Below are 44191 nucleotides of genomic sequence, written 5' to 3' on the forward strand. Positions count from 1 at the left end.
GTGAAACTGTGAATAAGGTGTATAAAATTACTATTTATTAGCCGGTTTTCAAACTTGCTCACAGCAATTCAAACATAGTTGATCCATGGCTAAAAGGCTAAGAAAAGCACCATCGGTGTTTTTCTTATAGCATTGAAAGCAAAAAGGCTATCCTAAGAAGAATTAAAGCAAAAAAGAACGCAATTATTGTTTTCTTCATGTTAATTTCTTTTTAACGATTAAATGAATGTATTGACTGGGATCAATGATTTTTAATTTTAGCGTTAATTAAACTAACAAAAAGTGGCGTTTTCTATCTGACTTTGGAAGTTTTTATATGGGATGATGGTTACAACAGTTCAGCTACCAGCATCCCGATTAAAATACAGATAAAACAGCCAGAGTCTGATTTTCCAACTTTATTCTTTCTTTGTTGGGCGGAGCCAACTTTTGATGGTTCGTTGTCGTTCGCGCGCAACCGTGAGTTGGTCGGGAGGGGCATCTTGGGAGAGTGTAGAGCCGGCGCCGATGGTGGCGTTTTCGCCTATGGTGAGTGGCGCTACTAACGCTACGTTGGAGCCGATGAACGCGCCGTCTTCGATTTTGGTCTGCCATTTATTAGCACCATCGTAATTGCAAGTAATTGTGCCTGCGCCGATGTTGACATTTTTACCGATGATCGTATCGCCGAGGTAAGTTAAATGATTCGCCTTACTGCCTCTACCTAAAGTGGTTTTTTTCATTTCGACAAAATTACCCACTTTGGTGCCTTCTTCTAAAACGCTGCCAGGACGGATTCTGGCAAAGGGACCCACGCTGCAATTGGCCTTGATAACGGCCTCTTCAATGACGCTGTTGGCGTGAATTTCGGTATTTTCACCAACACTTGTATTTTTTAAAACAACATTGGGGCCAATGCGAACGTTTCGATCCAATTGAACGTTCCCCTCGAGGATGACATTGACATCGATAACGACATCGGTGGCAATTTCTATATTTTCCCCACGAGCATCGAAACGTTCTGGATCAATAATAGTAACCCCAGCCAGCGCCAATTTTTTCGCCATTAAACGCTGATAGTAACATTCTAATTTTGTTAATTCCCAGCGGTCATTAACGCCCTGCACTTCTTCACAACACTGGGCGTGCACGCCGCCCACGGGGCAGCCATCAGCTACGGCCAACGCAACCGCGTCTGTTAAGTAGTATTCTTTTTGACAATTATTATTGTTTAATTGGGGTAACCACTTTTTTAAATTCGTTACCGTCGTTGTCATAATTCCCGTATTAATTTCACGAATTTTTAATTGATGCTCCTCGGCGTCTTTATGTTCGACAATACTTAGAATATTTCCAAGGTCATCGCGAATAATGCGCCCCAGCCCGGTGGGATCAGATAATTCAGCGACTACAACACCCAAACCATTGGTAGGTGTGTTTTCTAATAAACTGTTGAGCGTTTTAGGGGAAATCAACGGAACGTCACCATACAAGATCAAAACTCGATCTTCGTTTTGACAGAAGGGGATTGCTTGCAAAACGGCATGACCGGTTCCGAGTTGCTGGCTTTGTTGAATCCAGTGCGCTGGCAAATAATTAAGCTTTTCGCGCACATTACTTCCACCGTTACCGTAGACCACGTGAATAATGTGAGGATTTAATAATTTGGCCGTGTTGACCACACGTTCTAGAAGAGGAATTCCCCCCAATGGGTGCAATATTTTGGGAGTGTTGGAAGCCATTCGCTTCCCTTGGCCGGCTGCAAGAATAATGACGCTCAATCCCATTTTAATTCTCTTTTTTTGCTAATGCTTTTTGGCACTTTTACGTATCATTTGAATCGCGCGTAACTGAGCGGCGGCTTCAGCCAGTTCTGTCATGGCTTTTGAATATTCAATCCCCGCTTTCTGTTTGGTGAGCTGCCGTTCGGCTTCTTCTTTAGCGGAAATAGCGGCTGCTTCGTCAAGATCGACCGCATGCAACGCGGTGTCCGCCAAAATGGTGACAATTTCTGGCTGAACTTCCAACATGCCGCCTGATATATAAAACACTTCTTCCTTGCCACCTTCTAAAATAGCTTTAATTTGTCCTGGTTTCAAAGAAGTTAATAATTGGCGATGGCCTGGGTAGATACCCAATTCACCCATGCTCGCTGTGACGACAATCATCTCCACTTCGCCGCTGAAAATAGCGGCTTCGGCGGAAATAATTTCTAATTGCATTTTTTTAGTCATAGTCTTCTTGAAAACTTTTTGTAGTCCGTATGGAGCGAAACGGAATACGGGTTTTTAATTGAAAAATCTTTAATTTCCCGTATTCCGTTTCGCTCCATACGGACTACGCTGTCGTCAGGACGGTTTTATATTATAGTTATAGCGATTTCGCTTTCTCAATGGCTTCTTCGATTGAGCCTACCATGTAAAAAGCTTGCTCGGGCAGCTCATCGTATTCGCCATTGATGATCCCTTTAAAAGCGCAAATCGTATCTTGCAACGAAACATATTTACCTGGAGCCCCGGTAAACACTTCAGCCACAAAAAAAGGTTGCGATAAAAAGCGTTGGATCTTGCGCGCGCGTCGGACGGCTCGTTTATCGTCTTCGGATAATTCATCCATTCCAAGAATGGCAATGATATCTTTTAATTCTTCGTATCGCTGCAAGATCTCTTGAACGCCTCGAGCCACTCGATAATGTTCTTCACCAATGATTAATGGATCAAGCTGGCGGCTGGTGGAATCCAACGGATCAATGGCTGGATAAATTCCCCGTTCGGCAATTTGCCGCGAGAGCACGACTGTTGCATCCAAATGCGCGAAAGTGGTTGCTGGCGATGGATCAGTTAAATCGTCAGCGGGAACATAAACAGCTTGGATCGAAGTAATGGACCCTTTTTTAGTGGAAGTAATGCGTTCTTGCAGGGCCCCCATCTCTTCGGCCAATGTCGGTTGATAGCCCACAGCCGATGGCATTCGACCGAGAAGGGCAGAGACTTCAACCCCTGCCAAAGTGTAACGGAAAATATTATCGATAAACAATAGAACGTCGCGTCCTTCGTCGCGGAAGGCCTCAGCTAACGTAAGTCCCGTTAAGCCTACCCGCAAACGGTTCCCTGGCGGTTCGTTCATTTGTCCATACACTAATGCCACTTTATCCAAGACATTAGATTCTTTCATTTCATGATAAAAATCATTACCTTCTCGCGTTCTTTCTCCCACTCCTGCAAAAACAGAATAACCACTGTGTTCAATGGCGATATTACGGATTAATTCCATCATATTAACCGTTTTTCCAACGCCCGCGCCTCCGAAAAGACCAACTTTACCTCCCTTAGCAAAGGGACAAAGCAAATCGACCACTTTAATACCGGTTTCTAATAATTCAGTGGCGCCAGATTGCTCAATAAAGCTGGGTGCTGGTCGATGAATAGGGAGTTTTTCTTTTGAATTGATGGGACCTAGCTCATCGATCGGCTCACCCAGCACATTCATGATGCGCCCTAAGGTTTCTTTTCCTACTGGAACTTCAATCGATTTTTCCGTATTTTTTACGGCGATATCGCGTTTTAAGCCCTCAGTGTTGCCCATGGCAATTGTGCGCACAACACCGTCCCCAAGTTGCTGTTGGACTTCGAGCGTTAAATTATTTTCATCCACCTGCAAAGCATCGTATACTTTCGGGACAGCATGACGGGGAAATTCAACATCAACGACAGCGCCAATAATTTCAATGGTTATACCTGGTTTTTCTGTTGCCATTCTGTTACCTCTTTTATTGTAACTATTCAGCCTATAGATAGAAACGACCATTTTTTGGCCTTTTACGTTAGGTGCCTGAATAGTTATCTTTAATATTTATGACTCACTCTACCGCCGCCGCTCCGGCTACAATTTCTGCAATTTCTTGCGTGATACCTGCTTGGCGCGCTTTGTTATAGATGAGCCATAACTCATCGATTAATTGCCCAGCATTTTCTGTTGCATTTTTCATGGCCACCATTCGAGCGCTTTGTTCACACGCAATATTTTCAATCACGGCTTGGTAAACTTGCGATTCGATATAGCGAACCAATAATATCTCTAACAAATATTTAGATTCATCAGGTTCATAAATGTAATCCCAATAACCGCCTTTGACTTCTTCTTCATCAGTTTTTAGTGGTAATAGCTGTCGGGCCAGCGGCTTTTGCAGCATCGTATTCACAAATTCGTTATTGGCAATATAAATAGCATCGATTTTTTGTTTGTCATATTGATCCAACATTACTTTTACAATACCAATGATATCTTGGACTTCCGGAGCATCCCCCAGATGATTCGCTACAGTCAAAACGTTTCCCTTATAACGGCGGAAAAATGCTTCCCCTTTTCGACCAATGACGCAGAGGTCCACGCCGATATTGTCGGCCTGCCATTTTGTCATATCGGCAATGGCGGTACGAAATAAATTAACGTTTAATCCGCCACATAAACCTCGATCGGTGGTAACGATGATATAACCTACGCGCTTGATATTTTCGCGTTGTTGCAAATAGGGGTGAGGATATTCTGAATGACTGGCGGCAATGTGACTAATTACTTTGCGGATTTTGCTGGCATAAGGACGAGACATCGCCATACGATCCTGTGCTTTTCGCATTTTACTCGCGGCGACAAGCTCCATCGCACGCGTTATTTTTTGCGTATTTTTAATGCTTGCAATTTTCGTTCGTATTTCTCGTGCTTTGGGCATCGCTTTTCTCAGATCATCTCGGCATAGGGAAGAATCCAGGCGCGCCTTGCGCGCTGCGCATTTCGTGCGCTGAATCCTCGCTTACGTGGAATGACAATTTAGTAACTCTGAGTTTTTACAAACTCCTCTATAACCGCTTTAATTTTTTCTATTATTTTTTCGGAATAATTCGGATTTTTATTAATTTCGTCTAAGAGATCTTGGTGTTGATCGTGAAGGAAGCTTAATAGCGATCTTTCAAAATCAACGACTTTCTTAAGCTCCACTTGATCGAGATAACTGTTATTGACCACGTACCAAATAATTGCCATTTCGGCTACACTTAATGGCTGGTATTGGGGCTGTTTTAAAATCTCCATCACGCGTTGACCGTGTTCTAATTGTTTGCGAGTGGCCTCGTCTAAATCGGAAGCAAATTGGGAGAACGCTTCTAATTCGCGGTACTGCGCTAATGCAATTCGCAATCCACCGATTAGTTTTTTAATAATTTTAGTTTGAGCCGCGCCTCCCACCCGTGAGACAGACAAACCTGCATTGACGGCAGGGCGAATACCCGCGTTAAATAAATTAACGTCAAGATAAATTTGACCGTCGGTAATGGAAATTACGTTTGTTGGGATAAAGGCCGAAACGTCACCTGCTTGAGTTTCGATAATAGGCAATGCGGTTAATGAGCCTGTTTTTCCAGTTACTTTTCCTTTAGTAAACTGTTTGATATACGCTTCGTTCACATGGGCAGCGCGCTCCAATAAGCGCGAATGCAAATAAAAAATATCCCCTGGGTAAGCTTCACGACCAGGGGGGCGTCTCAACAAGAGAGAAATTTGACGATAGGCCCACGCTTGTTTGGTAAGATCGTCATAAACAATTAACGCATCTTGCCCCCGATCGCGAAAATATTCTCCCATTGTGCAACCCGCGTAAGGCGCTAAATATTGCAAAGCAGCCGCTTCAGAGGCGCTCGCATTAACAACAATGGTGTGTTCCATAGCCCCATGTTCTTCTAATTTTCGCACGACAGCCGCTACCGACGATTGTTTTTGTCCAATAGCGACGTAAATACATTTCACGCCAGTGTGTTTTTGATCGATGATCGTATCGATAGCAATAGCGGTCTTTCCGGTTTGGCGATCGCCGATAATTAATTCACGCTGCCCTCGACCGATCGGCACCATGGCATCGATTGATTTAAGACCGGTCGGTAAAGAGGTGTCCACGGATTTTCGAGTGATGACGCCGGGCGCCACTTTCTCTATCGGGGAAGTTTCAGAAGTATCAATAGGTCCTTTGCCATCAATGGGTTTACCCAATCCATCCACTACTCGCCCCAGAAGGGCTTCTCCCACGGGAACTTCAAGGATTCGCCCCGTGCATCGCACTGTCATACCTTCTTCTAAATGTCCATAAGGCCCCATCACGACTGCGCCGACGTAATCGCGCTCAAGATTAAAGGCAAGTCCATAAGTGTTTTCAGGAAATTCGACCATTTCTCCAAACATAACATCGCGCAGTCCATAAACACGGACAATCCCATCCTTAACATTAAGAATTGTTCCTTCCGTACGCTCTTCGGCTTTAATTCCGAATTTTTCGATGCGGGATTCAATAATGTCGCTAATTTCGGCTGCTCGTAATTGCGTGCTCATAAACTTATTACCCCTTTAAATTTTCCACCAACCGGGTTAGTTTGCCTTTGATAGAACCATCCATTACCCAATTGCCGGCGCGAATAATAACACCGCCGAGCAAAGATTCGTCCTTTATCATTTTTAATTTAACTTCGGTATTAAATCGCTTTTCCAATTGCTTTTGTATTTGTTGGCGGTGTTCGTCGTTTAATGGAAAAACATAAGTGACAGAAGCTTCGATTATACCTTGGTATTTATTCAATAACTGCTGGTACGCCAAAGCAATGTCCGGCAAAATCATTAATCTTTTTTCATCAATGAGCAATTGAAGAAAGTGATCTATTTTATCTTTCAATTGTTTTGTTGATTCCGGTTCGATGGTTTGAATGAGATCAGATAATAAAGTTTTTATTTCTTTATCCGAAAATTTCGGGTTAATAATCTGGCGAGCCACTTCTTTATTTTTAATAATTTTAGAAAAAGCAATGAATACATCTAGCCATACCTCTAGCTGATTGGCCTTTTGGCCATCCGCAAAGGCTGCTTTTGCGTAAGGTCTTGCTAGTGTTAAATGCAGTGCCATTAAATTTCACTCACTAGTTCATCAACTAAACGGTCGTTACTGGCCTTATCCACTTCGCGCTGTAAAATTTTTTGTGCGCCTGCCACGGCAATAGTTGAAATTTGCTTCAATAATTCAGTTTTTGCAGCGTTGTATTCTTGCTCAATTTCATTTTTGGCAAGTTGTATAAGATGAGCGCCTTCTTCTCGCGCTTTATTTTTCGCTTCTTCGATAATGTGATTGGCGCGCTGATTGGCTTGTTCGATAATATGGGCGGCCTGTGTTTTTGCTTCCGTTAATTGTTCTTTGGATTTAATTTCCGAAAGCTCGAGTTCTTTACGGCCTTCTTCAGCGGCTGCTAACCCATCAGCGATATTTTTACGTCGCGCTTCCAATGCTTTCCTCAAGGGCGGCCAAATGAATTTCATCGTCAAGCCGATAAAAACAACGAATACCAGCATTTGTACAATGAGCGATGAGTTAATATCCACAATCGTTACCTCTTATTATTTACCATTGTTATCTCTCCCGCGTGCCGCTGTGACCCTCGCCCAAGTAGCACAGACGGGAATACAGGCGCGCTTTGTCCGTTGGGTCTCCCCGCCCCCGACGCGGGTAGAAGGTGCTATCAATGGCCTGCTGCTCGCGTGACCGCTTCAACAACAGCATTTAAAAATGGATTCCGGGCAAAAATTAAAATCAATCCCATTACTAGCGAAATAGCGGCAAAAGCGTCAACCAAACCGGCCATTAAAAACATACGAATCATTAACATACTAGATAATTCGGGTTGGCGAGCCACTCCTTCGAGGAACTTACCGCCTAACATTCCGAAACCAATAGCGGTTCCCATCGCAGCGAGCCCGATAAATAAACCGGCAGCGATTGCTGAGAGGCCTTGCACACTTGCAATTAATTGAGCGACATTCATAATTTCTCCTTCTTACATTAATGGAATTCTGCTGCGAGGCTGATGTAGACAACCGTCAGCATCATAAAAATAAACGCTTGAACTGTTATCACTAATAAGTGGAAGAGTGTCCAAACCATGCCTAATGTAAACTGACTCCACCACGGCAACAAGGCGATTAGGATGAAAATTAATTCTCCCGCAAAAAGATTGCCAAAAAGCCGCAGCGCTAACGAAATGGGCTTAACCCCTTCATCAATCAATCGGAAGACAACGTTAATAGGCATAAGATACCAACCAAAGGGCCTAATCAATACTTCTTTCCACAGCCCAATAGCGCCTTTCATCTTGAAGTTATAAAAAATGACGAGAACGAAAACAGTAATGGACATCGCAAAAGTTAAAGTCGGATCAGCCGTAGGGACGGCCTTAAAATTCTCAACTCCGCCCATATGAAATAAACGAGGAATAAGGTCCACCGGCACTAGATCCATAAAATTCATCAAGAAAACCCAAATAAAAATAGTCAGCGCGAGTGGGGCTACTAAACTGCGATCGCCATGAAAAGAATCTTTCACCGTGCCATCCACCGCTTCTACGGCCATTTCAATCGCATTTTGCCATTTTCCAGGAACGCTAGCTGTAGCACGCCGCGCTACTGTATAAAAAATGAGGATAAATAAGGTGCCCAGAACAACAGAAATAATGAGGGTATCCAAATTAAGAGTCCAAAAGCCGCCATCGGTGAAAGCAAAGTTATGCAGGTTCAGCTTCCAATGGGACATGTGGTGCTGAACATATTCGGCTGATGTTAATTTTGGCTGTACGTACATCTACACCCTATCTAAATTTAATCAGTAGCGGTGCGAGCCAAAATCCAAACTGGGCCCCCACAAACCCTACAATAAACGGCACAATAGCAACCGGAATAAAAAGCACAATAAGCACTACCAATCCGGCGCTTAACGCCAAGTTAATCAACTTTCCAAGATAGAAAGCCACTAAAATCCGCTTAACCGCTCGTGGGCTCGTAGTCGCAAACAAACGGCGGGCAAAATAGAAACTGGGGATGACACAAGCTGCGCCGCCCAACAACGCAGACAACACCTCCGTTGCACCGCTAATCCACCAACCCGCCGCAATGATGACAACCACCAACGCTTGCAGTCTAACAAACCGGTAGGCGATACCGCGAGCATAGCGTGTCGCCAAATCACCAGACGACTTTTGACGCAAAAAACCCCTCCGCCGGAACACGGTTACAATTTTTGCGAGTATATAGATTTTCAAAGGGAGAGGCAAGCTCATATCAATTATCAATAGGCTCGTATCATGAAGTGTCTGATTCTCTATATTGATTGATAAGCAAGCTGTAGTCCCCAGCATTGTTTCTACGTTAGCATGGATGACCACCAGATCAACAAAAATTGATAGTTATAGTAAAATATTAAAGGTCTCCATTAGACAGAAAATCTATGTGCTTTTTGATGAAATCACTTAGGTTCACAATTTTCAAATTCAGCTTAAAAATATCTGTAGAAAAAGGAAATGTGAAGTGCGTCCTTTCATCTTCCAGCAGTTCTGTCTTATAAAGATGATAGTGCTTATTTAACAGGCCGAAAACGAGTTATAGAATAATCCGTTAGAATATATGAAAACGGGGGGCGGTATGCCTAAATATGTATTACGCGAAGAACGAGAATATTTAGTCAATTTAATCGATGATATTATTATGAAAGACATCGTCGGTTATCACAGTATACGTTACCCGCATATTATTAAAATTATTCGTCTTAACTAATCGAACGTGCTGGAAAACAAGTCAGTATCAATAAAAAATAGCCAATATACTTAAAATATCACCGGGCACCGCCAAACACTATTTGGCTATATTCAAGGAAACTTATTTAATTTGGTTAGTGCCACGATTTGAAAAAACGAATGAAACATTGCTCTCCCAAGAAGGTTTATACTACCGATATCGGTATGCGAAATATCGTCGTAGGATTTAGAGATCGTGGGGTGATTTTTGAGAACATTGTTTTTATCAAAATAAAAATAAAGATTCTCAGTATGTTTCCACTGCCGAGCAAGAAATTGATTTTTTCGTTAATGGGACACTCACATTGAAGGTAAACAACTGGAAGCTTTTAATTTGTTTAGCGCCAACCAAAAAATAGTCATCAAAAACTACGGGGATTTGCAAAATATTAAAGACGTTTTATAAGCCGTTAACGGCTACAAAAGTACTAGCACGTCCCTCACTTTGAGAACCTTTATGCGTAATTTATATGGACTTTCTTTCGAAGCGGTATGTCGCCAGTACCTCTTGAGACTCAGAGAAAATTTTGACCTTCCCGTTGAAATTGATGACTTAATTGAGTTACTAAAACAAACTATTAGCAAAGACTTTAAATAACAATGGCTCCAAATTCTCGAAAACGCTGAATGGGGTGAAGAGGCAATTTCTCATTAATTAAAAAATTCTTCCCATTTTCTCGCTCTCCAAAATCGATCAGCCGAGTTAGTTTATCAATATCCGGATGCTTTTGTATTTTTATGCGCTCTTTGTCTTCTGGAACGAGCCAAGACTCATCCCAAATCGGATAAGGTAGGAAGGATAAAATGAAGCCCAATCCAATTCACCAGGATCTTATGATGACAGCGCTGAGCCAGTTTATTGGTGGGCATTCGCCAATGGTCATGAAGAAATAGCCTCGTGGTTGCGAGAAGTTTTAGAAGTAAAACCTAATCCTATCGATATCAATGACTGCCTAATTCAAGCAAGCTGTTGCGAGGACTTAGAATCCATGGAACGGTTGTTGAAAATAGGAAATCGGGAACTTGGCAAAGATGTTTCTAAGCATTTAGTTCCTTTTTCGGACGCCGTTGCAACAGCTTGCGAGGCACGAAAAATCTGGGACTTAAACAAGCTAATTGCGTATATCGATGAGGAAACTTTAAAAGAAGGATTAAACAACGGGAGATTGGGCTCAAATGTGCATTGTAGTCTTGGTGCTTTAATCACAAAGCTTGCGCGAGTGGTAATCTTTCAACCGTCTTACGAATTGAAGCGTTAGCTAAGAATGAATTTCATGATCAAAGCTTAGATATAAAATCCGACGACGGCAATCTTCTCACCGAAGTTTGTGGTAGTGGGAGTTTGAAAATCTTTATGCACGTTTTAAAACATATACCAGAGATACTGCGAAGAGATGCTCTAAATTACCCTGAAGTGGTTCGCAGTTCTTGTGAGGGAAGCAGTCACATTATACTTTCCTAAATTCTCAAACCTTTTACCAACGAAGAAATTGATATATTTTTTTTCACTGGAGATTGAGTGGAAAAAAAATTCTCTTTATTTTACAAGCAATATAAAAATTTTGAGCTTCGTATTTCAAACGACCTCTGAAAAGCCGAAAGAATAAATCGTTAGCTCTCGTCTTTATAAAGAATTTGTAGGGCGCACCTTTTTGAAAAATAATTTCCATTGCGCTAGCTTTCTCTTAGAGAGGATGTCCGAATCTTACCATCGTGCAATAATCCAATCGGTTTTATCACGGTTAGAAGAAAATTCATCATCGCAGTTAGAGATTATTAGAGAAAGATTAATTCAATATTATTCAGAGTTATTATGGAAATTCACAATAGTATCGGAAGATAACACCTTTAGCATTTGGAAAAAACAAAATAAAAAAGGGGCCGAGTGGGGAGCCATTACTCTTATCAACAAGTGCTAAAGACTAAAAAAATTTAAAATCCGTTCTAGGTTTTTTTTTCATTAGTCTTAATTTTTAAAAATTATCGTCGTCCCCGCCTTCGCAAAAATGATGAAGTCTAAAGTATCTATGACTTGTGGGTGATGATTAGGTCGGGGAGGTGACGCAGAAAAAAACTTGCATCACATAAAATTAACTAAAAAATTTCCACATAGAGGAAATGATTTATTACTTTATGTCGAAAAACTCCTCCTAAGGATCTTAGTTTAATCCGTTTAAGCGATGAAATATGTTTTTTATTGTAAATTTGGTAGGAGATTTGATCGCTGAAAATTCATCCCAGGAAACAGGGACATGTTTTTTCACAGATGTTCTATAAGGCACCAAACAGGTGTCGCCTCGGTTATTTCGAATATAATCGATAAATATTATTGAGCCGTTTTCCTTTACTCAATTCAGCTGTATAGAGATATGGATTAACCTAGACAATTAATTTAGCTAACTTCTGCGCGAATTCATGCAGTTTCTCACAATCCAATTGCGACTAAATAGGAACGTATACCTGAACCCTTTCCTCTAGAAATCTTAAAAAAACTTCGCAAACCAAAAGTCTTCAATACTTCAAAAAAATCAGTCGCGCAATTAATCACAGTTTTCCAACTGACCACCGGATGAAAGTCGCTGCTGCCCCAGAGGTGAATTTCCAAGATGCCCATTTGAACTAATACAAGAAAGCCTTTTTCATTATGAATCGTCAGATATTTTTTCTCTCTTTTTCTTCTATTTCAACGTTATAAAAAAATTCATCGTTATTTTGATCAGGGTATTTTTGAAAAAACATTCTTTGTTTGTAGATTAGGATAGCCAAGCAGCATCACCGGGCGGTTAACAATGTGAGGTAGTAAGCGATCGGCTATTTCGCTATAAAAATATTCCAACTGATGTTTCGTAATTTTCTCTTCGGGATATATAACTTTTTCAGAATCGGTTAATCTAATATTATTAGACTTATTTTTTAATTTCGTTTTTTTGACTGGTTATAATTTAACCGCTTTAGCTTCCTTGTCTTTATTCAAACCTTTAAAACTAGCTGCCTCAAACTTTTCTCTTTCGTCCATTCAGCGAATTCAATCTAATCCACTAATTCGGGTTTTACCCAATGATTACCTGCTTTTATCTCAAAAGGAGGTAACTCAGAAAAGGTGGTGGCTTTTATCGAACTTTATTAATTTTTCGTAAATGTCTTTTAACGATAGACTGCTAAACCCGGTGCCAACTCTCCCGTAATAAATCAATTTTTATTTTTATAATAAACTAATAATAAAGCGTCACAATAGAATTAATATCCCAGAGGTTTTGTATATCCACGAATCACGAATTCTTGTTATCGTTTGTACTTGAGCTTTATTCAACTAGAGCTTCTTCATTGATCAAAAGCAGCGTCGATTTTTGGAAATAATTCCTTCCAGACCGAGTTCGCAAGAACGTTCTAGAATAGATTTTATATTTTCTTTTATATGATTAGAATAAAGTATGCTTCCATTTTTTTCTTTCCATTGTAAAATTAACTTTTTTAATAATCGTCAGTCTAGAGATTTTTCGTACTTATTCCATGAGGAGGTAATTTCATTGAACTCCAATAAGTGAGTTAACATTTTTGTTTTAGAGAATCAAAAAATTTTCTTAGACGCTATTGTATTCTTTAAGATATCAATTACCAAATGATTAAATTTAAAAAAAACGAGCGATCGTTTTCAAAAATCTGTTCTTTCTATAATGAAGGACGCCACCATGATTTTTGACGTTGCTATTTTTCCTGTAGAGTTACATTAAAATTAAAGATAATGTGAAAAAATTTTTCTTCATTCTCTCTGTTCCATCGGCTACACAGTCGTCCAGCCACTAAAATAGTTCGTGATATTACCCATTCAAAATCTTTATCTGTCCATTTCTTAACTGTTAATAAGCTGATATTAGGGTAGATAAGTGGTGGACGTTAGCAGGCAATAACTCTAATTCAGTTCGATTTTTTCGGATTAAATCGCGCAGCATTTCCATATTATGGATGGTGATTAGTTTTATTCCCTAATGACACTGTTGTGTCTTGAAGACACGATTCTGCCAATTCACAATCGTTTTCCCACCTTCTTCCATGTCATTTTTTCTTCAAACGCGATTGCTTTGCGTTTTTGAGTTCTTCTCGTTCTTGCATTTATAACGGATAAATCAATGAGCGAGAAAGAAGAATGCCGATAATAAATTTTTCAAGAAGAAGTGGTTTCGTTATTTGAATCAAACATTGCGAAAAACAGGTCGCGACATTGCAAAGGATTAGCTTTCGGCGGTAATGAGCAGATGGAAAATCTTTTGTCATTTCTGATTCGTGAGTGGTTTTAGAAAATCGATATTCTGTCAATGCGTTTTCTAAGTTTGACCTTAAGGAACGTGACGTCCCGCGTTCATAGTACTCGCATTTGATAATGTTACCGGCTTTTTGGATGACTATAATATGACTTCTCCTATAATCAGGAATGGCGATTTCTATCGACTCAAAAAGTTTATTCAAATCGGGTAAGCCACGATAACTAAATAAAAAATAATTCGCTTGAAATTCATTTAAATTTTCATGAATTAAAGTGGTCATGCTGTCGATATAATGAGGTTCTTCAAAAAACGATCGATTACCGTCATTTCTTTAAATGAATTTTTTTCGCAAACTTCTTCTAAAGCTGACTCTGTTGTTGAAGTGGAGTATTGTGGAAACAATGGCAATACAATTAGCTGGTGACATGTGCTTCTTGCAATTTTTTAAGTGCTATCTCCTATCTCAATCGAGGGTTTACCATAACGCATGCCAAGAGCCACAAAAATCATCGCTTAAAGCTTCTTCCGCGTGCTCACGAAGCATTGCGCTATAAACTAATAACGGAGAACCCTCCAGCATCCAAATTTTTTGGTACAGTCTACCCGAACGTTTCGGGTGGAAGGGTAAAATATACAAATGAACGATGACCCAGCGCACTAGAGAAGGGACGTCGATGACTTTCGGGTCTGAAAAATACCTTAAATATCGACGCACCGCTGGCACGGATGGTTCATCCGGCGTGCCCAGATTAATCAATAAAGCCCCTATTTTTTACTATTTTTCATTTCTAAAATCTTCTCTCGCTTTATAGCTCGTTTGGCCAAAGCTTATCTTGTAAAGTGTTAAGATGCTAGAAATTGTTTTAGCCAGTCAAAACCATAACAAGCTTGCCAAAATATAAGAATTATTGCGGGATTTGAAAATAAAATTTATTCCTCAAACGGAGTTTTCAGTTCCTGATATTGAAGGAACGAGCTCGACGTTTATTGAAAATGCCATTATTAAAGCGCGTCATGCAGCCAAACAAACTGGGCTTCCAGCTTTGGCGGATGATTCGGGTTTAACGGTCGCCGCTTTAAATTCCGCACCAGGTGTTTTTTCATCGCGATACGCCGGCAAAAAACACAACCGATGCTGAGTGGATTCAAAAAATACTGGAGGCATTGGAAGCGGCGGATGACTCGGATCGTAGCGCGTCTTTTCATTGTGTTATTGCGTTAATGGAAAACGAAAATGATCCAGCACCACTTATTTGTCATGGCGTTTGGGAGGGGGAGATCACGTGTGAGCCGCGAGGCAAAAATGGATTTGGTTACAACCCCATTTTTTATATGCCTTCCTATCAGCGCATCGCCGCCGAACTAAACCCCCAGGAAAAAAGTCATTAGCCACCGTTGTCAGGCTTTACAGCAAGTATCGGCTGTTTTGACAGAGGCCTTTTTGATATAGAGAAACTTCTCCCCGAGGTTAATCAAAAAGTGCCTGGCATATGTTGCACAAATGTTCCATAATAGAAAATTTACCCCAATAAAAAGCACTTAGGCTAGGAGATATTTAATGAGTCCTCTTCGTTAGTTCGCGCTTTCTCTTCCTTTCTTATTCATGTCGCTCGCTTATGCAGGCGGGCCGGAATATACACCCAAAAACGTATCAGTGAGTTGGGTTAATGTGGAAGGTTTTTTAACCGCGTTCTTAAAAAAGGAAGTCGAATTAAAATTTAACCGGTAACCTCTCATCATTTGGAACCTTTGCGAGCTCGCATTATCCATCATACGCTGTATATTCGGTCGGCCTTGGATGCCTCCTATTCAAAAACGACCCGTGGTTACGGTAACAATGCCAACGTTGACGCGCTTAGTGGTTAATGGCCCTACTAACGTGAGAGCTGACCGATTGCATAGCTCTAGATTGTCAATTCTTTCCTTGGGTTGGGGAAACATTCAATTAAAAGGCAAATGAAAGTGAATAACATTGTGCAGCGGGGTCAGAATTACATTTATTAGCTTGGGCCGGCCCGATAGCAGCACCTTATCGATAGATAGCCGAGGCAACGGAAGTCTTTATTTGGTGGCGGGTTGTGGGTAAAACGCTTTATGCCCGTTTAGCCACCAACGCCATTTTGGGGGCGCAATATTTGCAAGCCAATCACATCCAAGTGCAAACACAAAACAATGCTTCTGCTTACGTGATGCCACTTAATATCTTGCGCGCCTTTGCTTCAGGAAGGGCGAATATTTATTATTATAGCTACCCAAAATTTAACACGAGATACTAAACAATCTGGAAATGTGTTGCAAATGGCGTGGAGGGAGTGAGTAGAAAAAGGCCAATAAATCAGCATAAATTGCTTTCTTAGCATAATAGCTCTATATACGCCCCGTCTCCTCACAAAAGCGTTCCGAACGGATTTCGTTTTTTTATCTAACCTCTAAGAGGCCTCTCTGTTAAACCTCTTAACGTAACATATCGCATCAGTTTAAAGAAAGAAATCTCGGTCGCTTGCAGTCGAGATTTTTAACTCAATTCACTTGAATCATTACTCGCCGGTTGCAGGTATTCCTTTCAGGTGTGCGATAGCTGGCAATGGGTTGTTTCGCACCAAAACTCACAAGGCTGAACTGGGTAGGAGAAAATCCATGGTTCCATGAGAAGAAACCCGATGACTTCGGCGTATTGTTTACTTTCATAATCGCGGTAACGACGCGAATGAACCGTGCCGGTGAAAGCGTAGACCTTTATGGGGGGTAATGAACGATATGCGTTCATTTGTAATTATGCAAATACAAAACGATTAAACGTAGAGTTTCTATCTGTTTCTCTTTAACAGTTGTCGTTTTTGTCGCGAAAAAGCGGTTTACGGGTAGGATAAGCTGTAACCGAAAGCCTTGTTGGATCATTTGAACGCCCCGACTTTGCAAGGTTGCCGCTAAGGCTTTTTGACGAGCGTGAGTGAGAGGCGTCGTTACCTGCAGCACTGAAAATAGAGGCGGCAGCGTGGATTTGTGAGCACAAGCAGTCAAGCTTACGGTAAAGATGACGAGGGCAGAAATTAAAATTTTTCGATGGCGTATAACAGGTTCATGGGGATTCCTCATAATTAAATCGGTAATTTTAAACCAAAACAGGAGTCCTAATCCAACGTTTGCCGACATCGCTTAAGGCCGATCAGCAACGCAATAGTGGCGAAAAGAAAAATAGGCTAAAAGTCAGGAAGGATTTCATACCATGAATTTTCCTTTAATAAAATTCCACTGGTGATTCGCAAAAAAATTTGTCAAGGGCAATACTTCTTCTAACCATCGAGCCCATTGTGGCATCCCAGCAAAAGGGAAAATGAAACCAGAGAGTAAAATCGAACCTAAAAAGAAGAAGAATGCTGACTGCACGGCTTGCAATTGATTTTTAGCGATGCTTGAAAAAGTTAGTTCCACGGATAAATTGGCGGCAATAAAAGGCAGTGCGCTAATGAGCAATAAAGCAATACTCCCTTCAATAGGCACGCCAAATAAATAATGTGACACCACTAAGATTATAGAAACTTGAAGGTAACCGATGATAATACGGGGTGATTTTTCCGATCATCACTTCCAAATGCCGAACCGGTGTGGCCTACTGTTCCGCGTTCTCATTCGCGAGTCATCACTAAACTGGTATTTAATATCATTGTCATGGTCAGAAAGATGTCCTAAAGCCCTGGAACAATATTATATTGGGTGATATTTTCGGGATTGTGTTTACTATGTAAAACTATATTTGAGGGGTTCTGGTTGCGAGCGCAAATCATTGAGATTTCCTTTAAAAAAAGGGTTTTGAAAATAGTATTCCTAACGTTGGTATAGCTTCAAGTGCACTGACGACTGCCACCGGATCGCTTACGCCCGCTTTAGCTTTAATTAATATCTAAGGACGCAAACCGCGGATTAAATTTCGTGTAAAATCTGGAGGGATATTAATGATGAATAATACATCGCCTTTGGCCGGCAAGGTGTTGGCTTCTTTTAAGAATTTAGGTTGAGCGGTAATGATAAAATATTCGATATTTTTTACACTTTGAATAAAGGTTCGAGTAAAATCGCTGTGATCAGATGAAATTAAGGTGATGGGTAAGTATTTCGGATTTGTGTTAATATCAAAGCTGAATAAAATTAATTAAATTAAAGAAAGCATAATGATCATCACAAAAATTAACCGAGATCGTGCCGCATTTGTACGAATTCTTTAAAGGCGACGGCTACACAGCGATTCCACGAAAAATAGTATGTTCACTCACGGGCTCCTTTTTACTGACGAGTGCGATAAAAACATCCTCAAAGATAGGAGAGATTTTTTCCCAACGATAAGTGGGAGTTTTAAATGGCGCAATATTTTTTTTCTAAACGTTAGTTTCTCTACTACTGGCGTGTACAGCGTTTTCGAAAGCGGTGACGAGTTCCACGTCGGACAATTTTAATTTTCCCGTTAATTTGAATTTGATTAAATGGCTACCGGAAACTTTCCAAGTCGTTAGACGCAAGTCCTCAGTGATGGATTGTTCGGTTTCTTGCGAGAGGATGTGCCCGTACGCGATATAAGCGAGATGGGTGCAACGCTCTCCCCGCCTCGTCAATACAATGAGTACCAACAGGGGTGGTATTCCCTTCCTAGCTAAAAGATGAATTTGATCCCAAATTCACATTGGGCTTTCGGATCAATGCCTGCCGTTGGTTCGTCGAGCAATAGCATTTTGGCCGATGAACTAATGTAGCAGAGAGGAAGCCATTGTTTCCAGCTCCCCTATAAAGTTTCTGCTAATTGTTGGCTTCTTTCTGTTAAGCCTAATTTTTCATGCCATATAATCACGCGATAAAATCAAAGTTTCTGCGACGATTAAATCCTTGTATAAACTAGAACGCTAAGTCATGTAGTCGGATTGCCGTTTTATTTCTAAAGATTGAGTATAACATCATAACCCAAACATTGACATGAGCCCGAATCGGTTACTAATAAGCCGCATAACATCCGAATATTGGTGGTTTTGCGATTGCTGTTAGGGTCCAAAAACCGTAGATTTCGCCATTTTTTTACTTGTAAAGACGCATTAACGACCACCTGAACTCCATTGAAACTTTCATTAAGATTTTTTACATCGATAACATAAGTGGATTTAGGCATGAGAGTTACTCAATGACTCCTCGTGCAGATAAACAGCCACGGGCTAACTAGCATGGAATTTTAGGGTGTTTTTTCGAAAATGTCGCATTCCACCCAGTAAACTAATTCCGCTCTGGATTTTTTGCTGTAAAATGATAGGTCGCATATATTCAGCTTCAGGAGAAATATAAGCGACTTTCGCACGTTGTATTGTGCAACATCGCTTTAAATTTAATGATGGTACCTAATTTAAATCGACTGAGTAATGGTTCGGAAATATAAAAAAATCAATTTAATATTGTTGGGCGTGAGTCAAGCTGTCACCGGCTGGCCAGCAGGGACATATTCTCCCCCCATAAATAAGGTGTCAAAAATGTTCTTTTTTTGCCACGACAATTTTTTGATCTAATTGCCAGGCCAATTTTTGGCTACATTGGCCTGATCTGCATCGACCACGGCTTGTTGTGCAAAAATAAGGTGTTTGCGTTCGTCGATAATGCGATTTAAAATGATTTGCCGTTGACCCTTCACAAGATTTTCGAGGTTTTCTTTTTCCTGCGTCAACTTCGCTCTTGTTTCCTAATAATTCTGATTGCTGGGGCTGGAGTCGAGGATAAACAATGTTTGATCTTCTTTCGCCGAATCACTCCGATAAACGAGTAGCGATTTGAGGAGCCCATAGACGCTGGAGGAAAGGTAAATAAATTGGTCTTCTACGGTACCCTTGAAGGAAAACTAGCTGATTTTTAGAACAGTCTGAGAGCAGCAGTATAGCGAATAAAAGCAAAAAAATTAGTCGAATGAAGCGCATTCCCGGAATCCTTTCCATTGAGCATAACCTAGAAATTTATGTTGTTCACTGAGTTAGTGTTATAGTTTCATTTCCGCTTGCGGGAAGAACCTTAACTCGCTTCCGAAAATAGTAGTTATTGGTTTTTTATGGACTTAATTTTGGATTGAATAAAAGAAAAGTTGATGATTCCTATGTGCTCAATTTTAATTTTTTCAACAGCTTAAGGTTGTCATCGTGGGCATCCATTTTGGAGTGGCATATATAGTTATAAAGAATCACATACCATTTTTTACGATTGTGAAAATAGGAATAATAAGTAACATCTTTAGCTAAAGCATTATTTTTTGCAAACGTTATTAACGATTGTTTGTCGTAACGGTCCTTAATGCGGATGCTGTAATTGGTTGGCGGAAGTTACAACAATAAAATTTCATCGAGCAGTTGTTGTTTTATTTTCGCTATCTTATATTTCTTTGCCAAGGCAAGGTATTTTTATTGATAAGCACAGATATAGTCGGGAGTGAAAGGTAAAATAATCTCTGCTAAGCGCTCTAATTTATAAAAAGGACTAAACCAAAAACCGACGCAGGCCTCTATAAAAATCACTAGAAGACTAATTAAAAAAACAGTAATTTTTTGGAAAAATGATCCATAGGATTTCTTCTCTGAAAGGCTGTTGTTTATTTCCAAGTTTTTTAAGACTAATGACAAAGGGAGCAATTGCAGTTAAGAAATTGCGGCTAATAGCGGGAATAAAGGCTCATTTAATTCCTCAAAAAAATCGACTAAATCGGGATGCAGAACAAATACCTCTTTTTCATCGGAACTTTGATGTATAGGCACTTTCCCTGAGGTTACAATTTGATAGGGTTGAGTATCCGATAATAATGGCATTAATTTTGAGGCTACTTTATTGACAGGAACAAGGCTGTCTAAATAAACGCGACTCTCTCGGATGGTGACAAGTAATAATTCGAGCCGTTGGATAGTTCTTTGTAAAAAATTAAATTTTGTGCGCACCCAAAGTAATGTTTGATGCTTTCAGCGAGCAAATATCCGGGTTGTGGAAAAAAGCGATTTCATAATGATCGGTCTATCTTTTTAAGATATGAAGGAAGTAGCCGTGTCGTTCAGCAAGCAAACGAATACGTTTAGAAACAGAGGCCCTATCCCCTATTAAAACTTCGCGATAAGTTTGTAATACAAAGGGTGGTTATCATCTTTCAGTAATGTAAGCATGATTGACTGCTATGGAGCATAGGTTTATTGACGTTTCTGTTCAGTATAACAAATTGTCAACAGACCTTAGTTGAGACTTGTTTTACAATCCCCTTATTTTAAGGGGGATTTAAATAATTTTATATAATTTTTGTAATTTAGTTTTTTCTTAAGAACTTAAAAAAACCCCAGCGCTCGTGATGGAGATCTCCTTAAAAATTCATTCAATTTTAACTGAGCATAACCGGGAGGAGTCGTTGAGTGGGTGAATGAGTTTTCACAAGCTTCAGCAATTTCAGCGGCAATGAGATTAGGAAAGACGGCTTGTAATAAAATGCCGATGGCTTTTCGATCTTCCTCATCAATTCGAAAGCGTAAAAAATTCCAATAGCCCGTAATATTATGACAGGCGTCGCTCAGCTGTTGGGCAGGATTTCGTTTGTAAGAATTAAATTTTACCAAAGTTTCCGCAATGAGACGCTGCTCAGTTTAGTTTGTTATTTTCAACTCAACGTCAATTGGAGTTTTCAATTTCTTGATGGGTTAAAATTACTTTGATCGATTATATTTGGCGGACCGTTAAAGCGCTAAAGAGACGCATTCGTGCCATGAATGGACAGCCGGAAGTTTTTTTAATCTTGCCGAAGAAATCGGCCGCATTGGTTATAGCCGCACCAAATAGCATATAAGATAATGTTTATATTAACTCCATTCGGTGAGCGTAACTGATGAATGGCTATTTGCACAGCCGGCTGCGTGGTTAATTGGTCTACAAATTTTACAAAAGGATGATCAGCAAAATTCATGTCCATAATGAGCCATTGCCGTTCGTATTATTATGTACTCACTGCGTGCATTTTCTTTTGAAAATTATGCAAGATTAAAGGATAAAAAGCCGTATTTTGTTCTTGTTGTTTGTGAATTGTATTTTTCAACATTGCTTTATATAATTCACGCTGTTCTTCTGATCCAAAACTCGCGATCAGAGTAGTGCAGCACACTAACTTTTCTTTAATTTTCTCGGTTAGTTGATTGCGTGGAATGGTTAATAATTGAATCGCTTCTACCAAAGCGAAATCCACTTTTTTCGACCGGTGAATAACTCAATCGCTATTCTCGATTTCGTAATTTTCTAAAAAATTTTCGAAATGATTGGAAAAGTTTCTAACACCTGAATAAGAATAATAACTGACATTGGTATTATCCAGATTTTCTTTGATATCAGTTACAATCATATACCCGAGACGATACAACTCAACTTCATTATCATAAAGGTGTCGATCTTTCAGTTTTTTTTAATTGATTGAGTTTTTTTAGTCCGTTCCGCTTGCGGTAAATATTTTCGCAACATTTGGCGGTAAATACTAATCGATTTTTTCATTGTCTCGGAAAAATTGACATAACGCTCCATCCCATTTTTTCCATGTTTTAACAATAACATGCGCGGATATAGTATATCCAAAAAACCTTAAGGGAGTAAGTATGAGGTAATCCTAACTACACTTTGAATTAGGTAAACAATAGCAGGTGTAAAAACAATGGTACGAGGATTAAAATTTAGTAAAATCAAATTGTTAATATCTATTTCCATGCTTGTTCTGCTTGCGGTAACTATTTTTGCGGTTTACGGACAACCCCTATCACACTTCGATCTCAATTACGAAGAAAGTCGTTATTACGGGGCGCATCTTTGCGCTTACTCTGAATTTACCTGCATCGCGGTGAAGCTAGCAATACTTGAATAAAATTATTCCCTAAAATAGCGGGAGATTGTCAAACGCTTGAATAGGACTAATATGGCGCTCAGCAACCGTCATTAGATCGTCGTGCCAACGGAACTTACGGAAGTGGAATATTTAGATTTGTATCCTTTTCCTCCAAATATCCATCCTACTCATCAAAAAAGTGTTGGTAGTCATTTAGGGCTTCATACTTTTACTGCCTATGATGAGAAAAGGCAATTAGTCCATTGAGGGACTGTTTCGGGATGGCAAGAATGGTGTCGGGATGGAAATGTAACACGGTGGTAGGGAACTTTAGAATTGTCCGATTAGGAGGGGCCCCGAATGCGTTTCTAACAAATGCCCTGTTGAAAACGAAGGAGGTCATTGATATCCCGTATTGCATGTTTTATTTTCGCGGTTATGTGCTTCTGTGCTTCATGGCTCAACTTTCCCCGGTTAGAGCACGCAAGCCACGGTTGCATTCGTCTCTTTTATAATAATGATGCTAAATGCTTGAATAAGCATTTCTTGAACGTCAGTGCCTAGGTCATCGTGACATGCTAGCTGGCCTGGAGCCTGCTTTGTAACTAAGTAACTTGACTGTCGTTTCTACATCTTCTACTGTCGTGGAGCATGAAGAAGCAACTTTTTTTGGCCCAACAAAATGAAATCCATTCCACTTTGTGGACAGTTAATTAAGCGGAGCTGGTTGATACATCCCAGCCCTCTGACGCAGCGTTTGTGCAAGACAACTGATGGACAAATTCAACACCACCTGCTTCGCGAAGTTTTAGACCTACCGGCTGACGAAGAGACTCAACTCCTGGGTATTTCTCAGCCAGAATTAGCCTTGATCCGTGAAATTGAATGGCGATATTTCGAAACCTTATGGGTTGCGGCCCGTGTAGTAATCCAAAAGAAAACCCTGGAAAGAGAGGCCTCCCCACTTAGCCATATCGGCAAGCGCTCTTCAGGCGATATATTATTTGCAAATGCCAAATTTACTCGCGGCGATTTGGAGTTTATGCAAATTACCGCTGATCACCCTTATTATTTTTATGTTAAAGAGATTACGAATCGAGGTTGTATTTTGGCTCGACGTTCTTTGTTTTATTTCGAAGGAGATCCCTTGTTGGTGAGCGAATTTTTTCCCCGCGCTATTTTTAGAGAGTTCTGTATCGAATGATTAATCTTCGCCAACAAATACCTCATTATTTACGGTTAATGCGCTTTGATAAGCCGGTTGGTATTTTTTTGCTATTGTGGCCGACTTTGTGGGCTGTTTGGATTGCAGCCAAAGGGGCCCCTTCTTTTAAAATAACCGTGATTTTTATTGCCGGTAGTGTGGTTATGCGCGCCGCGGGCTGTATTGTGAATGATTTTGCTGATCGTCATCTGGATAAACATGTTCAGCGTACTCAAATGCGTCCGCTTGCGAGCGGATCGGTGAGCGTTACTGAAGCGATGCTTCTCTTTGCCGTTTTGAGTTTAATTGCCTTCACATTAGTGTTGTTATTAAACCGTTTGACCGTGGAACTTGCCGTTATTGGCACTTTATTGGTGCTCGTTTACCCATTTTTAAAACGATTCACTCATTTACCTCAATTATGGTTAGGCGTTGCGTTTTCATGGAGTATCCCAATGGTGTTTGCCGCGACGGTAGGGCACGTTCCAGCCGTGGCTTGGTTATTATTTTTTACAGCAGTTCTATGGCCTATCGTGTATGATACGCAATATGCAATGATTGATCGCGAAGACGACATTAAAATAGGCATAAAATCGACGGCTATTTTGTTTGGTCGTTATGATCGCCTCATGATCGGATTACTTCAAGGCATCGTGCTCCTGACATTTGGATTCTTAGGTTGTTATTTGCGGTTTAATTATTGGTTTTATTTGGGATGGTTAGTAGCATTAGGGTTAATGTGTTATCAGCAGTTTTTAATCCGTCACCGGAAGCCACTGGGTTGTTTTACTGCTTTTTGGAATAATCATTGGGTCGGCTTTTTTATTTTTCTTGGCATTCTTCTGGCCTACAGAAATTGACTAAAATTTAGCCATGTCTTGATTTTATTATGGTAAGGTTTGCTAATCAAGCATAATTTATAGGATAATGTAGAAAATAGGCGGTAGAGTTAAAGAATTATTAGGCTGGTTTATGAAAAAAAAATTCCTCGTTTTTATTCTTATCCTCTTTTCATTAGTAGCCGCCCCCTTCCTTTATGCTGAAGATTTGGTTCAAGTTTATTATCAAGCCCTCGCGAGTGATCCCGCTTTTCAAAAAGCACACGCGGACTGGTTGTCGGCAAGAGAAAACCTTCCTATCGCTATGTCAGGTAGCGGAACGCCGGGATCGGGTCTATTTACTTTCGTAAATATAATAGCCGGCCTGAATCGCACCTATCAACGGATTGAAAAGGGAGAATCCAGCGTTAGTAGTTACTTTAATCAACATAATTACCAAGTCACGGTCACTCAACCAATTTTTAATTACGCTACCTGGAAGGCAATAAGTAGCGCTAGTTTTTCAGTGAAAGCGGCTACGGCAACTTACATAGAAGCCACCCAAGATTTAATATTTCGAACGGCTAAGGCTTACTTTGATGTTTTAGATGCCTACGACCAATTGCAATTCACTTTGGCACAAAAGGAATCGTTTTATCATCAATTGGTGACAGCACAAGAGAAATTTAAAGTCGGCTTAATTGCAATTACCGGCGTTTACGACGCTCAAGCGAGCTATGATCAAGCGATAGCACAAGAAATTCAAGATCGAAATAATTTAGATAACCAGCTTGAAAACCTACGGGCGATTACAGGTCAGGAATACCGCTCGTTGGCTAGCCTGAAAAAATCGATTCCGCTAGTGATACCCCATCCTCGAAACATCGATGCCTGGACGGCCATGGCAGAGCGACAAAGTTTTGCTATTCAATCCGCATTGTATACCATGCTAGCGCAGCGCGAGATCGTTAAACAGACGGCAGCCCAGCGCTATCCTACCCTGATAGGGACTTTTTCTTATGGTGTTCAAGAAAGGGGCCTCGCCCCAAGTTTTACAGGTACTCCTCTAGTGGACACCCTTTCAGATACGACCACGACAACAGCTATGGCTGGGCTTTATTTAAATTTTCCGGTTTTTCAAAGCGATTTTGTGACCCATTCTACTCGGCAGGAAAAATATAATTATTTATCGGTTAGCGACCAACTTAATTTCACTCATCGCGATGTGCTACGACAAACGCGCCAAGCTTATTTAGGGGTTGATTCGGGGATTAGTAAAATCAGAGCGGACCGTCAAGCAATCATTTCTGCGAAAAACAAACTGGAAGCTACGCAGGCAGGCTACGTAGTGGGAACCCGAACCATGGTAGACGTATTAAGTTCGGTGACTTCTTTGTATCAAGCTCAGCAACAATGGGCAACGGATCGATACAGTTACATCATCAACATCATTACTTTAAAACAACAAGCGGGAACCTTATGCCCCTATGATTTAGCACAAATAAATACCTGGCTAGGAAAAGTGATACGATTTGATGTTGAAAAAAGCCGCTGAATGTGAAGGTATTCACGCCTTCAACCCCTCCACACACAGTTAAGCACTTCCGTTCTTCTAGTAGAGTGCAGCCCGGGCCATCAATTCCATCGGCCTCTAATTAAAGCATCACGCCATCACATATCCCCCGTCCACAGGACGTCTCTCGTCGAAACCGTACGTCCCCATTATGCAATTCAATTATTTGCCTCGCGTATGCTAGCCGAAGCTGCTGCATTCAATAAAGAAACATCATTTGGATGATCTCCATATTATTCACCAAAACGGCTGGTACAAAGTTTTATCAGGTCATTATCCACTCGCCAGGCAGCCACCATCACTTTGCATCGTCTACCTCCTTCCCTCCAGAAATTAAAACCGTTGGTTGTCGGAGTACCAAAAACCCAATCAACTTTGATCAAACCGCTATCTTTTCAAAAAAAGCCTCTCACCTATCCCCACCGAGATAGTAACTCTTCTCAATAAAAACTTAAACCCCGTCGCCCTCCGCGGGGCATCTGCTGTATTATTGAAGCATAAAAAACCTTCACGGCGGAGTCAGGAGGAGACCTAAAAGACTAGGGGCTAAGAAAAACACCGATGGTGCTTTTCTTAGCCTTTTAGCCGGGACTCCCGTGACTTCGGCTGTGAAAGCCCTCGATTCTTTGTCTGTCAGTAGACGGCCCACGCACGGGAACGACGGACATCTTTTCAACCACTTGATATTCCCTCTTTACTTCGCCCCCTTAAGTTGAGCTCTAGGTGCCTGCGAGGGAATGACAAAACTGTAAGAGTCAAAATTAGAGTTACTGTTCACCCCTCCTCCCGTTCCTGTTTCCGAATATTTTTATCACCCCAAAGTTTTAATCACCACGCATTAAATTCAACGATATTTTTAGAGTTCATCATGAGAATTAATATTACGCCTCACCTCTTTGAGGTGCCATTTAAAAGTTTACCGTGTTTCATCGTCTTCTGGAGACACTTCAAACATTAATTTTTTGTGCCCAAATTTTTCGACTAACGCAAAAATTACATCCTTCCACCAGTTCTTTGGGTCAGCAATTTCTTCGCTGATTCCTTCTGATTCAATCATTGATGTGTAAGCACCGGCTTCAAAAAACGTCCGCCTTCTTCAATGAATTAATTAAGAGTTTTTGATTGTTTTAATTTTTTTGATGACTAATCTCTTTAAGGCCACCCCGACTCCGCTCATAATCGTAATTTCAGGTTTTAGTTTTAAACCTATTTTTTGAATTTGCTTGACTGCATCGATGTGAAAATCAAGACTAAAATTCCTGGCGCGCTCAAACATGCCGCTTGAAACTTCCACGACATCAAATCCTAACACTTTCGTTTCTTCTAAATATCGATCGATATTGTTGGAGTTTTGAATAACGACTCGTTCAATAAAACCGTCCGTGTTAACGTAGACATTATATTTATGAGCTAGGTCAGTGGAGGCTGTGACGGTTTTTGTATCTAATGAAGCTTGTGTGCCTCCCACGAATTTAACCCGTCAATGTAGTAACCCCTCGTTTCCGATAGCGCTTCAAACTGCTGAACGCTGAAAATTTCATAAGTAATGGCCACGGATTTCAATTTGACCGGTATGGCGTGGTTTGGGTGGCAGTCCAAAAAGATCGACAAAAGCAAAATTGCGTTTTAACGTTTGGTTAGACATTCTTCCTTCATGAGCCATTAATTCAATCCTCGACCTCGAGTAAATAAACAATATGACGAATTTTAACCAGGAGAGGATCGCAATGGCAATCACTATTGCCGTAACTGGTGAATGGAATGAAGAAGAAAAACGCGTAGCGATTACGCCAACCTTGGTACCACGATTAATACAACGAGACATCGAAATACGATTGCAAGCTGGCGTTGGCCAAGGGCTGATTTTTCTGATTCGGCTTACGGTAATGTTTCATTGCGTAAAAATTTAACGGAATGTTATCGTGATGCGGTGATCATTTTTCGCGTAACGCCGCCAAGCATTGCCGATATAAAAAATGCTGCAGGATGCTTTGGTAATTGGTTTGTTGGCTCCGTATGGGGATGAAAAAAGAATCACGGCGTTAGAAGAACAAAATATAACCGCGTTTGCTTTAGAATTATTGGCGCGAATCACCCTTGCTCAAGCCATGGATGTTTTATCTTCGCAAGCGTCTATCGTTGGTTACAAAGCGGTTCTCGTGGCTGCTAATACGGTAGGTAACTATTTTCCGATGTTATAACCACGGCAGCGATACGATTCGCCCTATTAAAATGCTAGTCATTGGAGCAGGTGTCGCCGGTTTGCAAGCGATTGCAACGGCGAAACGGTTGGGCGCCATCGTCTCCGCGTATTATGTTCGTCCGGAAGCGAAAGAACAAGTCGAGTCGCTGGGCGCACAAATGGTGAAATTATCGATTAGCGGCGGTGGTAGCAGTAGATATGCCAGAGAGTTGACCCCCGAAGAACGACAGCAACAACAAATCGAATTAACAAAACACATCGTAAGCGCTCAAGTCATTATTACTACCACTGCTGTTCCTGGAAAAAAGCACCGCTAATTATCTCTAAAGCTGTCGTCGTCCAAATGCAAAGCGGTTCAGTCGTTGTCGATGTGGCAAGCCCCGATGGAAGGAAATTGCGAGCTGACTGAAGTCGGTAGATTATCAAGGCGTAAAAATTATCGGGCCCACCAACTTGCCCAACGGTTTAGCTCGCGATGCTAGCCAGCTTTTCGGTAGCAATCTTATTCATTTTTTGGAATTGTTGTTGAATGAGAAGAATGAAATAGCGATTGATTAGCAGGATGAAATTTTAAATAAAACCACGATTACTAAAGGTACTCTACCCATTATGCGACAAAAACAAATTCCAATGTCCTTTCCGCGAAAGTGAGAATGACGGGTTAAAAAAGGATAAATTATGTTTAAATTAATAACTGCACTTTACATTGTTATGCTCGCTGCGTTTGCGGGGTATGAGATTATTGGCCGCGTTCCCAGAATCTTACACACGCCATTAATGTCGGGAACAAATTTTATTCATGGCATTGTGTTTATTGGAGCAATGATTTAGTCTCTGTACAAACCCCGTTAATACGCGTTTTCGAATGCTCGCGATGTTTAAAACCAGTCAAGATAAGGATAAAAGTTCGTGTTTGGGTTTCTGGTAAAAGAGTAGCGATGACAGCTATGCCACAAATGATTGCACTTTATAACGGCATGGGTGGCGGTGCTGCGGCTGCTATCACTGCGAGTGAAACCTAAGCGAGCCACCCATTTATTGAATTAACATTAGCGCTGATTGGTGGTTTGATTGGAATGATTGCTTTTAGTGGCAGCTTAATCGCTTTTTCAAAATTACAAGGCATTATTCGCAAACCTATCACATTACCTTTGCACAATATCAGCATGGCTATTTTCGGATTGATAATCTTCGGTTTAATTAGATATTCTTCTTTTTTATTCTGAACAGAAAGAGTTATTGGCAATTTATTCCGGCCTTTTATTTTTATACGGCATTTTCGTCGCACTTCCTATTGGCGATGCAAACATGCCCGTAGTCATTTCATTATTTAACGCCATGACAGGATTGACTGTGGCTTTTGAAGGTTTTGTATTGGTGAACCAGCTTATGATGGTCGCCGGTATTATCGTGGGCGCTTCCGGAACGTTATTAACTTTAATTAATGGCGAAAACAATTAATCAATCGGTGACCGCCATTTTATTTACTCCTCACCACGATGGACCTGTTATTACTCAAGGAGTTGAAGGAGTATTAAAACCCATCAATGCTAAGGATGCCGGCGTCATGCTCGCGTATACACAAAAAATTATTATCGTTCCGGGTTACGGAATGGCAGTCGCACAAGCACAAAACAAAATTTAGGAACTCGCCAAATTATTAATGGGACGCCAGATTCAGGTTGAATTTGCAATCCATCCCATTACTGGTCGTATGCCAGGTTATATGAACGTTTTTTGGCGGAGGTAGGCGTGCCATATGACTTCGTTTTTACAATGGATGAAGTTAATGAAGAATTCGCCGTAATAGATGTCGCGATGGTCATTGACGTTAATGACATCGTCAATCCGATAGCGAGTCAATCAAAAGATAGCCCTCTTTATGGCCTGCCTTTTTTGCACGTAGAGCGTGCGAAAAACGTGATCGTTATTAAGCGTGGTCAAGGACCCGGTTTTTCCGGCGTTGAAAACAGTCTTTTTTACAATGTCATTAAGAACGATCATTTTCCTTTCGTCAATACTCTACTCTATCGGTCGTAAAATCGATTATTCAAAGCTGAAGCTAACTAAAGAAATCGGTTTATTAAAAAACGATTTCATTCAATTTAGTATCACGGACGGTATTTCTGAATACCCTCAATATGAAAATCCGTTAATTGTTAAAATCATTTACGAAAATATTTTATATGTGGTTGTCACAATCTTTGTAGGTCTCCAAAATAAGCTTTTATCAAACTTAAGGCCGTAAAGGTTGCGGTTTCTGTGCGTAAAATGCGAGGATCAAGAAAAAGAACTTGAAAACCGGATTGAGTAGCCCGTTGAACTTCATCGTTGCTTAAACTGCCTTCGGGACCGATTAAAAGAGTGATGCGTTGTGAAGTAATTTTAAAATTAGCCATGGATTTTTTGGCATTCGGATGGGATACTAATGAAAGTCCTTTGCGTTTTTTGGATAGCCAATCGTAAAAGTTAAGCTTTCATTAATTCAGGGATGCAACAGCGCCCGGATTGTTCACAGCCGCTGATTGTAACGCCTTTCCAATGTGCTAACTTTTGTATTTTAGGTTTTGTACTAGTTCGCTCAGTTACTCAATATTAACGGTACAATGCGATTGACGCCGAGTTCCATCGCTTTTTGAATAGCGTAATCCATTTTTTCACTGGGGGATATTCCTTAGCCCAGTTCAATAAACAAAGATGGCTCAGTTTGGCCCGCTTCTTTTGAGTCAATGGTTATTTCAAGCTGTTTTTTGTATTCGTGTTATTCTCACACCATAATTATTTCCATCGCCGTTAAATAAAATAATTTTATGTCCTTCTTTAAAACGTAATACATTTAACAAATAATGATAATTGCGTGAATCTAAAGTTACGGTTGAGTCTACGGATAATGATCTAGATAATAAATTTCGTTGTATTCGCACCAAAAGCACCCCTCGCGAAAGTAGAAAGTAGTCCGCATCAAGCGAAGCGAAATACGGGGATTTTACCATTGTTCCCATATTTTGCTTCGCTTTCATGTAGGTACTTCTAACATGAAAGTTTACCCGCTATAATGTCGTGATGAAAAAAACAGACCTTATAAGTGACTTGCCTAAATTTAGCTCTATCGTCGAAAGCGACATTGAGTCTTCTTTAGAGCAGTTATTAGTTGATAATTATGATGAAATCAACCAGCTCGTCAAATCAAGAGATTATACCTGGGAGGCATTCATGCAACCCTTAGAAGACATTAATGATCGACTGCATCGTTATTGGGCGCCCATTAGTCACCTGAACGCGGTTGTGAATAATCCGAGATTACGCGAAATTTATCATGTCTGTCTACCTAAACTAACGGATTATTCTACTAAGCTCAGTCATCATCAAGGACTCTATCAAGCTATTCAATCAATCGCTGATGGTATGGAGTATCAAAAACTCAACAACCCACAACGAAAAGTAATTGATAATTATCTACGCGATTTTAAATTAACCGGCGTGACATTATCATCCGAAAAAAAGGAACAATACGCGGACCTGACGAAAACACTATCACAATTGAAAAATCAATTTGAAGAAAATTTATTAGACGCAACCCAAGGTTGGCATAAGCAGATTTTGGATGAAAATAAATTACGCGGTATTCCTAGTCATGCACTTATCGCAGCTCGTGAAACAGCAGAACAGCGCGGTTTAAAGGGATGGTTATTTACGTTAGAAATCCCCTCTTATTTAGCCGTCATAACGCATGCTGATTCGCGTTTGTTACGCGAAGAAATTTATACGGCATTTGTCACTCGCGCTTCCGACCAAGGTCCTAACGCTAAGAAATGGGACAACACCGCGTTAATGGAACAAATATTGGACGTTCGTTTAAAACTGGCGAACCTTTTAGGGTTCACTAATTTTTCTGAATATTCGTTAGCGACCAAAATGGTAAAATCACCGCAACAAGTAATTGCCTTCATAAATCAACTCGTAGAGGCAACCTTTCCAAAAGCGGAACGAGAATTCCAAGAGCTTAGCGAATTTTCAAAAAAAGAATTAAATATTGAAAAGTTAGAAGCCTGGGATATGGCTTACGCGGCCGAAAAATACCGCCAGCGTTATTTTTCTATTTCCCAAGAGGACCTACGTCCTTATTTTCCAGAGCCACAAGTCATTCAAGGGCTATTTAAGATCGTAAATCGACTTTTCCAAATAACCATTAGACCCGTAAGCCCTGCTGACGTTTGGCATTCGGGCACACATTGTTATGCTGTTTATGATAATAAAGACCAATTACGTGCTTATTTTTACTTTGATCTTTATGCCCGTGAAAACAAACATGGCGGCGCGTGGATGGATGATCACCGCCCGAGGCGCTGTTTATTCGATGGAAAAATACAATTGCCCATCGCCTTTGTGGTTTGTAATTTAAATCCTCCAACTGCGAATCAACCTGCTTTATTCAGTCATGACGATGTTGTCACTTTGTTTCACGAATTTGGACATGCTCTTCAGCATATGTTGACTAAAATTGACTATGCGGAAATTTCTGGAATTCATGGCGTTCCGTGGGATGCCGTAGAGTTAGCCAGTCAATTTTTAGAAAATTGGGCATGGCAAAAAGAGTCGTTATTTATGATAGCCAAGCACTATCAAACGGACGAAACCATGTCGGACGAGCTGTTCCAACACTTGCACGAAACTAAAAATTTTCATGCGGGATTGGAAATGATGCGCCAGTTGGAATTTGCCTTATTCGATATGCGATTACATATGGAATTTGATGCGGCGCAAAAAAATCGGATTCAAGAGATTCTTAATGAAGTACGAAAAACTGTTTGCGTAATTCCCGTTCCTGATTTTAATCGCTTTCAGCATAGCTTCTCACATATTTTTGCAGGCGACTACGCGGCGGGTTATTATAGCTACAAATGGGCAGAGGTAATGGCAGCCGATGCTTTTTCTCTCTTTGAAGAAAACGGAATATTCGATCAAGATAGCGCGCGGCAATTCTCAGCGTGTATTTTAGAATCGGGTGGTTCAGAAGATCCTTTAAGTTTATTTAAAGCTTTTCGAGGACGAGAGCCAAAAGTGGAAGCTTTGTTGCGACAAAGAGGAATTGTATGATCCCCTGTCCTCCTTTTCTAGGAACAGAACAACCGGTCCGGCCTCTCTCTCGGTTTCGGAAGGGGTGTCTTGATAATAAAACAGGAAAAACATGTTATATTTACACGGTCTTGGCCATTATCACCCTGACAACATGATTGATAGTTCCTTCTCTTCTTTAGAATCCCTCAATATCAACACCAACAATGAATGGATGTTAAACCGCGTTACCGCTCAATTACATTAGAGAAACCCACATAAAAATACCACTCTCGCCTTTCAGCAGATGGAAACCTCCTATGTCGATAGCGCAGCGAGAGCCGTTTATCACGCTTTAAGTCGTGCAGGAATTGAAACAAATCAAGTAGGATTAGTAGTAGCCGGTGAATGTATTCTTCAATACACCTTACCCGCCAACGCCAGCATTATTGCAGCAGCGGATATTCAAAGCATAGCCATCGATATAAACACAGCGTGTTCTTACTGCCAAATGCATTATTTAAATTACCTTCACGGATCCATATTGCAGGAATATATCGTTGTAGTTAATCCCAGTTTTACCACTATTTATCGATTTTACTGACCGCAATACGGCCGTTTTATTTGCTGATGGGGCTTGGCCCCGCTGCGCGGTTGTTTCAAAACGGCATGAAAGCGCGTGGCTGTTAATGGACTCACATATTGATTCAAGTCCTAAAAAATGGCCAGTGGTAACTTCGCTAACGGGCGGATATTTTTACAATAAGGTCGCGGGTGCAGCATTTTGCAATTAAAACAACAGTAAGCGAAATTAATTGTTTATCCAAACAAAATGCGGTTAATTTGAATGAAATTTATTTTATTGGAGATCAAACGAATTTAATGATGTTACGGTCTGCTGCACCCCGAGCTGGTATTGCGCCCAAAAAACATCTTTACAATGTAAACTGCTTTGGCAATTGCAGTGCAGCAAGCGCTACCAGCGTTTTTTCTGAACGATGGAGTTCATTTAAATCGAATGATCAAGTATTAATGAGCGTGGTCGGAGCGGGCTTAACCTGGGGGCATCTGATTAAAGACCTGCACGCCGAAGGTATTTCGGGCGCTGCCTGCGCCGCCACTGCTAATGGTCAATCACGTTCTTTTCGTGGAGCACACGGGTAGTTGTGGCAAAATTATCGCCGAAACGGATATCCACAGATGATTGGTTTTTCCAATGTCATTTTTCGTCATGATCCCTTAAAACCAGGCTACTTAGAGATCGATGCGATTTGGCAATTATTGGGATTATATATCTCTTTACGAGCTGGAGTGGGATCGGGGCGTGCTTTGGTACAAAAAAGTCGATTTTTTGGATAAATTAGACTGCACAATTAAGATGCTCCGTTACGAAATTTCTATCCGACGTTATTCTCATCTGGAACAACAAGAAGTTTCCATGGTGTTGGGCGATGGCAGCGTATTCGCCGATGGTGAGCTCGTATATCAAATTAATCAAGCTTAAAAGGCTTCGTTTTTAAATATTCGTTTGACGACTATCCATTGAAATCCCCAACACGCTATTGGCGGTATGAGGGCGGTTAACCGCATGGAGGAAACGATTTAATTCATGAGCATCTTTACAGAAAATTTACAGCCCTATAGCGCGACTGAACTCGTTGAGGCTATACCCACAAAAACCTCCTTTTTTCTTTATCAATAAAATCCTTTCCGTCGATGAAAACTGTATCGAAGGTATTTATACTTTTAAACTGACAGAATTTTCTTACCAAGACCATTTCCCTAGCAACCCATTAACGCTTGAAGTAATTTTGTTAGAATCAATGGTGCAAATGGATTTAGTAGCATCCCACTTGTATCTCTTATTCAAAGAAATAGCGAGAAACGAAGTAATGAATTTAGTGACTTTATTTACAGAGGGAAATGTTGAATTTTTATCGCAAATCAAACTGACTGATATCGATAACTATCCGTGCAGAGGAAACCTTATGGCGACGAAAAAAATTAAAAAGCCACCCAAAAACCCATAAGGCAGATGGGACGCTAGTTGGTATTGCTGAGCTTGGTGGCATCGGAGTGAAGAACTTATAAATCATCGTGTTGTGATTACGAGGTTAAGCATCATTGCGCTTAACGCTAATTCTGTAAAACATTTTGAAAGTGCTTTACGACAAGGCATCTCTGGTATCCGATATCATTCGTCCCTTCAACAATTAAATTTTTTATGCCAAGTGGCCGACATTCCTCAAGGAGTTGAAACCATAGCTTCTCGCTATTTTAGTGAAGAACAGCGCCTTAGTATGAACTAGCAGCCATGGTATACGTGTCTGTTACTCCTGTAGATCGCTGACGTGATGCGGGCTTTGATATTCCCAAAGCGATGATCAAAATCACTTGATTGGACGACGAGCGCAATTATTGGAACCGGAATTGGCGGTATGGATAACATCGGTGGGGTAGTGGGGTAGTTAGTCCCCGGGGTCGACGCCGGACGGGTAAGGTGGTTAGGAAGTACGGTGATGGAATAAATTACGGCAAGCGCTTCCAGTGCAAAAGCCAGTGGACTGCTGGGTTTCGGAGGGGCCAACTTTTCGAGGTATCAAGTGTCTGCAGTTCGGGAACCGAAGCCATCGCCAGTGCTTTTTATGCCTTAAAAAACGGCAGAGCTTTCCGTTTTCTCGCGGGCGGTGTCAAAGGCACTTCGCCCTACATTATGGAGAGATTTTGATGCCATGCGTATGTTGGCCAAAGTTTTTACGGAGCGCCAGAAAAAGCTTCTCGTCTCATGAGCGCATTGGCCAGCGGTTTTGTGCCACAGCCGGCGCTGCATTACTGATGTTAGAAACATTGGAAAGCGTTGAGCAGCGCGGGCTCGAATTTATGCTGAGATTTTAAGCGCCAGCGGAATTGTGGCGGTCAACAGTAAGGCGCGCTTCTATGACGGCACATAATTCCCTTGGAGTTCAGCGCTGTATTCAATCGGGTTGCATATGCTACCATTTCTACTTCAGAAATTAATGCTATCAATGTCCATTTAACGGGCACGATGGCTGATAAATTGGAACTTAAATTAGGCTAATTCATTAAAGTGTGAACCTAACGAATTACCGTGGATTAATTTGACAAAGTCGTTAATTGGGCATCCGCTAGGTGCTGCTGGCAACTTAGAAGCCGTCGCATCGGTGTTGCAGCTTATTAATAAAGGATTTATTCACGCTTCTTTAAATTGTGAAGATATTCATTCTGAATAAGAAGTGTTTCAAGATCGAATTGTTTAACGAGCCCAAGAAAAACAAATCGATTTTGATTTTGAAACGCTGGCAATAATAAATTAACGAAGAGATTAAGAATGGATAAAGTAAAGATTAATAAAATCAAACGATTATAACCCATTTCAGTAAAGCCCCTGATGCCGTGGCCCAAGCCACCTACGCTTCTCGTTTTCTTGACGATTTGAAAATTAATTCTGCACAGTTGATTGATATCGTTATTAGCTTTTGAAGACAAGTTCAATACTGAAATTTCTGATGATCAAGCGGATAGTATTCTAACTATTGAAGATGCGGTTAATTTAATTTCGAGTCAGGTTAAAACCGTTGCTGTTTAATCGATGGGTTTCTATTTAGGAAATGACATCGTTGATTTTAAGGAGTCGGAAACGCATGAAAAATTCCTTAATCAGCGCTTTTTAGATCGGGTTTATTCTGCTTTAGAATAACAAACCATACTAACGGCTGAAAATCCGGATGCTGTTTTATCGGCCATAAAAGAAGCAGATTATAAGACTTATAGCACAAATGCGTAAGAAAACTTTACTTCTCACCTAAAATGTTTGTATTGCCGGATCTTGCCCTTAGTAATTTAAGTCAGTGGTTAAAGGATTTTTTTCCTTTTACCTAACAACTAACAATCAATATTAATTGGAATGGGCAGTAGTTAAATGTAAGGTAATGCCGGTAGCAAAGCGTGATTCATGCACTGATTTTAGTAGACAGAAGGGAATTAATGGAATGGCCTCGCTTAGTCATCCAAGTGCGCCGTTTGAAGGAATGTGTTTCTTATCAATCGCAGACAATTGCCGTGAGGCAACTGCTGGGTAATTGGGCGTGTCGCCAAAAATTCGGCGATGATATTCACGTAATCCATCCTTTATCTTTAAAAAGAATGTCAAGCACCTCAGTCCGCCAACTTAGGGATGACGAAGGAGGAATGGTGAGGTGGCGAGAAGACGGATTCGGCTTAGCAAGGTGCCAAACAATTAGCTGCTAGAGGAATGAATATATTTATTGTTCACCGAGAGACTGCCTAGGTGCGATGGAAAAATTAATCAGGCGTTTAGCGAAATTAAGTCGTATGGCGTTCAGTTTCGGGTTTGTAACACGGATGCCTTGAGTACTGAGGTTCTTGAGGAGCTTCAATCGATCATGGGAGCGAAAAGCAAGGTAAATTGCTGCTTCATTCTATCGCCTTCGGTAATCTAAAACCCATTGTCCCGGAAAAGCCGTTAGAAGAAACGTACAATGGAGGTATTGAAGAGTTCAACGGCATTGGGTATACTCCCGGATATCTTAAAAGAGAAACTGGAGCACCATGCTGAACAATTACCGTAACTGACTTTATTCCAATCGCCTCAGTACAGCCAAGCCGGTCGTTAATTGAACAAGAAGATATGACTAACACGATTTATAGCATGGGGACGAGTTTATTAACGTGGACTCAAGCACTTCACCAAGCAGGATTATTTGACAAAGATACGCGAGTGATTGGTTTAACTAGTGAAGACAATGAGATCGCATGGAAAGGCTGTGCGCGGTGGTTTCAGCAGCTAGGGGTGGCTTTAGCGGGCGGTCTTTCGTTCCATTGCCGTTGAATTTACTGCATATGTTATTCGTTCTAATCTTCTCCAACCTGGAGTTACCGATACCCTGCTCTTCGCCTCGTCCCCGGTAACAACCGCTTGAAAGCCTTGGAAAAATGAAAAATCCCTTTAAACGATTAACGTGACCGGCAGATGTCGTCAACACCGTGCTTTGCTAGCGGTGCCGAATCGGGCTATTAACACGGCACTATTATTCGAGTGGACCGGTGGGGAAAGAATCAGAAGCATTTGATGAATGGTTTTTAGTGGTGTCTGAAGTCCAGCTAACTTGACAGATTTTTCCATTTGGGAATGATGGCCTAATGGAGAAGCGAAACTGTGAATAAATGGGAAAAATCTCCTATGGATTCGATGAATCGGAATTCAAAAGGCGGTGCCAATGGATGAAGGAGTAGGGATTGAATTGGGAATCCTGCTTTCCCGAATTAAGCGGCTTCAGGGGGCTGATCGAAAAACACATAGGGCAAATTGCCATCCCTCTTACCCCTAAGCAGGCCGTGTGTGATGATGGAACGCTATGTCCAGGCACACCTCTCTCCCTTACGTTCCTGTAGCAATGCTATAGGGAACGTTGAGGTTATCGATGTCCCGCGTTTTTACGCGACTGCCCAATGCGGTGACATTCAAACTTAAAATATCTAGCAAGTGATTTCCCGCAGTCCGATTTTTTTTCATTTAAGGACTTAAATTCACTAAAAATTTTCTTTGCCTGGGTGACAGAACACTTCAACGCAATAAAAAATGTGGCTGAACAAAGCACTCAATACGGGAAATTAGTAAGAATTGATCAATACCAAGTGCATGATCACCTAATTCTCAATTTTGTTTATACCACGGCGGAAGATGTGGTCCAGAATATGACTATCTTTTATACTTGATAATGCATGTGAGTTTATTCAAAGTACCCTCGCAGAGCATTTATCGTTTGCTTATTTATTAAAATCGAGTTTTGATCCGGAAAAAGCCGTCAACGAAAACTCTCCTGGCGGGAGAAGGGCACAAAAAGTCATTGCCTCTTGCATGTTATCGGCAGCCGTTTGTAAAAGAACGTTAGGCATTTCGCCTCGACAATTAGCAGGAGGAATGCGGCGCCCATTACGCCAGCAAGCTTGCTAATATAGTCGGGATCAATTTGCATGTCACGAATGCATTCACGGCTATTTACCTTGCAACTGGACAAGATTGTGCTTGCATCATTAAAATGTAGTCCTTTCTTTGATATTTTATATTTGCCGGAATCGGATGAAGCTAAATTCGTATTAACTATGCCTCTAATTACCGTTGGGAAAGTAGGGAGTGGAATGCAATTGCCGCAACAACAAAACAATTTAAACTCATCAATTGTGTAGGAAAACACTCATCAAAACGATTAGCCGAACTCATCACGGCGAGTGCATTAGTAATTAGAAGTCTCGTTAGCAGTGGCTATCGAAGCTAATAAATTCGCTAAAGCACATATGATCTTTGGACAAAAAAGAAGAAATGTAAAGTTCATGAAAAAATTTAAAATCTATAAATAGGATTTCAATGATTTTTTTTATTAATATTTCGTGGTTATTACTGCTTTTCGGTCTACGGGCAAATCTTAGTTAAAGGTACTTACATCCTATGCAGTAACTATACGAGCCACATAGATTTCCCTGCTTTAATGTTAGCGACGCGATGTTCTTTCAAAGAATTTAGCATGTTAGCAGCGAAGGATTATTTTTTTTAAGGGACGAGAGAAAATACCGTTTTCGGCTAAATCAATGAATTTAATTGAGGTAGACTGTAAACACCCCGTTAAAGACTTAAGAGAAATTCGGCGACATTGCAAAAAGTTCAAAGAAAAAAGCATAATTAATTATCTATCCTGAAAGAATACGCTCGATAACCGGCGAGCTTTTACCTTTTAAAAGGAGCTGCTTTCAAAGGGCTTACGCTTAATTTACCAATTGTACCCTTATATAAAGGAACTGAAAATTTCCCTAAAGGGGCTCGAATGGTCCGTCCTGGGCGAATTAAAATGTATATCGGCAAACCGATTTATCCAGAAGCAGTCGTAGCGGAATCTGCAGCGGCCTCCTTTTCTGAGCATTGTGCCTTGTTGACAGAAACGATTCATACGGCAATTGTTCAATTGCGGCAATTAACTGATGATAATGGGTGGCAAGAAAAAGAGGAACTTGCATGATTATGAAATGGTGGGACTAGGGGCGTCTGATAAACAGCCCGACATCCATCAGATGCCAAAATTTTTACTTTATGTAGAAAAAATACTAGGTTGTAATATTGCCCAACAGGATTTTCCCATTTAATTTGGAAAATCCAACTGCCATCCCCTATTCGCTGTCAGACTTTTTACAGCAATTGGAGCGCGATTTTCGCTCCGATCAAATTTCACAAGATAAACTGGAGCGTTTGCGACATGCCTACCTATCGTAAAAATTTCCGAGATCTATTTCGCATTTCGACAGGGTTTAATTTCTGGGCCCCCGGATTATTTTTTTATTCGGAAATCAGCGAATAAGTCGTTGCATTATTAAGCTTGGTAACGAATCATAATGTCTAAGTAATTCCTTAGGATCTCTGCTTGAATCGCAATTAAACAAAAAATAATTTTCGCTGGGGCATTTCCCAGATTCCTTTCAGTTCTCCACGTTAAGTGGTTGGCTTGCAACACGTTCGGTCGGTATTCAATCCGATCAGTACGGCACCTTTAGCGAAAGGGTATTAAGTTTACAAGTTGTGACACCATAAGGCGTCATGGAAAATATCACCGTTCTGCGTGCTTCTTGTGCGCTTAATTTGCGTGAATGATTTATCGGCTGTGAAGGAAGACTTAGTATTATCACTCAAGCAACGATGAAAGTGTATCCATTGCCTGAAAAAGAACATTTTAACGCGATCTTATTTCCTAATTTTAGCACTGGACTTAAAGGGATCCACCGCTGCGCTACTTAAAAAGAACTTCCGCAGATGATGCGTTTGATGGATAGCGATGAAACAGATTTGAGTTTCATTTAAAGCCTAAAAAATCACAATTTAAATCGTGAATTCAATCGGGCACTGACTCAATGCATGGCATGGGTGGTTCAAAATAAAATTGGACGTCCCGGTTATGTCGGGCGTCACATTTCACACAAGCAATCATAGATCATGACGGCGCTTTATCCCATCATCATAGCATTGATTATGAACATGAGCTGTGGCTAGAGGCGTTTATTGGCACGATAGGAATGAAATCGTTGGCGGCTCTCTGATTCTAAATGATAGATCTCTTAAATGCATAACCGCTGATTTTGTTATTACTCTTATATTGTGATTTTGCTGTAGGCTATTCCTGTCATTATCTTGAGTAGCCTTGCGTAGCTTACGTCTGTCAAAACTTGGCATTACGCGATATTAAAATTTCTCGGTCATATTCGTGTTATTTTGACGAGTTTTGCCAATGTATTGTTAAAATTGCCGCATCATCGCTGGAAAATCAAAAGCGACGCTGAATTAGATCCAAATAAATGGTATGTTCTCATCAGCAATCATAAATCGGGGTTTGATATATTAGTATTAGCGCTTGGTTATGTTTTTAACTGAAAAAGTCCACCGCTTAAATTTTTTATGGAGAGAGGATTATTATGCTTTTTCCCTTTGGTCGGTTTTGGCTGCTGGTTGTTGGGGTACCTTTTTGTGCATCGGTATTCCAACGACTCTATCCATCGTCACCCAGAGTTGAAAGCGAAAGATATCGAAATTACCAAAAATCCTCCAAAAAATTTAAAATATTTCCTATGAGCACTGTGAACTTTGTTGAGGGCACCCGATTCACTCTACTTAAACACCAACACCAAACTTCTCCTTATTTACATTTGTTGCGCCCTAAAGCGTGGCGGGATTGGGATAGTAATAAACGCTTTACAAAATAAATTAGCAGGAATTATTAACGTCACTTTCCATTATTCCAAGTCCCTTTCCTTGCGGGAATCGTCGCGAGATTGCGGTGTAGTATGAGTTATTTCCACTAACTCAAAATCTTATTGGAAATTACTACGAAGACACAACGTTCCGTCTTCATTTTCAGAAGTGGTTAACACTCTGTGGCAGGAAAAAGATTTATTGATCGAAGAATTAAAAAAGACAATGGGTAATTACTCTGTCATTGCACACAAGAGGTAAGGACTAAAAACTTAAAGTCCATCATCCCGCTCAGACAGGGATCCAGTGCATACATGCACAGCGCACCGAAGGTGCGCCTGGTTCCTGCCTGCGCCGAATGACGAAGTCTAAAATTGGAATGGCTGTGAGAAGGCATTTTATTTAAAATACTAGTACTGAGGAGATCATGATCATATCAAAAAACGAACTTAAAAAAGCAGCCGCTATTGAAGCGACTCAATTCATTAAAAGCGTCAATATCGTTGGAGTAGGAACTGGTTCTACCGTCAATTGTTTCATTGATGCTTTAGCGGAAATTAAACATCACATTGAAGGGGCTGTTGCAAGCTCTGTAGTCACTGAAAATCGCTTAAAAGAGCACGGTATTCCAGTTGTCAATCTTAATTCCGTTTCCAACGTGGATGTCTACGTGGATGGAGCTGATGAATTTAATAAACATTTTTATCTTACCAAAGGCGGCGGTGGCGCCCTTGCCCGTGAAAAAATCATCGCGGCAGCCGCTAAACGCTTTATTTGTATTGTCGATGAAAGTAAACAAGTGGACGTGCTAGGACAATTCCCCTTAGCGATTGAAGTTATCCCAATGGCTTGCAGCTTTATTGCACGTGAAATCGTCAAGCTCAAGGGAGACCCGGTTTATCGACAAGGATTCACGACGGATAACGGTAATGTGATTTTAGACATTCACAACCTGGCCATCCTCAATCCTGTTGAGTTAGAAACCATTTTCAATAACATCCCAGGTGTCGTTGCCAACGGTCTCTTCGCGCACCGACCCGCCGATGATTTGTTAATAGGCACCTCGGTAGGCGTTCAGCTTCATCATAGAAGATGAAAGCGCAAGCGTTTTATAATCGGTCCGGCGGAAGGCAGCAAGAAAGCTTTCCTCGACTTCGATTTTTACACTTGCACTTCTCGTTATCATGAGTATAATGCTCGCTCCAAGTGCACTGGGGTTTTTTAATCCTCTGTGCTGTGCGTAATTGACCTCGCACTTGCGGACAAGGAGAAGTCTTAGTTCCTTGACGCTCCTTTTTATCGCGTAAGTTCATCAGGAGTTTTGGACTTTTTGCGCGTGATAGAAAAGGGAATGTAATATCTTATGGATCACTAGGTTCACAGGAGATCATAAAAAGGATATTCTGCATGTAATCAGCCGTTGCCTTTTCAAGGCGGCTCTAGCCAAAAGGAATAATTTATGTTAGTCTTAACACGAACAAATAGTCAGGCTATAAAGATTGGAAACGAGGGTGAAATTACCGTCACCGTCCTCGAGGTTCGCGGAAATCAAGTGCGCATAGGTATTGATGCACCCAAGCACATCGCTGTCCACCGAGAGGAGATTTACCAGCGAATTCGGGAAGAAAAACCAAAAACTCCACCTATTCTTGAGGAAGTTGAATGAACTACCTGTGCTGCTTTTGATTCAGGTGAGACTGTCTTTCCTCTATACATAACAAAAGCAGTTAAGTTGATGAAATGGTCAGAAAAGCTGCTGAGTATTCAGTAGAATTCCTGATGTTATTGAAGGATAAGGGGTTCTTGATGAAAGACATCAGTGGGTTAGT

24 protein-coding genes and 29 pseudogenes are annotated in these 44191 nt (G+C 40.8%); 26 read left to right on the top strand and 27 right to left on the bottom strand.

Annotation, left to right across the window (positions count from 1 at the left end):
* Positions 1–398: 398 nt before the first annotated feature.
* From glmU to FIV31_RS01565, 7 genes are all read right to left on the bottom strand, one after another.
* On the bottom strand, positions 399–1766 hold the full coding sequence (glmU, locus tag FIV31_RS01535) for a bifunctional UDP-N-acetylglucosamine diphosphorylase/glucosamine-1-phosphate N-acetyltransferase GlmU (protein WP_280123568.1): 1368 nt from the start codon (positions 1764–1766) through the stop codon (positions 399–401).
* Between the two features lie 18 nt (positions 1767–1784).
* The gene (locus FIV31_RS01540) at positions 1785–2213 is read right to left on the bottom strand and encodes a F0F1 ATP synthase subunit epsilon (RefSeq protein ID WP_280123569.1); all 429 of its coding nucleotides are present in this window, start codon (positions 2211–2213) and stop codon (positions 1785–1787) included.
* A gap of 136 nt (positions 2214–2349) precedes the next feature.
* Positions 2350–3786 (bottom strand): F0F1 ATP synthase subunit beta, encoded by a 1437-nt coding sequence (gene atpD / locus FIV31_RS01545; RefSeq protein WP_280123570.1) that lies wholly within the window; start codon positions 3784–3786, stop codon positions 2350–2352.
* A 52-nt stretch (positions 3787–3838) separates the two neighbouring features.
* A complete protein-coding gene (atpG, locus tag FIV31_RS01550) occupies positions 3839–4708 on the bottom strand; it encodes a F0F1 ATP synthase subunit gamma (protein ID WP_280123571.1) in 870 nt (289 codons plus the stop codon).
* Between the two features lie 98 nt (positions 4709–4806).
* Positions 4807–6354: a F0F1 ATP synthase subunit alpha gene (atpA, locus tag FIV31_RS01555; protein ID WP_280123572.1), complete on the bottom strand. Its 1548-nt coding sequence runs from the start codon at positions 6352–6354 to the stop codon at positions 4807–4809.
* Between the two features lie 7 nt (positions 6355–6361).
* Positions 6362–6919, bottom strand: coding sequence for a F0F1 ATP synthase subunit delta (locus tag FIV31_RS01560; protein ID WP_280123573.1), 558 nt, complete (start codon positions 6917–6919; stop codon positions 6362–6364).
* Positions 6919–7389: a F0F1 ATP synthase subunit B gene (locus FIV31_RS01565; RefSeq protein ID WP_280123574.1), complete on the bottom strand. Its 471-nt coding sequence runs from the start codon at positions 7387–7389 to the stop codon at positions 6919–6921. Before FIV31_RS01565 ends, FIV31_RS01560 begins: the two co-directional genes overlap by 1 nt.
* On the opposite strand from FIV31_RS01565, the gene FIV31_RS01570 reads away from it, so the two are divergent.
* The gene (locus tag FIV31_RS01570; protein WP_280123590.1) at positions 7316–7549 is read left to right on the top strand and encodes a hypothetical protein; all 234 of its coding nucleotides are present in this window, start codon (positions 7316–7318) and stop codon (positions 7547–7549) included. The genes FIV31_RS01565 and FIV31_RS01570 overlap by 74 nt on opposite strands.
* Here FIV31_RS01570 and atpE read toward each other — a convergent pair.
* The 3 genes and pseudogenes from atpE to FIV31_RS01585 form a co-directional block, all read right to left on the bottom strand.
* Positions 7527–7829, bottom strand: coding sequence for a F0F1 ATP synthase subunit C (atpE, locus tag FIV31_RS01575; protein ID WP_280123575.1), 303 nt, complete (start codon positions 7827–7829; stop codon positions 7527–7529). The genes FIV31_RS01570 and atpE overlap by 23 nt on opposite strands.
* Positions 7830–7846: 17 nt before the next feature.
* Positions 7847–8641: a F0F1 ATP synthase subunit A gene (gene atpB, locus FIV31_RS01580; protein ID WP_280123576.1), complete on the bottom strand. Its 795-nt coding sequence runs from the start codon at positions 8639–8641 to the stop codon at positions 7847–7849.
* Positions 8642–9128, bottom strand: a pseudogene (locus tag FIV31_RS01585) (ATP synthase subunit I).
* Between the two features lie 349 nt (positions 9129–9477).
* On the opposite strand from FIV31_RS01585, the gene FIV31_RS01590 reads away from it, so the two are divergent.
* Positions 9478–9609, top strand: coding sequence for a hypothetical protein (locus FIV31_RS01590; RefSeq protein WP_280123578.1), 132 nt, complete (start codon positions 9478–9480; stop codon positions 9607–9609).
* A 620-nt stretch (positions 9610–10229) separates the two neighbouring features.
* Positions 10230–10995 (top strand): annotated as a pseudogene (locus FIV31_RS01595) (hypothetical protein); the annotation flags it as partial.
* Between the two features lie 784 nt (positions 10996–11779).
* On the opposite strand, the pseudogene ligD reads toward FIV31_RS01595, so the two are convergent.
* The 4 genes and pseudogenes from ligD to FIV31_RS01610 form a co-directional block, all read right to left on the bottom strand.
* A pseudogene (ligD, locus tag FIV31_RS08165) lies at positions 11780–13110 on the bottom strand (non-homologous end-joining DNA ligase LigD); the annotation flags it as partial.
* 629 nt (positions 13111–13739) lie between these two features.
* Positions 13740–14171 carry a hypothetical protein gene (locus FIV31_RS01600; protein ID WP_280123579.1) on the bottom strand — a complete coding sequence of 144 codons (432 nt, stop codon included), beginning with the start codon at positions 14169–14171 and terminating at the stop codon, positions 13740–13742.
* Positions 14168–14299, bottom strand: coding sequence for a hypothetical protein (locus tag FIV31_RS01605; RefSeq protein WP_341873954.1), 132 nt, complete (start codon positions 14297–14299; stop codon positions 14168–14170). Before FIV31_RS01605 ends, FIV31_RS01600 begins: the two co-directional genes overlap by 4 nt.
* Before the next feature lie 67 nt (positions 14300–14366).
* Complete coding sequence (locus FIV31_RS01610) at positions 14367–14648, bottom strand: ferrochelatase (protein WP_280123580.1); 282 nt, start codon at positions 14646–14648, stop codon at positions 14367–14369.
* Between the two features lie 151 nt (positions 14649–14799).
* On the opposite strand from FIV31_RS01610, the pseudogene rdgB reads away from it, so the two are divergent.
* Together rdgB and FIV31_RS01620 are read left to right on the top strand one after the other, a co-directional pair.
* Positions 14800–15341 (top strand): annotated as a pseudogene (rdgB, locus tag FIV31_RS01615) (RdgB/HAM1 family non-canonical purine NTP pyrophosphatase).
* A 153-nt stretch (positions 15342–15494) separates the two neighbouring features.
* Positions 15495–16207: pseudogene (locus FIV31_RS01620) on the top strand (GIN domain-containing protein).
* 204 nt (positions 16208–16411) lie between these two features.
* Here the strand turns inward: FIV31_RS01620 and FIV31_RS01625 are convergent.
* From FIV31_RS01625 to FIV31_RS01660, 8 genes and pseudogenes are all read right to left on the bottom strand, one after another.
* Positions 16412–16987, bottom strand: a pseudogene (locus tag FIV31_RS01625) (OmpA family protein).
* Positions 16988–17110: 123 nt separating this feature from the next.
* Positions 17111–17416, bottom strand: coding sequence for an ABC transporter permease (locus FIV31_RS01630; protein WP_280123581.1), 306 nt, complete (start codon positions 17414–17416; stop codon positions 17111–17113).
* Between the two features lie 848 nt (positions 17417–18264).
* Positions 18265–18513 (bottom strand): hypothetical protein, encoded by a 249-nt coding sequence (locus tag FIV31_RS01635; RefSeq protein WP_280123582.1) that lies wholly within the window; start codon positions 18511–18513, stop codon positions 18265–18267.
* Positions 18514–18815: 302 nt separating this feature from the next.
* Positions 18816–19043, bottom strand: coding sequence for a P-loop NTPase family protein (locus FIV31_RS01640; protein ID WP_280123583.1), 228 nt, complete (start codon positions 19041–19043; stop codon positions 18816–18818).
* Positions 19044–19086: 43 nt separating this feature from the next.
* A pseudogene (locus tag FIV31_RS01645) lies at positions 19087–19851 on the bottom strand (HlyD family secretion protein).
* 41 nt (positions 19852–19892) lie between these two features.
* Positions 19893–21054: pseudogene (locus FIV31_RS01650) on the bottom strand (hypothetical protein).
* Positions 21055–21210: 156 nt separating this feature from the next.
* A pseudogene (locus FIV31_RS01655) lies at positions 21211–21845 on the bottom strand (DUF2390 domain-containing protein).
* 24 nt (positions 21846–21869) lie between these two features.
* Positions 21870–22458: pseudogene (locus FIV31_RS01660) on the bottom strand (hypothetical protein).
* Positions 22459–22571: 113 nt separating this feature from the next.
* Here FIV31_RS01660 and FIV31_RS01665 point away from each other — a divergent pair.
* The 4 genes and pseudogenes from FIV31_RS01665 to FIV31_RS01680 all read left to right on the top strand — a co-directional run bounded on the left by FIV31_RS01665 (position 22572) and on the right by FIV31_RS01680 (position 26765).
* Positions 22572–23303 (top strand): annotated as a pseudogene (locus FIV31_RS01665) (L,D-transpeptidase family protein).
* A gap of 87 nt (positions 23304–23390) precedes the next feature.
* Positions 23391–23947 (top strand): annotated as a pseudogene (locus FIV31_RS01670) (chorismate--pyruvate lyase family protein).
* Positions 23940–24803: a 4-hydroxybenzoate octaprenyltransferase gene (ubiA, locus tag FIV31_RS01675; RefSeq protein WP_280123584.1), complete on the top strand. Its 864-nt coding sequence runs from the start codon at positions 23940–23942 to the stop codon at positions 24801–24803. Before FIV31_RS01670 ends, ubiA begins: the two are co-directional and overlap by 8 nt.
* A gap of 112 nt (positions 24804–24915) precedes the next feature.
* A pseudogene (locus tag FIV31_RS01680) lies at positions 24916–26765 on the top strand (TolC family outer membrane protein).
* A 485-nt stretch (positions 26766–27250) separates the two neighbouring features.
* Here the strand turns inward: FIV31_RS01680 and FIV31_RS01685 are convergent.
* Positions 27251–27802: pseudogene (locus FIV31_RS01685) on the bottom strand (phosphosulfolactate synthase).
* A gap of 165 nt (positions 27803–27967) precedes the next feature.
* On the opposite strand from FIV31_RS01685, the pseudogene FIV31_RS01690 reads away from it, so the two are divergent.
* The 3 pseudogenes from FIV31_RS01690 to FIV31_RS01700 all read left to right on the top strand — a co-directional run.
* Positions 27968–29202, top strand: a pseudogene (locus FIV31_RS01690) (NAD(P) transhydrogenase subunit alpha).
* Positions 29203–29215: 13 nt separating this feature from the next.
* Positions 29216–29465, top strand: a pseudogene (locus FIV31_RS01695) (proton-translocating transhydrogenase family protein).
* Positions 29443–30520 (top strand): annotated as a pseudogene (locus FIV31_RS01700) (NAD(P)(+) transhydrogenase (Re/Si-specific) subunit beta); the annotation flags it as partial. The pseudogenes FIV31_RS01695 and FIV31_RS01700, both read left to right, overlap by 23 nt.
* A gap of 212 nt (positions 30521–30732) precedes the next feature.
* On the opposite strand, the pseudogene FIV31_RS08170 reads toward FIV31_RS01700, so the two are convergent.
* The 4 genes and pseudogenes from FIV31_RS08170 to FIV31_RS08175 form a co-directional block, all read right to left on the bottom strand.
* Positions 30733–30996: pseudogene (locus FIV31_RS08170) on the bottom strand (RsmE family RNA methyltransferase); the annotation flags it as partial.
* A 10-nt stretch (positions 30997–31006) separates the two neighbouring features.
* Positions 31007–31108: pseudogene (locus tag FIV31_RS08370) on the bottom strand (hypothetical protein); the annotation flags it as partial.
* A gap of 10 nt (positions 31109–31118) precedes the next feature.
* Positions 31119–31208 (bottom strand): 16S rRNA (uracil(1498)-N(3))-methyltransferase, encoded by a 90-nt coding sequence (locus tag FIV31_RS08375; protein ID WP_425278257.1) that lies wholly within the window; start codon positions 31206–31208, stop codon positions 31119–31121.
* A gap of 67 nt (positions 31209–31275) precedes the next feature.
* Positions 31276–31461, bottom strand: a complete 186-nt coding sequence (locus FIV31_RS08175; protein WP_341873955.1) for an RNA methyltransferase PUA domain-containing protein — start codon at positions 31459–31461, stop codon at positions 31276–31278.
* A gap of 139 nt (positions 31462–31600) precedes the next feature.
* Here FIV31_RS08175 and FIV31_RS01710 point away from each other — a divergent pair, with 139 nt between their 5' ends.
* The 14 genes and pseudogenes from FIV31_RS01710 (at position 31601) to csrA (ending at position 44028) form a co-directional block, all read left to right on the top strand.
* Positions 31601–33634, top strand: a complete 2034-nt coding sequence (locus FIV31_RS01710) for a M3 family metallopeptidase (RefSeq protein ID WP_280123585.1) — start codon at positions 31601–31603, stop codon at positions 33632–33634.
* A gap of 91 nt (positions 33635–33725) precedes the next feature.
* A pseudogene (locus FIV31_RS01715) lies at positions 33726–34666 on the top strand (3-oxoacyl-[acyl-carrier-protein] synthase III C-terminal domain-containing protein); the annotation flags it as partial.
* 21 nt (positions 34667–34687) lie between these two features.
* A pseudogene (gene fabA, locus FIV31_RS01720) lies at positions 34688–35198 on the top strand (bifunctional 3-hydroxydecanoyl-ACP dehydratase/trans-2-decenoyl-ACP isomerase).
* Between the two features lie 3 nt (positions 35199–35201).
* Positions 35202–35683 (top strand): annotated as a pseudogene (locus tag FIV31_RS01725) (3-hydroxyacyl-ACP dehydratase FabZ family protein).
* Positions 35680–36840: pseudogene (locus FIV31_RS01730) on the top strand (beta-ketoacyl synthase N-terminal-like domain-containing protein); the annotation flags it as partial. The pseudogenes FIV31_RS01725 and FIV31_RS01730, both read left to right, overlap by 4 nt.
* A 101-nt stretch (positions 36841–36941) precedes the next feature.
* Positions 36942–37199, top strand: a pseudogene (locus FIV31_RS01735) (acyl carrier protein).
* Between the two features lie 3 nt (positions 37200–37202).
* Positions 37203–37744 (top strand): annotated as a pseudogene (locus FIV31_RS01740) (4'-phosphopantetheinyl transferase family protein); the annotation flags it as partial.
* A 57-nt stretch (positions 37745–37801) separates the two neighbouring features.
* Positions 37802–38703, top strand: a pseudogene (locus FIV31_RS01745) (SDR family oxidoreductase).
* 86 nt (positions 38704–38789) lie between these two features.
* Positions 38790–39978 (top strand): annotated as a pseudogene (locus FIV31_RS01750) (hydroxymethylglutaryl-CoA reductase).
* Positions 39965–40644 (top strand): annotated as a pseudogene (locus FIV31_RS01755) (lysophospholipid acyltransferase family protein). Before FIV31_RS01750 ends, FIV31_RS01755 begins: the two co-directional pseudogenes overlap by 14 nt.
* Before the next feature lie 431 nt (positions 40645–41075).
* Positions 41076–41210 carry an FAD-binding protein gene (locus FIV31_RS01760; RefSeq protein WP_280123588.1) on the top strand — a complete coding sequence of 45 codons (135 nt, stop codon included), beginning with the start codon at positions 41076–41078 and terminating at the stop codon, positions 41208–41210.
* A 576-nt stretch (positions 41211–41786) separates the two neighbouring features.
* Positions 41787–42623 (top strand): annotated as a pseudogene (locus FIV31_RS01765) (acetyltransferase); the annotation flags it as partial.
* Between the two features lie 172 nt (positions 42624–42795).
* Complete coding sequence (gene rpiA, locus FIV31_RS01770) at positions 42796–43458, top strand: ribose-5-phosphate isomerase RpiA (protein ID WP_280123589.1); 663 nt, start codon at positions 42796–42798, stop codon at positions 43456–43458.
* 363 nt (positions 43459–43821) lie between these two features.
* The gene (csrA, locus tag FIV31_RS01775) at positions 43822–44028 is read left to right on the top strand and encodes a carbon storage regulator CsrA (RefSeq protein WP_280123586.1); all 207 of its coding nucleotides are present in this window, start codon (positions 43822–43824) and stop codon (positions 44026–44028) included.
* Positions 44029–44191 lie beyond the last annotated feature (163 nt).

The organism is Coxiella endosymbiont of Ornithodoros amblus, assembly GCF_019425495.1.
In the GTDB taxonomy this organism is placed as follows: domain Bacteria; phylum Pseudomonadota; class Gammaproteobacteria; order Coxiellales; family Coxiellaceae; genus Coxiella.

Coding starts and splice junctions, on each gene's coding strand:
- atpA (WP_280123572.1), bottom strand. CDS start 6,354: ATGAGCACGCAATTACGAGCAGCCGAAATTAGCGACATTATTGAATCC.
- FIV31_RS01710 (WP_280123585.1), top strand. CDS start 31,601: ATGAAAAAAACAGACCTTATAAGTGACTTGCCTAAATTTAGCTCTATC.
- FIV31_RS01560 (WP_280123573.1), bottom strand. CDS start 6,919: ATGGCACTGCATTTAACACTAGCAAGACCTTACGCAAAAGCAGCCTTT.
- glmU (WP_280123568.1), bottom strand. CDS start 1,766: ATGGGATTGAGCGTCATTATTCTTGCAGCCGGCCAAGGGAAGCGAATG.
- FIV31_RS01540 (WP_280123569.1), bottom strand. CDS start 2,213: ATGACTAAAAAAATGCAATTAGAAATTATTTCCGCCGAAGCCGCTATT.
- atpG (WP_280123571.1), bottom strand. CDS start 4,708: ATGCCCAAAGCACGAGAAATACGAACGAAAATTGCAAGCATTAAAAAT.
- csrA (WP_280123586.1), top strand. CDS start 43,822: ATGTTAGTCTTAACACGAACAAATAGTCAGGCTATAAAGATTGGAAAC.
- FIV31_RS01640 (WP_280123583.1), bottom strand. CDS start 19,043: ATGCCTAAATCCACTTATGTTATCGATGTAAAAAATCTTAATGAAAGT.
- atpD (WP_280123570.1), bottom strand. CDS start 3,786: ATGGTCGTTTCTATCTATAGGCTGAATAGTTACAATAAAAGAGGTAAC.
- FIV31_RS01570 (WP_280123590.1), top strand. CDS start 7,316: ATGAATTTCATCGTCAAGCCGATAAAAACAACGAATACCAGCATTTGT.
- atpE (WP_280123575.1), bottom strand. CDS start 7,829: ATGAATGTCGCTCAATTAATTGCAAGTGTGCAAGGCCTCTCAGCAATC.
- atpB (WP_280123576.1), bottom strand. CDS start 8,641: ATGTACGTACAGCCAAAATTAACATCAGCCGAATATGTTCAGCACCAC.
- ubiA (WP_280123584.1), top strand. CDS start 23,940: ATGATTAATCTTCGCCAACAAATACCTCATTATTTACGGTTAATGCGC.
- FIV31_RS01600 (WP_280123579.1), bottom strand. CDS start 14,171: ATGACCACTTTAATTCATGAAAATTTAAATGAATTTCAAGCGAATTAT.
- FIV31_RS01590 (WP_280123578.1), top strand. CDS start 9,478: ATGCCTAAATATGTATTACGCGAAGAACGAGAATATTTAGTCAATTTA.